Genomic DNA, 47066 nt, shown 5'->3' on the forward strand with positions numbered 1-47066 from the left:
CTCGTACCGCCGAAAGGGGGCAACCATGATCTATCACCCGTTCGTCCTCTTCATCATCCTCGTCCTCGCCGGCGGAGCCGCCCTCTTCCTCGCGCTCGCCGTTCATCTGATCAAACTGGTTCGAGAGAGATGAAGATCACTTATTCCGGGGGATAGCCTGGCCGGGTGCGGATAGGCGTGAACGTTCCGAATTTCGGGCCCGGCACCGACCCCGGCGTGCTGCGCGACTGGGCGCGTACGGTGGAGGGCCTCGGCTTCGACCTGCTGCTGCTCTCCGACCACATCGCGGTGACGCCCGACGTCGCCGAGCAGTACCCGGCGCCGTTCTACGAGCCGTTCACCATGCTCTCCTGGCTGGCCGGTGTCACCGAGCGGATCACGCTGGGCACCAGCGTGCTGATCGTGCCGTACCGGCACCCGCTGCTCGTCGCGCGCATGGCCGCCAACCTGAACCAGCTCAGCGGCGGGCGGCTGGTCCTCGGGGTGGGGGTCGGCTGGGCGCGGCAGGAGTTCGCGGCGCTCGGCGTCCCGTTCGAGCGGCGCGGGAAGCTCACCGACGACCACCTCGCGGCCATCCGGAGAGCCTGGGAGAACGACGCGGACTACCGCGCCGGCGAGATCCCGATCTGGGTGGGCGGCAACAGCGACGCCGGACTGCGCCGGGCCGTACGGCTCGGCGACGCGTGGCACCCGCTGCGGTTCACCCTCCCCTGGCTGCGCGGGGCGCTGGACCGGATGAAGGCCATCACCAACGAGCAGCGCAGGCCCGCGCCCGGCCTGGCCCCCCGCATCGCGCTGCGGCTCACCGCCGAACCGGTCACCGCCCCCGGACGGCTGGCCGGGCACGGCACGATCGACCAGGTCATGGACGACCTCGACCAGCTCCGCCTGCTGGGCTCCGGCACCGTCATCCTCGACCCGTTCAACGGCGACCCGACGGAGACGGCCCACCCACAGGCTGCCTGGCAGGCACTGGCCACCGTGGCCGCGAGAAGGGAACGGCAGGCAGGTCCATAGCATGTATGGATGATCGACCTTCGCCAGTTCCAGGTTCTGCGTGCCATCGCCGTCAACGGGTCGTTGGCGGGGGCTGCCCGTCAGCTTCACTACGGGCAGCCGACGATCAGTTACCACCTGAGCGCGCTGGAAGCTCACCTGGGCGCCCGGCTGGTGGAGCGCAGTCCCACCGGCGCCGTCCTGACGAACATCGGAGCGCTGGTCCTGGAGCATGCGAGCGTCGTGCTGGACCGCATCGAGGCCGTGGAGTCGGATGTCGAGGCCCGGCGGAAGCACGGGGTGTCCACCCTCCGGATCGGCGCGTTCACCACCGCGGCGTCGCGGCTGCTCCCAGGCGCCCTGCGGCGCTCCACCGAGGGTGCGGGCGTGCGGGTCGAGCTGACCGAGGCCGAACCTCTGGACCTGCTCACGCAGGTGCGGGCCAGAGCCCTGCACTGCGCCCTGATCTACGGCATCGGCGATGAGAAGACCCAGTACGGCGCCGACCTGCACGTGCAGACCCTCTTCGTCGATCCGTACCGGCTGCTCCTGCCCACCGGTCACGGCCAGGCCGGGGGGACGGAGCCCGTCGACCTCGCACTGCTGGCCCACGAAGGCTGGATCATCTCGAACGGTTCCTACGATCCCAGCGACCAGACCCTCTTCGCCACCTGCCAGTCCCTGGGATTCCGTCCCCGCATCGTGCTCAGAGCCGACAACTACAGCGTGATCCACGGCTTCGTGGGCGCGGGCGGCGCCGTCGCGCTCGTGCCCGAACTCGCCCTGGAGAAGGGCCACGGGGTCGTGGCCCGGCCCACGGTCCAGGACATCGGGGCCCGCCGCATCCAGTTCGTCACTCTCGCCGGCCCCCGGCCGCCCACTGTCGAGCACCTGTATCGGGAGCTCCATAGACAGTATGGAGGTGGTGTCGAAAGTCAGGGGATTCCGGGCGGCGCCGATGGCTGTGAGGATGCGACCGCCAGCTCAACATGAAGGATCTGCCATGACCCGTTACGGCGCGATGTACGGCCCGGACATCACCTTCCTCGGTGTGCCCCCCTGCGACCTGGAGGAGCACTCTTCCTGGAGCGACGCCCAGGTGGTCGTCCTGGGCGCCCCGTTCGACGGAGGAGCCTCCTACCGGGCGGGCGCCCGCTTCGGGCCCGGCGCCATCCGGCAGGCGTGCTACCTCGGACATGACGGCACCCGTCCCTCCCTGGCCCTGGGCGTCGACGGCCTGCTCGACCTGCGGGTCAAGGACGCCGGCGACGTCATGATGTTCAGCGGCGACGCGGAGAAGTCCCACGCGGCGCTGGAGCAGGCCGTCCACACCGTCTCGGCGGCCGGGAAGATCCCGGTCGTGCTGGGCGGAGACCACTCGATCGCGCTGCCCGACATCACCGGCGTCGCCCGGGGCGTCGGCTGGGGGCGGGTCTCCGTGCTGCACTTCGACGCTCATGCCGACACCGGGGACAGCTCCTACGGCTCGCTCATCGGGCACGGCCAGCCCATGCGGCGGCTCATCGAGTCCGGCGCGGCCCGCGGCGACCGGTTCCTGCAAATCGGCCTGCGCGGCTACTGGCCCGGCCCCGAGACCCTCCAGTGGATGGCCGACCAGGGGATGCGCTCGTACGAGATGACCGAAATCGTGGAGCGCGGCCTGGACACCTGCCTGACCGAGGCGTCCCGGATCGCCCTCGACGAGTGCGATGGCGTGTACCTGTCGGTGGACATCGACGTCGTCGATCCCGGTATGGCTCCCGGCACGGGGACCCCTGAACCGGGCGGGCTCACCTCACGCGAGTTGCTGGACGCGGTGCGCAGGCTGTCCTACGAACTGCCGATCGTCGGCGTGGAGGTGGTCGAGGTCGCTCCGAGTCACGACCACGCCGATGTGACCGCGATGCTCGGTAGCAGGGTGGTCCTGGAAGCCCTGTCGGGCATCGCCCGGCAGCAGGCCGAGAAGCGCGGGCAACTGGGGCCTTGGGATCCGAGCAAGCCCATGCTCAGCCGCTACGGCGCGGGGCAGCTCTGATGGATGCCCGCCACGGGCGGCCTCGTCCGTGGCGGGCGGTAGCGGCCGGATCCGGCTAGTCGGCCACGATCCGCTGGCGCCTGCTCCGGTGGTCGAACTCGCGCTGGCGGCGGATCAGGTACGTGCCGGGCGTGAGGCCGGTGGCACCGTGCTCGGGGTGCAGCAGGTAGACGGGCGCGGTGGCGCGCAGGGCGCCGATGGCGAGCATGGCACTGTCCCAGAAGTCATCGGTCCACTGGCAGGTGCCGGGGTCGGCGACCAGGGTGTGCGGGTTGCCGCCGGTCGCGCCGCGGAGCAGTTCGATGCCCTCGGCGGGCACCTCGGTCCAGGTGGTGTGCGCGAGGAGGGCCTCGTCGGCGACCAGGTGGTGCGGGATGACGATCAGGTCGCCCTGCGCCTGCGGCCCGTTGATGACCGGGACGGTCACCTCCCGCTCCAGGTGGTCGAGGACGGCGAGGCCGGTGCGGTCGCTGAGGTCGGCGAGGGTCACAGTCATGGGGACTCCTTTCATGTACGTCGGACGAGCTGGGCGTAGTGCTCACCGGACAGGCCGTAGGTCCAGCCCGCCGCGGCGATGGGGTCGTCGAGGTCGGCCGGGACGCTCAGGCCGTACCGGCGGCGCTGCCCGTCGCGCTCCAGTGAGCCGTTGACGGCGAGCAGCAGGCGCGCCCGCAGGCCCCAGAGCTCCTCGGGCAGGTCGTAGAGGCGCAGGTCGGAGCCTGGGTTGCCGGGGTCGGGCGAGGTCGCGACCAGCCGCAGTCGGGCCTGGTCGACGTAGGTGTCCCAGCCGATGCGTTCAATGGCGCAGCGGCGGACCTCGACGTTCCGCTCTCCGCTGATCCGCTGGACGGTCGGGCCGCTCGTCACCCACACCGGCACCCTGGTGCCATGCCAGGCGTGTACGGCCCAGCCGTCGGCGTACCGTACGGCGGGGCCGTGCGGATCGTGCAGGCGCAGTTCGCCGTGGGCGCCGCCGGGGACCGGCTCGGTGCGCACGGACACCGGCCGCTCGGCGATGACGCACAGCTCCTCGCCCGGCCACCACCAGCCGCACGACCTGGCGAGCGTCGCCCACAGGTCGAGCCGCGCGGCGTCGGCCGCCGCGAAGGACACCCCGCCCATCCGCCGCCAGGCGTCGTAGTGGGCGATCCAGTAGGCGTCGTGCTGGCCGTGCCAGGCCAGCCCCAGGGCGTGGCCCGCGATGGTCTCCAGCGCCAGGCGCAGAGGCGTGCAGATCGAGTCGCGCACGGTGTCCCGCAGCGAGTCGCGTACCGCCGTCTCCACCAGGTCGGCCAGGTCGGGCTCCAACCGCAGGTCACGCCACACTTCTCGCCGCCACGGGATGCGCGCCCACGGCCGGCCTGTCCGGTCGTCCAGGTTGCCGCGCAGCGCGGTCATCAGGTCGGCGAGCTTGGCGGCCACGGGCCGGTGGGCCTCCGCGGCGGGCGTCGTGCCCGCCCGGAACCTGGGGGGCGCCGGGATGACGGGCATCGCGGCAGCCGGGGAGTCCACCCAGAGGAACTGCGGTTCGTCGTGCCCGATCAGGCGGTAGAGCTGGGAGATGGCCGCCTCGGCGGCGGCTCTGTCGGCGGGGCGGGTCGAGAGTGCCCAGCCCAGCCATTCGTCTCGGATCTCGGTGGCCTGTCGCCACCGGTGTTCACCGGGTGCGGGCGGCATAGCCCTTTCTTGTGATCATGTCCTCGATGGTGCCAGCCGTACCCCGCGGCCCGCAACCCTCCTCCCGAAAGAGCAAAAATGATCCTTGCCGGTTGTCGGGTCGTTTCTCGACCTTTGGCCGGGAAGCACCAGTTCATGACAACGGAGCGAATCTCAGGCTGGGTGGGGTGGATCTGGTTCGCCGCGGTGATGATGGTCGTCGACGGAGTCTTCAACATCATCCACGGGCTGACCGCCATCTTCAACGACCAGATCTTCGTGGACGTGCGCGGCTGGACGCTGCTCTTCGACCTGACCGGCTGGGGCTGGATCCATGTGATCATCGGCATCCTGCTGATCGTGGTGGGTATCGCGCTGGGCACCGGCAGCGGCTGGGCGCGGATCGTCGGCGTCATCCTGGTCTCCATCAACGCGATCGCGCAGATGATGTCGATCCCGTTCTACCCGTGGTGGTCGCTGCTGGCCATCGTGTTGGACGGCTTCATCCTGTACGCGCTGATCGTCCACGGCGAAGAGACACAGAAGGTGCGCCTGTAGACCGGTGGCTAGGGTGCTGGGATGACCGGTTCACCGGAGCGCACCTGCGCCGCCTTCCTGGAGCTGGCCGACCGGCACGCTCCCGGCCTCGTCGAGGGCCTCTACCTGCAGGGATCGATCGCGCTCGGCGACTACCGGCCGGGCGTGAGCGACATCGACTTCGTCGCCGTGACCAACGGGCGGCCGGACGCCGGGGCGCTTCGCCGGGTGCACGCCGACCTGAGGGCCCGCCACCCGGCGCCGATGTTCGACGGGATCTATGTCACCTGGGACGACCTGCGGCGCGCCCCAGGGGAGCGTCCGCGCGGGCCCGCCGTGCACGGATGGCGGTTCGCCGAGGAGAGCGGGTTCGAGCGGCACCTGGTGACCTGGCATGTGCTGGCGCAGGGCGGGGTGGCCGTGCGCGGGCCGTCGGTCGCCGAACTCGGGGTGCACACCGACTGGGAGGCGTTCGCGCGGGCCACGGAGGAGAATCTGGCCACCTACTGGACGCGGTGGGTGGAGGGGAGTTCACGGCCGCTGTCCCTCGGCGGCGTCGCCGCGCTGGTCGGATCGCGGGTCTCCTGGGGGGCGCTCGGCGTCACCCGGCTGCGCCACAGCCTGGCCGCCGGGGAGGTCACCTCCAAGACCGCAGCGGCCGGGTACGCGTTCGAGACGTTCGACGAGCGCTGGCACCGGATCGTCCGCGAGGCCCTGCGGATCAGGGTGGGCGGCGAGCGGCAGTACTCCCATCCGGTCAGCCGGCGCGCCGACCTGGTGGCCTACATGAGGATGGTCCTGCGAAGCTGACACGCCCGGTGCCGGGAGCCCTGGTCCGCCTGAGGCCAGTGGGGCTCGGTAGCATGTCGCTCGCCCGGAATCCGAGCGAGGAGCATCGTGCGAGACATCACCGTCTTCAGCGGCAGTGCCCATCCTGAGCTGGCCAGGGAGATCTGCGCACATCTCGGCACACCCCTGCACCCGGTCAGGGTGAGCAGGTTCGCGAACGACTGCCTAGAGGTGCAGCTGCAGGCCAACTGCCGGGAGCGGGACGTGTTCCTGATCCAGCCGCTGGTGCCACCCGTACAGGAGAACCTGGTCGAGTTGCTGCTCATGCTCGACGCGGCGCGCGGCGCGTCGGCGGCCAGGACGACCGTGGTGCTGCCGCACTACGCCTACGCAAGGTCGGACAAGAAGGACGAGCCGCGCATCTCCATCGGCGGTCGGCTGGTCGCCGACCTGATGGTGTCCGCGGGGGCCGACCGGGTGCTGGCGATGACGCTGCACTCGCCGCAGGTCCACGGCTTCTTCAGCGTGCCGGTCGACCATCTGCACGCGCTGCGCGAACTGGCCGCCCATTTCCGGCAGTACGACCTGTCCAACGCCGTCGTCGTCTCCCCCGACCTGGGCAACGCCAAGGAGGCCGCGGCCTTCGCCCGGCTGCTGGGCGTCGGGGTCGCGATGGGCGCCAAGCAGCGTTTCAGCGACGACCGGGTGACGATCAGCTCGGTCATCGGCGACGTCGACGGCAAGGATGTGATCGTCCTCGACGACGAGATCGCCAAGGGCACCACGGTTCTGGAGCTGCTCGACCGCCTGCGCGAGCGCGGCGTCGCCTCGGTACGGGTCGCCTGCACGCACGGGCTGTTCTCCTCCGGCGCGGTCGAGCGGCTGGACGACCGGCCGGAGGTCGCCGAGATCGTCTGCACGAACACGGTGCCCGCCCCCGACACCAAGCCCGGCTCGAAGCTGCGCGTGCTGTCGATCGCGCCCGCGCTGGCGGAGGCGATGCGCCGCATCCACGACGGCGAGTCGGTCAGTGCGCTGTTCGATCCGAAGGCCGGATAACCTGCATAAATGATCCGATTCGCTACCCCGGACGATGTTCACGCCATCCTGCGGATGATCAGCGAGCTGGCCGACTACGAGAAGGCGCTGCACGAGGTCCGCATCACCGAGGAGCAGTTGCAGACGGCGCTCTTCGGCGACCGGCCCGCGCTCTACTCGCATGTCGCCGAGGACGAGGGCGGCGAGGTGGTCGGCTTCACGATCTGGTTCCTCAACTACTCCACCTGGCGCGGCGTGCACGGCGTCTACCTCGAAGACCTCTACGTACGCCCGGGCACCCGCGGCCAGGGGTACGGCAAGGCCCTGCTGGCCGAGCTGGCCAGCACCTGCGTCGAGCGCGGCTACCAGCGGCTCGAATGGTCGGTGCTCAACTGGAACGAGCCCACGATCGGCTTCTACCGCTCGCTCGGCGCCGTCCCGATGGACGACTGGACGGTCTTCCGCCTGACCGACGGCCCGCTGCACGCCCTAGCCGAGGACGCCCTCGGCCAGTCGCCGCAGGGCGGCCGTGATCCCCGCTGAGCTGAGGCCCTTGCCGGTGCGCTGGTAGGAGTACACCTCGGGGGCCAGCGGCGCGAGCAGGACGTCGACCAGCGCGTCCGGCGCCGGGACCGAGGCGGCGACGAGAAGCGAGCGGACGTGCGCGCGCCAGAAGCCGTACGCTCCGGTCTCGAAGCGTGAGCGCCCGGTTTCGGCGCCCAGCACCAGGTGGGCGTGTGCTTCCAGCAGGTCCACCATCGCCGCGTAGAACGCGGCCAGCCGCTCGGCCGGGGCCGCGCCGGGGCCGAGCGGCGGCTCGCCGCGCAGCAGTTTCTCCTGCAGCACCCGCTCATGCTCGTCGAGCAGCGCCACCGCGATCGACGCCCGGTCGGGGTAACGCCGGTAGAGGGTGCCCCGGCCCACTCCGGCCGCTTTCGCGATGTCGTCCATCGTGACGTTCGGCGCGCCCTTGGCGGCGAACAGGTCCGCGGCGGCGTCGAGGATGCGAGCGCGGTTGCGGGCGGCGTCTGCTCTCTCCATGCCCTCACTCTATATGGACATCGTGTCCGGTTATGCGCTACGGTCCTAGAAGTGGACATCGTGTCCACTTCTAGGAGGATGTCATGAGCAACCTGCTGCACCTGGACGCCAGCGCCCGCCGTACCTCGTTCTCCCGGGAGTTGTCGAAGGCCTACGCCGACGCCTGGGTCGAAGCCCATCCCGGCGGCGGCTACACCTACCGCGACCTGGCCGCCGAGCCCGTGCCGCACATCGGGGAGGCGTGGACCGAGCTCTGCGACTACGTGCTCGAACACGCCGTCACCGACCTGGGCCGCTACCACGAGGCGGTCCGGACCGAGGCCCAGGCGCGGGCCTGGGAGATCGTGGAGCCGCTGCTGGCCGAGGTCGTCGAAGCCGACGTCGTGCTGATCGGCACGCCGATGTACAACTACTCGATCCCGTCGTCGCTGAAGGCCTGGCTCGACCAGATCACCTTCCCGAGGATGTCGCTGGCCGGCCGCTCGTTCGTGGTGACCGGCGCGCGCGGCGGCGCCTACGGCCCCGGCACCCCCAAGGAGGCCTTCGATCACCAGGAGCGCTTCCTGCGCGACTTCTTCGCGGGCCACTTCGCGGTGGAGGACGTCACGTTCGTGCACACCGAGCTGGCCAACTCCGTCGTCGACCCCGCGCTCGCGCACCTGCGCGGCAAGCACGAGGAGTCCCGCCGGGCGGCCCTCGCCCTCGCCCGGAGGGCGGACCGGTGAGCTGGGCCGTGCTCGTCCTGGCCGGGCTCGTCGAGATCGCCTGGTCGCAGAGCATCAAACCGACCGAGAACTTCACCCGCCCGATCCCCACCCTGATCAGCCTCGCGCTGATGTCCGTGGCCGTCTGGCTCCTGTCCAGGGCCATGAACACCCTGCCGGTCGGTACGGCCTACGCCGTCTTCACCGGCATCGGCGCCGTGGGCGCGATCACCCTGGGCATCGTGCTGAACGACGACCCCGTCACCATCGGCCGCCTGACCGCCCTGGCCCTGATCGTCGCCGGGATCGTGCTGGCCAGGATGACCGCCTGAAAGGACCCGCCTCAGCCGTCCCGCGCCTCGTTCCGGACGGCCGCCAGACCCAGCAGCAGCGCGGTGAGCCCCAGCTCGAAGGCCGCCATGGCGCGTTCCGGCGGGTTGCGCCGCAGCGCGTCGGCCAGCAGCGGCGTCTCGCCCTCGGGCGGGTCGATCATCACGCTCGGCGCGGCCAGGTCGAGAGCGGACCCGATCGCGAACGACTCGATCGCCGTGAACACGGTCACCACCTGGTCGCTCGGCCACCCGGCCCGGCCGAGCAGCACCACCGCCCGCTCGTACATGCCCAAGGTCAGCGATGACCGGATCGTCGTGGTGGCCAGCAGCTTGGCCGCGTTGGGATGCCGGGCGAAGGCGGCCAGGTACGATCTGGCCCATCTGGCGAGCGCCTCCGGCCAGGGGCCGCTCTCCAGCGCGTCGAGGTCCATCTCGGCGACCACCAGATCCCGGATCCCGTCGACGATCTCCTCCCGCCCCGCCACATGGTTGTACAGCGAGGCGGCCCGCACACCGAGCCGCCGGGCCAGGCGCGTCACGGTCAGCGCGTCGGCCCCCTCCTCGTCGACGACCCGCAGCGCCTCGGCGAAGATGGCTTCCCTGGCGAGGATCGGCCGCCTACCCACATTGCCCCCTTTTAAAGGATTTACGATTCACAGTCTTCCGCTCTTCGGCTCCGGGCAGTAGCTTGCGGTCTCAATAAACTAAAGCACTTAGTTTTTGGGAGAGGCCATGTCTCTGGCCCGCAACGCGATCGGCACCGCCGATCTGGTCTTCTTCGTCGTCGCGGCGGCCGCGCCGCTCACCGTCATGGCCGGTGTGGCCCCGGTGGCCATCGGCATCGGCGGAGTCGTGGCCCCGCTCGGCTACCTGCTCTCCGGCGTGGTCGTCGGCCTGTTCGCCGCCGGGTTCACCGCGATGAGCGGGCACGTGCGCAACGCCGGAGCCTTCTACGCCTACATCGGCCGCGGCCTGGGCAAGCTGACCGGCCTGGGGTCGGCGTACATCGCGGTCATCTCCTACAACCTCATCGGCATCGGCCTGATGGCCGCCTTCGGCGTCTTCGCCGCCTCCACGATGGCCGACGTCTTCGGGCTCGCCGTACCGTGGCAGGTCTGGACGCTGCTCTGCGTCGCCACCGTGGGCGTCCTCGGCTACCTGAAGATCACCCTGAGCGCGAAGGTGCTCGGCGTGGCGCTCCTGCTCGAAGTGCTGATCCTGCTCGTCTTCGAGGTGGCCGTGCTGTCCGACGGGCCGCCGCTGTCGCTGGAGCCCTTCAACCCGGGCGGGCTGCTCTCCGGCGGCGCGAGCGGCATGTTCGTGCTGTCCATCGGGGCGTTCATCGGGTTCGAGGCCACCGCGATCTACGCCGAGGAGGCCCGCGACCCACGCCGGACCGTCCCGCGCGCCACCTACGCCGCCGTCGCCTTCCTCGCGCTGTTCTACACCTTCACCGTCTGGGTGATCGTCAACGCCTACGGCACGGACAAGGTCGTCGGCGTGGCCAACGGCGAGGGCGGCGTCGACATGGTGTTCACCGCGACCGCGCGGTTCGCGGGCGCGTGGGCCGCCGACGCCATGCGGGTGCTGATCGTGACGAGCTGCTTCGCCGCGGCGCTCGCCTTCCACAACGCCGCCACCCGCTACTTCTACGCGCTCGGCCGGGAGGGCGTGCTGCCGCGCCGGCTGGCCACCATCTCGCCGCGCAACGGCTCGCCCGTCGTGGCGGTGGTCACCCAGGTCGCGCTCTCCCTCATCGTGATCGTCGCGGGCATCCTGGCCGGGTCCGACCCGTACACCGTGCTCTTCCTGTGGACCAACGGCACCGGGATCATCGGGGTCATGCTGCTGCAGGCGCTGGCCGCGCTCTCCGTGGTCGCCTTCTTCAGGAAGGACCGCAGGGGCTTCGGGGCCTGGCGGGTGCAGGCGGCGCCGTTCGCCGCGTTCGTGCTGCTGTCGGTGATGATCGTGCTGGTCGTGCTGAACTTCGACCTGCTCACCGGCGCCTCGGCCACCGTCAACGCGCTGCTGATCCTGCCCGTGCCGCTGGCCTTCGCGGCCGGCGCGCTGCTCGCGCACCGCATCCGCCGCCGCGACCCCGCCCGAACCTGCTCACCACCGTCGACGTGGAGGAAACCGCTCGTGTCTGACCTGCTGTTCACCGGCGGCACCGTCTGGACGGGCACAACCGTCACCGACGCCCTGGCCGTCTCCGACGGCCGCATCACAGCCCTGGGCCAGGAGGCGGTACGGCACGGCGGAGCCGAGATCGACCTGGCGGGCGGCTTCCTGATGCCCTCCTTCGGCGACGGCCACGCCCACCCGCTGTTCGGCGGCCTCGAAGCGCAAGGCCCGCAGATCAAGGACTGCACCTCGGTCGCCGCCATCCTCGCCGCGGTGGGCCGCTACGCGGCCGAGAACCCGTCCCTGGAGTGGATCGTCGGCGGCAGCTACGACCCGGCGCTCGTGCCCGGCGGCGAGTTCGACGCCCGCTGGCTGGACGAGGCGGTCCCGGACGTGCCCGTGGTGCTGCGCGCCCACGACTACCACACCGTCTGGTGCAACACCGAGGCGCTGCACCGCGCCGGGATCGTGGACGAGACACCCGATCCCCGGCTCGGCTGGATCGTCCGCCGCGCCGACGGCAGCCCGCTCGGCACGCTGCGCGAGTGGCACGCCTGCGACCTCGTGCTCGACCTGGTCCCGGCCAAGACGACGGACGAGCTGGTCGAGGGCCTGGCCGAGGCGGGCCGGACGATGGCGGCGGCCGGGATCACCTGGGTGCAGGACGCCTGGGTCGAGCCGGACATGATCGAGGCCTACCTGGAGGCCGACCGCCGCGGCGAGCTGGCCTTCCGCGCGAACCTCGCCTTCCGCGCCGACCCGGACACCTGGCGCGCCCAGCGCCCGGCCTTCGCCGAACAGCGCGACCGGGTGACCTGGCCCGTGTCCCCGGGCCACGCGGTCTCCAGTGGGCTGGTCACCGCGAACACGGTGAAGTTCTTCGCCGACGGCGTGATCGAGGGTGGGACGGCGGCGATGCTCGCGCCCTATGACGACGCGCCGCACTCGTGTGGGATGCCCGTCTGGTCTCCCGAGGATCTCGCCGAAGCGGTCGTCGCGTTCGACGCGGACCGGTTCCAGGTGCACATCCACGCGATCGGGGACGGCGGGGTGCGGGCGGCGCTGGACGCGGTGGCGCGGGCCGTACAGCGGAATCCCGGGTGGGATCGGCGGCCCGTGATCGCGCACACGCAGCTCGTCGATCCCGCCGACCTGGCGCGGTTCGCCGAGCTCGGGGTGATCGCGAACTTCGAGCCGCTCTGGGCGCAGCCGGACCCGCTGCAGACCGAGCTGACCGTGCCGCGGATCGGGCCCGAGCGGGCGGCCCTGCAGTACCCGATGGGCTCGCTGCTGCGGCTCGGCACGCCGATCTCGTTCGGCAGCGACTGGCCGGTCAGCTCGCACGAACCGCTGCTGGGTGTCCAGATCGCGACGACCAGGCAGACCCTCGACGGCTCCCCCGCGTGGATCCCCGCCGAACGCCTCGGGATCGAGGACGCCCTGCGCGCGTACACGGCCGGGGTCGCCTACCAGGCGTTCGCCGACCACCGCCGCGGCACCCTGGCCGTCGGCCTGGACGCCGACCTGGTCTGGCTGGCCGCCGACCCCCGCCAGGCGGACCCACGGGAGCTACACCACATCCCGGTCCGCGGCACCTGGCTCGGCGGCAGGCGCACCTTTTCAGGCTGACCGGTGGGCGATGTCATTCACTCGCGCGCAGCGTAGTGGCAGGCCGCCTGGGCGTCGTCCGAGGAGGGCAGCACGGGCAGGAGCTGCGACCGGCAGCGGTCGTCCACGCCCGCCTTCGCCGCTTTGCCCGAGGCCAGCACCTGGCAGCGGGCGTGGAAGCGGCAGCCGCCGGGGATGCGGGTCGGGTCCGGTGGCTCGCCGGTGAGCACGACCTGTTCCGGCGACTCGGGCAGCACCGACAGCAGCGCCTGCGTGTAGGGGTGCGAGGGCGCGGTCAGCACCTGCTCGACCGGACCGGACTCGACGATCCTGCCGAGGTACATCACCGCCACCCGGTCGGCGATGTTCCAGGCCAGGCCCAGGTCGTGGGTGACGACCAGGGCGGACAGGCCCAGCTCGTCGCGGAGTTTCAGCATCAGCGCGAGGATCTCGCCGCGTACCGAGGCGTCGAGCGAGGCCACCGGCTCGTCGGCGACCAGCACCCGCGGGTCGAGCGCGAGCGCGCCGGCGATCACCACGCGCTGCCGCTGGCCGCCGGACAGCTCGTGCGGGTAGCGCAGGAAGAACCGCTCGGGTGGCCGCAGTCCCGCCCTGGCCAGCGCGGAGGCCACGGCCTCCTGCTCGTTGGGCAGGCCGTGGATGCGCGGGCCCTCGGCGACCGCCTCGTAGACGGTGTGCCGGGGGTTGAGCGAGCCGGTCGGGTCCTGCAGGACGAGCTGCACCTCGCGGCGGTACGCGCGGAGCGCCCTGGAAGAGTAGTTCAGCGGTTTGCCGCCGTACAGGACCTGGCCTGAGGTGGGTCGCTCCAGGCCGAGCAGGGTGCGGGCCAGGGTGGTCTTGCCGCAGCCGGACTCGCCGACCAGCGCGACGATCTCGCCCTCGCCGACGGCGAGGTTCACGCCGTCGACGGCCCGCGCGCGTCGCCCGCGGGAGGAGAACTCCACGTGCAGGTCGCGCGCTTCGAGCAGGGCCGGGCGGGCGGTCACGGCGCTTCCCTCCCCGGACGGTGACGTGCTGGTCTCGGTCATGAGGTCTCCTTCACAGGCTCCGCGCCCGGACGGACGTGCACGCACGCGGCCGTGTGCGAGTCCGCCGGGCCGGTGCCGCCCGCGGGCCAGAGCACGACCTCGGTGGAGGCGCACTCCTCCAGGGCCACCGGGCAGCGCGGGTGGAACGAGCAGCCCGTGGGCAGTTGCATCGGGTCGGGCGGGTCGCCGCCGAGCCCCTTGGGCGCGAGCCGGGACGCCGGGTCGCCCACCGTGGGGAAGGCCGCCGCCAGCGCCCGGCTGTAGGGGTGCCTGGCGTCGTGGAACACCTCGTGGGAGGGGCCGTTCTCGACGAGCCGCCCCGCGTACATGACGGCCAGCCGGTCACACATATCCGCCAGCACCGACAAATCATGAGAAATCATGATTAGGGAGATCTCGTGTTCGGCGATGAGCTGTTTGATCAACTTCAGCACCTGGGCCTGGACCATCACGTCCAGTGCTGTGGTGGGCTCGTCGGCGATGATCAGGTGTGGTGCGCAGGCCAGCGCCATCGCGATCATGATGCGCTGCCGCTGCCCGCCGGACAGCTCGTGCGGGTAGCTGCGCGCCCGCCAGGCGGGCAGCCCGACCTGCTCCAGCAGCCCGGCCACCCGCTTGCGCGCCTCCTCGGGACCGGCCAGCCCGTGCACCAGCAGCGGCTCGGCGATCTGCTCCTCAATCCGCCGCACCGGGTTCAGCCCGTGCTGGGCGCCCTGGAACACGATCGAGGCCCCGGCCCAGCGCACCGCGCGCAGCCGCCCCCACTTCATCGCCAGCACGTCCTCGCCGTCGAGCAGGATCCGGCCGCCGACGCGAGCGTCCCGCGGCAGCAGCCGCAGCAACGCCATGGCCAGCGTCGACTTGCCGGACCCCGACTCGCCGGCGACCCCGAGCGCCTCGCCCGCCGCCAGCGACAGCGACACCCCTCGTACGGCGGGCACCTCGCCCGACGCGATCGAGTAGGTCACCGAGACGTCGTCCAGTTCGAGCACATTCATCGGGCGACTCCCCGCAGACGTGGGTTGAGCACGGTCTCCAGCGCCCGGCCGCACAGCGTGAACGCCAGCACCACCGCGACGATGCAGAGACCGGGAGCGAGGATGTACCACCAGGCGCCGGCCGTGGTCGCCCCCCAGTCGTAGGAGCCGCGCAGCATGCTGCCCCACGACGCCTGCCCGGAGTCGGCGCCGAGGAAGGCCAGCGTCGACTCGGCCACGATGGCGCTGGCCACCTGCAGGGTCGTGTTGGCCAGCACCAGCGGCGCCACGTTCGGCAGCACGTGCCTGCTCATGACGTGCCAGTGCCCCGCCCCGAGCGCCAGCGAACGCTCGATGTACGGCCTGGCCTCCACCGCCAGCGTCTGCGCCCTGATCAGCCTGGCCGTGGACGCCCACGAGGTCACCCCGATCGCCAGGATGATCGTGGAGGTGCTGCCGCCGAGGATGGCCGACAGCACCAGGGCCAGCACCAGCGAGGGCAGCACCAGGAACCAGTCGGTGATCCGCATCAGCACGGCCGAGGCCCAGCCCCGGAAGTGCCCGGCCGCGATGCCGACGACCGTACCGATGACCATGCTGAGCAGCGCGGACATGAAGCCGATGAGCAGCGAGACCCGCGAGCCCCACAGGATCATCGACAGGATCGACCGGCCGGACTCGTCGGTGCCCAGCGGGTACTCCAGGCTCGGCGGTGCCATCTTGGCGCCGGTGGCCTTGGTGACGTCCATGACGGTCGGGTCGATGACGAACGGCGTGATCAGCGCGGCGAGGACCGCGACCACCAGGATCGCCGCGCCGACCAGCCCGGCCCGCTGTGTCCGGTACTGCAGCCAGAAGCGCGCCAGAGCGGTGCGCCGTCGCTGCCAGGTGACCGAGGTCATGCCACCCTCACCCTCGGGTCGAGGACGTGGTAGGCCAGGTCGGCCAGCACGTTCATGATGATCACCGCGACGCACACCACCATGAAGGTGCCCTGCATGACCGCGAAGTCGGGCCCCTTGATCGCCTCGTAGAACAGCAGCCCGAGTCCCGGCCAGGAGTACACCGTCTCGACCGAGACGGCGCCGCCGACCACGAACCCGATGTTGATGAAGACGAGGGTGACCGTCGGCAGCAGCGCGTTCGGCACCGCGTGGCGGCGGCGCACCTGGTCGTCGCGCAGGCCCTTGGCCCTGGCCGTGGTCACGTAGTCCTGGCCGAGCTCGTCGAGCAGCGAGGAGCGCATGACCAGCAGGTACTGCGCGTAGACCACGGCGACCAGGGTCAGGCACGGCAGCACCATGTGGTGGGCGACGTCGAAGAGGTAGGCGATGCCGTCGGGCGCGTCCACGCTCTCCATGCCGCGGGTCGGGAACATCCCGGGGATCGGGCCGACCCCGGCCGCGAACACCAGGAGCAGCAGCAGCCCGAGCCAGAACGTCGGCACCGACCACAGCACCAGCGAGACGCCGGTGGAGACGCGGTCGTGGCGTCCGCCGTGGTGCCAGGCGGCCCTGGTGCCCTGCCACAGGCCGAGGCTGACCGCGATGACCAGGCCGACGCCGGTGAGCAGCAGGGTCGGGCCGACCCGCTCGCCGATCAGGTCGAGGACCGGGCGCTTGTACTCGTAGGAGGTGCCGAGGTCGAACCGGAGCGTCCGGACCACGAAGTCGAGGAACTGCTCCAGCAGCGGCTTGTCCAGGCCCATCTGCCGGCGCAGCAGCGCGATCTGGTCGGGGCTGAGCGGCACGTCACGGGTGTAGGCGATGACCGGATCGCCGGGGATGAGGCGGAAGAGGAAGAAGGTCGCCACGATCACCATGGCGATGCTGAGCAACGCCCCACCGCACTTGGACAGGGCGTAGCGCAGCGTCCCGCGGTAGACGGGGCGGTCCTCCCCCGCGCCCGCCGCCTGGAGGGCGGCGGGCTCGGTTTCGAGAGGAGTCGTCATTCGCGTTCGTCTGCGGCGCTCTTACGCCGCCTGGAGAGAAGGAAGCCGCCGCCGCCGACCACGATCACCGCGGCCGCGACGATGCCGATGATGAGGCCGGTGTTGGAGCCGCCCTCACCGGAGGCCGCGGAGCCGCCGGTCGCCTTGGCGTCGACGGTGTACATCGGCAGGCCGCTGACTCCGCCGTACAGGATGCCCTCGCCCGTCTTGCCCTCGGGGACCGGGGTGATGCTGGTGATGCGGTCCTTGCGGTAGGCCTCGAGGTTGTTCGGGTAGTAGATGGCGATGACCGGGGCGTCGGTGTAGAGGCGCTGCTGCATCTGCTTGATCAGTTCGGTGCGCTTGGGCCGGTCGAGCTCCTTGAGCTGCTCCTGGTAGAGCTTCTCGTACTGGTCGTCGCAGTAGAAGGACTCGGTGCCGCCGCCCTCGCCGCTCGCCGTGGGCCTGCGGCTGCACAGGTGGGTGGCGAGGATCTCCTCGGGGTCGGGGTTGACCGACCAGCCGCTGATCGCGATGTCGAACAGCGCGGTGGAGCCGGTCTCCTCGGTGAACTTGTTGGAGTCCAGCTTCCGGGTGGTCAGCGTGATGCCGATCTCCTTGAACCAGCCGGTCAGGAACTGGCCGATCTTGTCCTCGACGGGCTCGTCGGAGTGGATGCTGAAGCGCATCTCCAACTTGCGCTTGCCGTCGGGCATGGTACGGACGCCGTCGGCGCCCTTCTTGTACCCGGCGTCGTCCAGGATCTGGTTGGCCTTGGCGGTGTCGAAGGTGACCTTCGCGTCGCCCTCGGCCTGCCAGAAGAAGTCCTTGTACATCGGCGGCACGATCGAGCCGTCGGCGGGCACGGCCAGGCCGTTCTGCACCTGGTCGACCAGCGCCTTCTTGTCGATGGCGTAGTGGATGGCCGTGCGGACCTTCGGGTCCTTCAGCGCCGGGTGACCGTCGCCGACCGGCTTGTCGTCGCTGGTCGTGGCGCCGTGGTTGATCTGCAGGTAGGAGGCGCGGCGGCCGGCGGTGTTCCACTGCGTGATGTTCGCGTCGCCCGCGGTGGCCTCGAACTGCGGCGCCTGCATGCGGCCCATCAGGTCGATGTCACCCTTCTTCAGACCGGCGATGGCGGCCTCAGGGTTCTCGTAGAAGATGACCTGCAGCTCGTCGATCTTCGCCTTGCCCCGCCAGTAGTCGGGGTTGGCCTTCAGCTTGACGAACTGATCCTTCTTGTGCTCGATCGGAATGTACGCCCCGTTGACGACGGCCGGGTACACCTCGTTCTCGTACGTGGCCATGTCCGTGACCTTCTCCCACACGTGCTTGGGCACGATCGGGATCGGGTTCTCCAGCATGGACGCCTGCGGTGCCTTGGTCTTGATGACCAGGGTCCGGTCGTCCGTCGCGGTGACCGACTCGAAGTTCTCCACGGCCGGGCCGTTGCCGGTCTTGGCCGCGTCGTCCGTCATGACCTTGTTGAACGTCCAGGCGGCGTCGTGCGCGGTGACCGGCTGGCCGTCCGACCACTTGGTGTCGCGGATCTTGAAGGTCCAGGTGAGTCCGTCGGGCGCGGTCGTCCACGACTCGGCCAGGTCGGCGCTGGGAGCAAGCGTCTTGGGGTCGGGCACGGTCAGGTAGGAGGACGTCCACCGCTGGAGCTGCCCGGAGATCAGGCGCACGGCCAGGAACGGGTTCATCGAGTCCACGGCCTGCGTGGTACCGATCCGGACTACCTTCTTCCCCGCCGTGGCAGGGTCCTGAGCATGGACGACACTCGCCTGCGATGTCATTAATAGGGCAATACCGAGCGCCGCCAGGCGCGCGAGCCATCTGGTCATCTGTGCCTCACCTTCAGGCGGGGGTCCTGTTGTAGAGAAAGGCACACCATAGACACAGGGCGTGTCAACGAGTGGCGGAAAATTGTTTCATTCCCGTTTCCTGGAGCGATGTTAATTTTCACCTCGCCCCGGAACGCTCTAGCCGACGCGCCCCTCGCTCACCCGCAGGTGGCGGTCCACCTGGACGGCTTCGAGCATCCGGCGATCATGGGTGACCAGCAGCAACGTGCCCGGGTAGGCGGCGAGCGCGGACTCCAGTTGCTCGATCGCGGCCAGGTCGAGGTGGTTCGTCGGCTCGTCGAGCACCAGCAGGTTGACGCCCCGGGCCTGCAGCAGGGCGAGCGCCGCGCGGGTGCGCTCGCCCGGCGAGAGCGTGCCGGCCGGCCGCAGCACGTGCGCGGCCTTCAGCCCGAACTTGGCCAGCAGCGTGCGCGCCTCGGCCGGCGGCATCGGCGCGACCAGCGCCTCGAACGCCTCCAGCAGCGACTCCTCGCCCAGGAAGAGCCCGCGCGCCTGGTCCACCTCGCCGACCACGACGCCGGGGCCGAGCGCGGCGTGCCCCTCGTCGAGCGGCAGCCGGCCGAGCATCGCGGCCAGCAGGGTGGACTTGCCCGAGCCGTTCGCGCCGGTGATCGCCACCCGCTCGGCCCAGCCGACCTGCAGGTCGACGGGCCCGAGGGCGAACGAGCCGCGCCGGACGACCGCGCCGCGCAGGGTGGCGACGACCGCTCCCGCGCGGGGCGCGGCGGCGATCTCCATGCGCAGCTCCCACTCCTTGCGGGGCTCCTCGACGACGTCCAGCCGCTCGATCATCTTCTCCGTCTGGCGGGCCTTGGCGGCCTGCTTCTCGGTCGTCTCGATGCGCGCGTTGCGGCCGATCTTGTCGTTGTCGGACATCTTGCGCCGGGCGTTCCTGACGCCCTTCTCCATCCAGGCGCGCTGGGTACGGCCCCGGGCCTCAAGCTGGGCCCTGGTGTCGGCGTACTCCTCGTACTGCTCGCGGGCGTGCCTGCGGGCCACCTCACGCTCGTCCAGGTAGGCCTGGTAGCCTCCGCCGTACGTGCGGACCTGCTGCTGGGCCAGGTCGAGCTCGACGACCCTGGTGACGGTCCGGTCGAGGAACTCGCGGTCGTGGCTGACCACGACGGTGCCCGCGCGCAGGCCCTTGACGAACCGCTCCAGCCGGTCGAGCCCGTCCAGGTCGAGGTCGTTGGTCGGCTCGTCGAGCAGGAAGACGTCGTAGCGGCTGAGCAGCAGCGAGGCGAGACCGGCGCGGGCCGCCTGGCCGCCGGAGAGGGTGGTCATCGGCTGGTCGAGGCCGACGGTGAGCCCCAGGTCGGCGGCCACTTCCTCGGCCCGCTCGTCGAGGTCGGCGCCGCCTAGGGAGAGCCAGCGCTCCAGCCCCACACTGTAGGCGTCGTCGGCGCCGGGAGCGCCGTCGACCAGCGCCTGCGTGGCCGCGTCGAGATCGCGCTGAGCCTGCTCGACACCAGTACGGCGAGCCAGGAAGCGCCTGACCGTCTCGCCCGCGCGCCGCTCGGGCTCCTGGGGCAGGTGGCCGACGACGGCGGTGGGCGGGCTGAGCTGGACGCCGCCCTCCTCGGGCGTGTCAAGTCCGGCGAGCAGGCGCAGCAGCGTCGACTTCCCCGCGCCGTTGACCCCGACGAGGCCGATGACGTCGCCCGGGGCGACCACGAGATCGAGCCCGGAGAACAGCACTCTGTCCCCGTGGCCCGCGGCCAGGTCCTTCACTACGATCGTTGCGCTCATGGCACTGCGATGCTACCGGCGCTACCGTGGGCGGATGCCCCGCCTCCCCTTCGCCCTGGCCGCCGTCGTCACGATCGCGGCGGGGCTCGGCGTCCGGGCGTTCACGGACGGGCCGTTCGCCAAGTACACGGGAGACGCGCTCTACACGGTGCTGCTCTACCTCTTGGTGCTGGTCGTCGCGCCGCGCACCCGCTCCGCGGTGGCCGCGCTGATCGCGCTGGCGGCGAGCTGGGTGATCGAGTTCGCCCAGCTCCTGAACCTGCCCGTGTTCCTGCGGCCGATCCTCGGCAGCACCTTCAACCCGCCGGACCTGTTCTGGTACGCCGCCGGGGCGCTGGCCGCGCATCTGGCCGCGCTCCTGGTCCAGGGGCGCGGCCAGCGGCAGGTCAGTGGCAACCGCCGGAGCCGCAGCAGGACCCCTCCGCCTGAACGAGGGTGATCGTGTCCGTACGGCCGGCCGGCTCATACCCCGCCTCGACGACCGCGGCGGCGACGAGCGTGTCGTCCAGCGGCGCCTCGTGGCTCACGGTCACGGCCTTGCTCGCCAGGTCGACCTGGACCCCGCTGACGCCTGGCACCTTGCTCACCTCGGCGGTCACGGAGCTCACGCAGTGCCCGCAGGTCATGCCCTCGACCTGGTAGGTGGTGACGGTCATCCCTCTCTCCTCTCACTCGCAGGAGACCCACTATATACCCCCCTGGGGTGTGTGCGCATAGATCGGGACCATCCGGGCATGGGAAGAGTTCACGCAGCTCAGAAGGGGGATTCATGATTCAGGGCAAGATTGTGGCGTTCCTGGTGGCCCCGGAGGGGGTCGAGCAGATCGAGCTCACCGAGCCGTGGCGGGCCGTCGAGAGCGCGGGCGGCACACCCCGGCTGGTCTGCACCGAGCCCGGCCGCGTACAGGCGTTCTACCACCTGAACAAGGCGGACACCTTCCCCGTCGACGCCACCGTGGACGAGGTGTCGGCCGCCGACTTCGACGCCCTCGTCCTGCCGGGCGGGGTCGCGAACCCCGACCTGCTGCGTACCGTGTCGGAGGCCGTCGCGTTCGTCAGCGACTTCCACGACCTGGGCAAGCCGGTGGCCGCCATCTGTCACGCGCCATGGACGCTGATCGAGGCCGACACGGTACGCGGGCGCACCCTCACCTCGTGGCCGAGCCTGCGCACCGATCTGCGCAACGCGGGGGCGACCTGGGTGGACAAGGAGGTCATGGTCTGCACGAACGGCCCGAACACGCTGGTCACCAGCCGCAAGCCGGACGACCTCAAGGCGTTCTGCGAGACCTTCGTCGAAGTTCTCGGCGACTGACCTCAGGCCTTACGACGAAGGGCACGGTTGACCTCAGGCCTTGCGGCGCAGGACCCGGGAGACGGTCACCGCCCCGAGGGCCCCGGCCGTCGTGAGCAGCAGGGCCGCCTCGGTCAGCTGGAAGCGCCAGAACTGCGTGGGTTCGTGCAGGTAGACGATCTGCCGATAGCCCTTGCCGGACAGGCAGCGCAGGAACGCGTCCTGTTCGGCGGAGGACCGGCCGACATCCGTCCCGCGCGGGCAGACCCCCTGCGGCGTCTCCTCGGTCTCGTTGCCCGCCGGGTCCAGCCAGGCATTGCGGAGCAGCCGCTGGTCCCCGGTGTACCTCCATTCCCTGGCGTCCACCCGGGTCGGCTCGGCGTAGTAGGCGCTCAGCTTGAACAGGCCCATGGTCGCGATCGCCACCACGGCCACCACGACGGCCATCGCCGGAAGCGTCCTGCGCAGCAGCGCCCCGGCCGCCGCGCCCACCACGAACGCGAACAGCCACCACGCCGCCGGCGCGACGCCGACCATGTTGAACGTCCCGACGTTGCCGAAGACGTCATGCCGGCCGAAGACCGGCCGCCACAGGCTCACCATCGCCGACATCAGCAGGCCCGCCGCGGCCACCACGGCCGCGATCAGCCCCAGTTTGACCGCCAGCCACCGCCCGACCGGCACCGACTGCGTCCAGACCAGCCGGTTGGTGCCGCGCTCGTACTCCCTGCCCAGCAGCGGCGCCCCCCAGAACGCCCCCACCAGCGCGGGCGCGACGATCGGCAGCCACCCGTACACGTTGTAGACCATCTGGTAGCGGTCGCTGAGCGCCGCGTTGAGATCACCGCAGACCAGCGCCAGGCTCGGGCACCCGGCGGGCGCGTGCTCGGCGATGTACCCCGCCGCCTCCAGCCCCGACACCAGGAACATCACCCCCAGCACCAGCAACATCCCGAACGTGACGACCAACTGCGCCCGATGCTGCCGAAACGTCAGCCAGATCACGCCCCCACCCCCGCGGGCCTGGGCAGCGCGGCCTCATCGGGACTGCGCAGATACGCCATCACCAGATCGTCAAGACTCGCCTGCCGCACAACCCACCGCGGATCGACCACCCGCACTCCCTTGACCAGCAACGTCGCCTGCCTCTCGGCACGGCTCGCGCCGACCACCCGCGCCCCCTGCGGCAGCGACCCGGCCAGCTCGACCGGCCCCGAGAGGATCAGGTGCTCGGCCAGCAGATCCTCGATGTCGCCGCTGACCTGCACCCGCCCGCCGTTGAGCACGACCAGCCAGTCACAGGTCTCCGCCAGGTCGGAGACCACGTGCGAGGACAGCACGACCGTCATGCCCGTCTCGGCCACCCCTGTCATGAGCGAGCGCATCACGTCATGCCTGGCCAGCGGATCGAGGTTGGCCAGCGGCTCGTCCAGGACGAGCACCCGGGGCCGCCTGGCCAGCGCCAGTGTGAGCGCCACCTGCGCCTGCTGGCCGCCGGACAGCTTGCCGACCTTGCGACCGGTCGGGATGCCGAGCCCGGCGAGCCTGGCGAGCGCGCTCTCCTGGTCCCAGCCGGGGTTGAGCCTGGCGCCCAGCTTGAGCATCTCGGCGACCTTGAAGCCGTCGTAGAGCGGCTTGTCCTGGGCCATGAAGGCCACTTCGCCCGCCGTGCGCACCGATCCCGTGGTGGGCCGCAGCAGGCCGACGACCGCGTGCAGGAAGGTGGTCTTGCCGGCGCCGTTGGGCCCGACGAGCCCGACCACGCGCCCTTCGGGGATGCTCACCGAGCAGTCGCGCAGCGCCCACGACCGCTTGTACCGAATGCCGAGGCTCATCGCCTCCAGCGCGGCGTTCACGCTATTTCCTCCCGAAAGGTGTCGCCGAGGACCAAGGTGAACAGGGCCTCCAGGTCCTCCTGGTCGAGGCCCGCCTCGCGGCCCTGCTGTACCCACGCGGTCAGGCCCCGGCGCAGCCGGGTCTGGTCGGCCAGAGTCGCGCCGCCGATCGAACGCTGGACGAAGGTGCCCATGCCCGGACGGCCCATGACCAGGCCCTCGCGCTCCAGCTCGCGGTAGGCCTTCAGCACCGTGTTCGGGTTGATCGCGAGCCGGTCGACGACCTCCCTGGCGGTGGGCAGCTTGTCCCCGGGCTTGAGCAGGCCGAGCCGCAGCGCCTGCTTGACCTGGTGCACGAGCTGCAGATACGTCGACACCCCCGACCCTCGGTCGAGGTGAAAATCAATCACCGATAACACCCTTTCACTATTTCAATAGTGAAAGGGTGTTGCATCTAGGGCGGCGCTGTCAATCCACCGACTCGGCGCCGATCAGGTTCCGGGCAGGCGGCGGATGCGGAGGTTGGCGGGGTCGTAGAGGGGGGCGTCGACGAGGTCGGCGTCCACCCAGGTTCCGTTCACGCCCACCTGCGCGCGAGTGGCCTCCCTCGGCAGGTACGCGTAGGCGATCGAGGCGTCGACCCGGTGGCCGTACCCGCCGCTGGTCACCCGGCTCGCCGGAGCCCCGTCCAGCCGCACCGGCTCACCCCCGACGCACACCTGCCGCGAATCCGCCACCACCAGACACCTGAGCCCCCACTCCGGCTCCCGCCGCAACGCCGCCCTCCCCAGAAACTCCTTCCCCTCATGTACGGCGAAGCCCAGCCCCGCCTCGTACGGCGAGGTCTCCGGCGTGATGTCCAGCCCCCAGACGCGGTAGCCCTTCTCCAGCCGCATCGAGTCGATCGCCCGATACCCGCCCGGCCGCAGGCCGTACGGCTCACCCGCCTCCATGAGCGCGTCCCACAGCGTGAGGCCGTACTCCGCGGGGCAGTAGAGCTCCCAGCCGAACTCGCCCACGAAGGTCACCCGCTGCGCCAGCACCGGCACGTACCCGACCGTGATCTCCCGGGCCTGGAGGTAACCGAACCCGAGGTCGTCGCCGGACAGCGTGGCGAGAACGCCGAGCGCCTGCGGCCCCCAGAGGCAGTAACACGCGTACGCCGAGGTCACATCCCGCACCTCGATCCCACCCGGCGACAACCCCTGACCGGCTCCCTGGGCACCGTCGTCCCCCTCGCTTTGAGCTCCGTTCCGGTTGCGCGTGGCGGCGGCGCGCAGCCAGGCCGCGTCGTGGACGCCGAAGGCGGTGCCGGTGACGAGTCTGAACCGGTCTTCGGCGAGCCGCGTCACGGTCAGGTCGGCCTCGATCCCGCCCCGCTCGTTGAGCAACTGCGTGTAGACGACCGACCCGACCGCCTTGTCCACCTGCCCGGCACAGAGATACTGCAGCCACCCGAGCGCCCCCGCCCCGGACACCTCCAGCTTGGCGAAGGACGTCTGGTCGAACAGCCCGGCGGCATCCCTGGTCGCCAGGCACTCCTCCCGCACCGCGGGCGACCACACCCGCCCGGCCCACCCCAGCGGCCTTACAACCCCAGCCCCACTCGGCCGCGAACCCACGCCACTGCCGACCTCCGCAGGCAGGACGGTCTCGGGTGCCCCTGCGGGTGTGACGGCCTCGGCCGAACTCGTGGGCGCGACAGTCCCGCTCGTCCCCGGCGGCGCCATGCCCTCGGACGCCTCCGGTCCCTCCCCGTTGGCCGGGGCGAACCAGTTGACGCGTTCCCAGCCGGCCTTCTCGCCGAACACCGCGCCCAGCGTCACCTGGCGGGGCCAGGCGGGCGAGCGGCGCAGGGGGCGGGCGGCGGGGCGTTCCTCGCCCGGGTAGACGATGTCGTAGTACTTCGAGTAGGAGTCCAGGGCCTTGGCGGTGGCCCAGGCGCTACTGCGGGCGTGGGCGCCGAAGCGGCGGATGTCCATGCCGAACATGTCGTACTCGGGGGTGCCGTCGGTGATCCATTCGGCCATCACCTTGCCCACGCCGCCCGCCGCCGCGAGACCGTGGACGCAGAACCCGGCCGCGACCCAGAAGCCGCGCACCGCGGTCTCGCCGAGCAGGAACTCGCCGTCCGGCGTGAACGCCTCCGGACCGTGCACGATCTTGGCCACCTGGTCCTCGGCGAAGACGTCCGCGCTCTGCCGCGCCAGGTCAGGAAGCCGATGCCGCGCCGACTCCCACGATTCCTGAAATTTCGGGAAATTGGGCGGGAAGAGCGTCTTGGGGCTGCTCAGCGGGTCAGGGTCCTCCCAGATCTCGGGTGTACGGATATATCCGCCAACCAGGTAGGCGCCGGACTCTTCCCGGAAGTAGACGATGTTGTCGGGATCCCGCACCGTCGGAGCCGTGGACGGGACCCCGAGGGGCGCCGTGACGACGTACTGATGCTTGATCGGCACGATCGGCACATCCACCCCGCCCATCGCCCCGACCCGCCCCGCCGCCGCCCCAGCCGCGTTGACCACGACCTCAGCCCTGACGACCCACTCCTCCCCGGAAACTCCCTTCTCGGTCCCGGAAATGCGACCACCAGAACCCGGAACGCCGCCCTCCGCCGCACCCGAACGCCGCAGCCGTACCCCGGTGACAGCACCGTCCGCCACCTCCACGCCCGTCACGCGCACCCCGGTCAGCACCCGCACGCCGAGCTTCTCCGCCCCGGCGGCCAGCGCGCGGGCGAGCAGGGCGGGGTCGAGCCACCCGTCCCCCGGCAACCACAGCGACGCCAGCACGTCCGCCGAGTTGAGCTGCGGCATCCGCTCCGACGTCTGCCGCCCGGTGAGCAACTCCATGTCCAGCCCGTACGTCTCGGCCGCGCCGGCCTGCCGGACCAGTTCCTCCAGTCGTTCCGGAGTGGTGGCCAGCCGTAGCCCACCGACCCCGTGCCAGCCAGGATCCAGCCCGGTCGAGGAGGCCAGTTCCGCGTAGAGGCCCGCCGAATACATGATCATCCGGGTCTGGGTGACCGTCGAGCGGAGTTGCCCGACGAACCCCGCCGAGTGCCAGGTGGTGCCCTCGGTGAGCGCGTGTCGCTCCACAAGCACCACGTCTCGCCAGCCAAGACGGGCAAGGTGGTAGGCGATGCTGCAGCCCGCCACACCCCCGCCGATCACTATCGCCTGTGCCGAATCGGGAATTTCAACCACGATGTAACACCTTGCCCGCGGGATCGGAATGGTCTAAACGTAGGCCAAAAGGAGTTCTGCATGCCAGATGCTCTCGACGACATGACCGGACTCGTGACGGCCTGGGCCGGGCGGCCGGTCAAGCAGACACCGATCAAGGGCGGTCTCAGCCACCGCATCTCCAAGGTGGAGACGGACGACGGCGCCCGCTGGCTGCTGCGCGTGCTCGACCCGCGGGTCTGGGAGGCGGGCCTGGGCATCCCGCTCGACCAGGAGGTCGCCAACACGCTGTGCGCGGCGGCGGCCGGTGTCGGCCCGGAGGTGGTGCACCACTTCCCGGAGGCGGGCGCGCTGCTGCTGGAGTACCTCGACGGCGTCACCCTCGACGCCACGCGGGTCCCGCACCACCTGGACGGGATCGCCACGGCCTGCCGCAAGCTGCACGCGGGCCCCAGGTTCGTGAACGACTTCTCCATCTTCGCCAAGCTCGCGGAGTTCCGCGCGCTGTGCGCGCGGCACGACCTGCCCACCCCGCCAGGCTACGACGACGTGCTGCCGGTGGTCGCCGACATCGAGCGGGCGATTCCGGTCCATCCGACCGTCCCCTGCCACAACGACCTGCTCGCGGAGAACTTCATCGCGATGGGGGCGGAGATCCGCATCGTCGACTACCAGCTCTCCGGCAACAACGACCCGGCCTTCGAGCTCGGCGACATCGCCGCCGAGGCCGACCTCGACCCCGACCAGACGGCCCGCCTGACCAGGGCCTACTTCCGCGACGGCGACCACGACGCCAGGGTCAGGCTCTTCCTGATCATGTCGAACGTCACCTGGACGCTGTGGTTCGCGGTGCACCACGGGCTGATGTCCAAGCACGCCGACTTCGACTACGAGGCCGAGGCGGCGAGCAAGTTCGCCAGGGCCGTACGAGATCTGGGCGACCCGGGCCTCGGCTCGCTGATCGACGACGTCCGGAGGCGCTGACCTCCGGTAGCACCACACACGAGGAGACCTCATGACCCCCGACGAGGATTCCAGGCGGCTCGCCGAGCTCGGCTACAAGCAGGAGCTCTCCAGAACCTGGAGCGGCTTCTCCAACTTCGCCATCTCCTTCTCCATCATCTCGATCCTGGCCGGCTGTTTCACCACCTTCGGACAGGCCTGGAACAACGGCGGCCCCATCGCCATCTCCTGGGGCTGGCCGCTCATCTCGATCTTCATTCTGATCATCGGTCTGTGCATGTCGGAGCTGGTGTCGGCCTATCCCACCGCGGGTGGCATCTACTGGTGGGCGGCGAAGCTCGGCAAACCCATCCACGGCTGGTTCACCGGCTGGCTGAACCTCATCGGGCTCATCGCGGTCACCGCGTCGGTCGACTACGGCTGCGCGACCTTCCTCAACATCACGCTCAGCCGCCTCACCAGCGGCGCCTGGGAGGGCACGCTCACCCAGGCGTTCGTCCTGTTCGTGATCGTGCTGGCGCTGCACGCCCTGATCAACATCTTCAGCCACCGGCTGATCTCGCTGCTGCAGAACGTCTCGGTCTGGTGGCACGTCGCGGGCGCGGCCGTGATCGTGGCCATCCTGATCTTCGCGCCCAGTGACCACCAGTCGCTCGGCTTCGTGTTCACCGAGACGATCAACAACTCCGGCTTCGGCGACGACACCGGCGGCATGCCGTTCTGGCTGTACGTCCTGCCGCTGGGCTTCCTGCTCACCCAGTACACGATCACCGGCTTCGACGCCTGCGCGCACGTGTCGGAGGAGACGCAGGGCGCGTCCACGGCGGCGGCCAAGGGCCTCTGGCGGTCGATCTTCTACTCCGCGATCGGCGGCTGGATCCTGCTGCTGTCGTTCCTGTTCGCCGCCACGAACGTGGACGAGATCAACAAGCAGGCCGGATTCGTCGGCGCGATCTTCACCACCGCGCTCTCCTCACCGCTGGCCACCGCGATCTTCGCCATCTCCACGATCGGCCAGTTCTTCTGCGGGATGAGCTGCGTGACCTCGATGTCCCGGATGACCTACGCGTTCTCCCGGGACGGCGCCGTGCCCGGCTGGCGGCTCTGGTCGCGGGTGGACCGCAACCGCACACCGGTCAACGCCATCCTCGCCGGATGCGTCGTCGCCGCGCTGATCACCCTGCCCGCCCTCTACGCCCCCGCCGGGCTCACCACGCCGGTCGCGTTCTACGCCGTGGTCTCGATCGCGGTGATCGGGCTCTACCTGGCCTTCCTCATCCCCATCTGGCTGCGGCTGCGGATGGGCGACCGGTTCGTGCCGGGGCCGTGGACGCTCGGCAGGAAGTACAAGGTGCTGGGCTGGATCGCGGTGGTGGAGATCGTGATCGTGTCGATCTACTTCATCATGCCGTTCGCGCCCGCAGGCGTGCCCGGCAACCCCGACTTCGCCTGGACATCGGTGAACTACGCCCCGATCGCGGTGGGCGTGGTGCTGATCGGCATCGCGCTGTGGTGGACGCTGTCGGCCAAGCACTGGTTCACGGGCCCACGCCGCACGATCGACGAGACGCCCGCCGAGGAGACCGTCGGCTGAGGTGACAGAAGGGCCTCCGCCGCGCTGCGCTTCGCGACGGAGGCCCCCACCCCTGCTCCGACACGCAGGGGCCACGTGACCGGCGTACGGCCGGGCCGGCGCCGGTCACGAGTCAGGAGGCTTTGACAGCCCGGAAGTGCTGGCGCTGATACTCCGCGTGGACGCGGCGCTTGAGATCCGGCAGCCGTTCGTCACAGAGAACCTGACTGTGCCCCTGAGCGAGCATCGCGGGGGACAGACTCTCCGTGCGTACGGCCAGCCAACCGCCCGTACAACTCTCGAAGTACTGCCAGCCCGGCGTCTCGACCGAGCTATCCATTGGAGGTGCTGCACAGGATGCACGTGTATTTCACCGGACTCATGGAAGCCATCTGCGCCACACCGACCTTGTCGTGGAAATGAGGTGGTGAAAGAGACTCTCGCAAATATCGGCTACGGTCGGTAGTTGAATCGTCGCACTTTCCTTGCACGAATACCGGATCGCGCTACACAATGAGCCCGTGTCCCCATAGAGCGACGGGAGGGCGATGGCCGTGCAAGGTGACGAGCAGGAATCCGCGTTGGTGGAGCCGCGACTGGATTTCGGCGCCGCGCTACGTGAATTCCGCATATCCGCTGGAATTCGGCAAAAAGATCTGGGCAGGAGCCTCGGCTGGTCGCTCTCCAAAATCAGCATGATCGAGCGCGGCGAGCGTACGGCGGACGAGGAATTCGCGCGCGGCGCCGACAGGGTTCTGGGCGCGGACGGCGCACTGACCGCCGCCTGGCGGGACGCGACGATGTACGCCGCGCGCCTGCCCGCCTGGTTCCATCGGTGGGTGGAAGTGGAGCAGGAAGCGCACACACTCCGCACATGGGAGCCGCTCATTGTGCCCGGACTGCTTCAAACGGAGGAGTACGCGAGGGCGATCTTCAGCGGAAGACCCCGGAACACCTCAGCCCAGATCGAGGCATCCGTCAGCGCCCGAATGGAGAGACAACTCATCCTGGACCGCGAAAACGCGCCTACGCTGAGGGTAATACTGGACGAAGGCGTGTTGAAACGCTCACTCGGCAGCAGGGAGGTGATGGCAGGACAAATGACGCATCTGATTGCGATGGCGGAGCGTCCACATGTCACCGTGCATGTACTCCCCCAAGACTCGTGGCTTTCCACAGGACTTCTAGGAGCATTCACTCTCGCCAGTAGCCCCCGAATGCCGGACATGGCATATGCGGAAGCGGCGACACAAGGCCAAATCTCCGCTGACCCCGACCGTGTCGCTGAGGTCACCGCAAGGTTCGAGACGCTTCACGGTGATGCTCTTTCCCAACGGGCATCGCTCGACTTGATCAGGGAGACGGAGCAGCAATGGAAGAAGTAGGCAACGAAGCTCTCGCCAACGCGGTCTGGCGCAAGGCGACGAAGAGCGGCGACAACGGTGGAAACTGCATCGAGGTCGCTCCCCTGCCCGGCGGTCGTGTGGGGATCCGGGACACCGAGCGGCCGGATCTGGCTCCGTACATCGTGAGAGGCGCGGTCTGGGACGCGTTCATCGACGGAGCCAAGAAGGGTGAGTTCGACTTCTGAGCGGAGTGGTGTCCAAGTCGGTGCTCGCGACCCGGTGTTGGACACCCTCCCTCCGAAGTCGGAGCAGCATAGCCTACCCGAAGACGCAGGAACGCGGACCGTGCGGGCTAGTCGCGGACGGCCTGGAAGGCCCGTGCCACGGCGGCCTTCACCCCGGCCATGTCGGCGCCCCCCACCTCGCGGCTGACCGAGGTCATGTCCACCTCGGGCATGCCGCACGGGATCGCCCAGTGCCATGGTTCGAGGTCGCCGTCAACGTTGAGGGCGAAGCCGTGGCTGGTCACTCCGCGGCTCTGCCGCATGCCGATGGAGATGATCTTGCGGCCGGTCTCCTTCGTCCACACACCGGTCAGCAGCTCCGAGCCGGGCGGGGTGTCGCGGCGCTCGGCGGGCAGGCCGAGCGCGGCCAGTGCCTCGACCAGGCGCAGCTCCACCTCGCGCACATAGTCGACGATGCCCTCGCCCTCGGCGAGCTTGACGATGAGGTACCCGACCAGCTGGCCGGGTCCGTGGTAGGTGAGCTGGCCGCCCCTGCCCGTCTCGACGACCGGGATGCCGCGGGCCGGGTCGGGCAGGTGGTCGAGCGGCGTGCGCCGCCCGACCGTGTAGACCGAGGGGTGGCTCAGCAGCCAGAGCGTGTCTGCACGCTCGTCGCGCTGGCGCGCCTCGACCAGCTCGGTCATGCGCTCCATGGCCTTGTCGTAGTCGACCAGGTCATCCTGGGTCAGTGACAGGGGACGGTCCTTCATCCCCCCAGCATATTCAGTGTGTGTACGACTTCGGCGCCTGCGGCATGATGATCCACAGGACGACGTAGAGCACCCACATGGGCCCGGGGAAGAGGGAGAGGATCAGCCAGACGACCCTGACGAGGGTGGGCGGCAGGCCCAGCTTGTCGGCGATCCCGCCGCAGACTCCGGCCAGCATCTTGTGTTCGTTCGAGCGGTACATCGCTCTCCTCCGTAAGTGTCGGTACACCTGGTTCAACGCCCTGGACGATGAACCGGTTTCCGCTACCTACCCTGGGAAAACCCTGACAGGGTCAGCCAGTCGTGCGCCATCGCCAGGTGCTCGCCGGTCAGGCCGCGTTCCGGATCGACGTGGACCAGCAGGAAGTCGCCGACACCCTGATGCTTCCTGAGGTAGTCCTCGTCCGCGTCGCGGGTCTGGTCGTCGAACCAGACGAAGGGGCGGCCACGCACGTAGTCGGCGACGTACGGCGTCTTGAACATCTCTTCGGTCTCGCTGAGCCGCGGCGGCCCCATCGGGATCACCGGCAGTTGGGGCAGGCCGAGCCGTGGCGCGATCCACTCGTTGGCCGCGTCCTCCCAGGTGGTGGCCCAGACCAGCTCCGCCCGCGTACGAAGGGCCAGGTCAAGAAGTCGCGCACCGTGCCGCGCGTTGAGGTGCACGGTATAGGTCTCGCCGATAACCTCGCATCGGTAGCGCCGGAAATCCGGTGTCGGGCGGCCGAACGGGTTGAGCACCCCGTCGACATCGACCAGCAGCAGACTCCTCGACCAACCTTCGCGCGGATTCACCCGCCCAGACTAGTTAATCCTCATTTGGCGGGTTAAGTTCCGATGAAATGCATCGGGGGACCCATTCCGACTGGAGGGCTATATGCGCCTGAACCTCCGACGACGCTTGGTTCGCGCACTGGCGGTCACCACGGCGGTCGCACTGCCGCTGACGTTCGTGGCACCGGCGAACGCCAGTCCCGTTTCCGACGTCCTGGCTCACCTCCTCACCAAGGCGGTCAAGCCACAGAACGTCAAGAAACACCTAACCAAGTTCCAGGAGATCGCCGAGGCCAACGGAGGCAGCCGGCACGCCGGATCCCCCGGCTACGAGGCTTCGGTCGCCTACGTGTCCGACAAGCTGCGCAAGGCCGGATACAAGGTCACCTACACCAACGTCGAGTTCCCCATCAACTGGGAGGAACTCGCCCCGCCCGTGTTGGAGCGGACCGCTCCCAGCCCCAAGACCTACGCCACGCCCGCCGACTTCGTCACCGTCGCCTCCTCGGGCAGCGGCGACGTGACCAAGCCGATCACCGTGGTGGACCCGGTCCTGCCGCCCACGCCCGCGCCAAGCTCGACGGCGGGGTGCGAGGCCAGTGACTTCGCCGGTTTCCCGGCGGGGAACATCGCGCTCATCCAGCGCGGCACCTGCCCGTTCGTGCAGAAGGCGAACAACGCCAAGGCGGCCGGCGCCGGTGGCGTGATCTTCTTCAACGAGGGCCAGCCGGGCCGGACCGACCCGTACGTCTTCGACATCGGCGAGTGGCGCTACGGCTTCCCCGTGGTGTTCACCAGCTTCGCGGTCGGCAACGAGCTGGCCTCCGCCCCCGGCACGGTCGTGCACCTCAAGACCACGACCAAGGTCGAGGTGGGCACCTCGACGAACGTGATCGCCGACAGCCGCTGGGGCAACCCGAACGAGGTCGTCATGGTCGGCGCGCACCTCGACGGCGTCCCCGAAGGCCCCGGAATCAACGACAACGGCTCGGGTTCCGCGGCGATCCTGGAGACCGCGCTGCAGCTCAAGCTGGTGCCCACCAAGCACCGCGTGCGCTTCGCCTTCTGGGCGGCCGAGGAGCTCGGCCTGCTCGGCTCCGACCAGTACGTCGAAGGGCTCTCCCAGGCCGAACGCGACAAGATCAGGCTCTACCTGAACTTCGACATGGTCGCCTCGCCCAACTACGGCAACTTCCTGTACGACGGCGACGACTCCGACGGCGCCGGCTCCCCCGCAGGCCCGCCGGGATCGGACGCGATCGAGAAGACGCTGGAGAAGTTCTACGGCAAGAAGAACATCAAGTTCCAGGGCACCGACTTCGACGGCCGCTCCGACTACGGCGCGTTCATCGACGTCGGCATCCCCGCCGGCGGCATCTTCACCGGCGCCGAGGTCATCAAGACCCCTGAGCAGGCCGCGCTCTTCGGCGGCACCGCGGGCGTCGCCTTCGACGCGTGCTACCACGCGGCCTGCGACAACATCACCAACATCAACATGACCGCGCTCGACTTCAACTCCGACGCGATCGCCTACTCCACCGCCACCTACGCCTTCGACCTGTCCGGCATCCCTGACCGGAACGCCGCCGCCAGGTCGATGACGGCTCAGGCTCCCTCCCCCGTCCCCGCGGGCGCGGCGAGCTGATCCACCCGGGGGTACGGCAGGCCGCGCGCGGCGCCTGCCGTACCCCTGAGCACCATAAGGTGGGCATTCCCGCACAAATCGGAGAAGCCCCGTGGATCCGCGTTCCCTCCATTCCCAGCAGCGGCTGCTCGTCCGCCAGAAGGTCACCATGATGGTGAACCGCTACGTCGTCCACCTGGAGCAGCCCGACGGGTCCGAGGGCCCGATGGTGGCCTTCGCCGAGCAGAAGCGGATGACGTTCAAGGAGCAGGTGACGCTCTACACCGACGACTCGCGCCGTGAGGTGCTGGCCGGGTTCAAGGCGCGCAACGTCATCGACCTGGGCGGCGGCTATGACGTCTCCGACGGCGCGGGCCGGCCGTTGGGCGTCTTCCGCAAGGACTTCGCCCAGTCCCTGGTGCGCTCCACCTGGCACCTCGACCAGCCCGGCCTGCCCACCCTCACCGGCCGGGAGCGCAGCCTGCCAGTCAGCCTGCTGCGCCGCTTCATCGACTCGCTGTCCTGGCTCCCGTACCACTTCGACTTCGGCCAGTCCTTCTCGGTGGAGAAGAAGTGGGGCCTGCGCGACCGCTACGTCGTCTCCGTCCCCGACCCCCGCCTCGACCGCCGCCTGGTCATCGCCATGGCCGTCGCCCTGGACGCCCTGCAGTCCCGCTAGCGCCTGCCGTAGACACCCACGCCACTCAGTCCTTGATGTTCCGCGAATGTCTACGCTTCGGACACCTGGAAGTGGATGACACCTACCTGATGTGAATTCGCCTCCGCTAGCCTCACCTGGTGCTCCCCGAACCCTGTGAGAGGTGTGACTCGTGATCGGCTGGCTCGAAGCGGTAGTGCTCGGTCTGATCCAGGGACTCACCGAATTCCTGCCGATCTCCTCCAGCGCGCACATCCGCGTGGTGTCGGCCTTCTTCGGCTGGCAGGACCCGGGGGCCGCGTTCACCGCGGTCATCCAGCTCGGCACCGAGGCGGCGGTGCTGATCTACTTCCGCAAGGACATCTGGACCATCATCTCCACCTGGACCCGCGCCCTGTGGACGCCGGAACTGCGCGGTCACCCCGCCGCCAAGATGGGCTGGTTCGTCATCGCCGGCACCATTCCCATCGCGGTGCTCGGGATCACGTTCAAGGACGAGATCGAGACAGTCTTCCGCGACCTGCGCCTGATCGGCACCACGCTGATCGTCTTCGGCCTGGTCCTGTGGTTCGCCGACCACACCGCCCGCAACAAGCTCACCCTGCAGAAGCACCTGAGCCTGACGCACGCCCTGATCTACGGCGTGGCCCAGTCGCTGGCGCTGATCCCGGGCGTCTCCCGCTCAGGCGGCACGATCACCGCGGGCCTGCTGCTGGACTACCGGCGCGAGGAGGCGGCGAGGTACTCCTTCCTGCTGGCCATCCCGGCCGTGCTCGCCTCGGGCGTCCTGGAGCTGTTCGAGATCGGCGAGGGCCAGGCGCCCGCCTGGGGGCCGACGATCCTGGCCACGATCATCTCGTTCATCGTCGGCTACGCGGCGGTCGCGTGGTTCCTGAAGTACATCAGCACCCACCGCTTCACCGGCTTCGTGATCTACCGGATCCTGCTGGGCGTGTTCGTCATCGCGGCGGTAAGCCTGGGCTGGATCCCCGCGTAGTGAAGTCGGTCCGGGGCAGTCGGCTGGCCAGCGCGAAGAGGGCGGCGAACAAGGTCCAGGCGGCCACGTAGGCGACCGGTTCCGCCCATGTCTCGGGCAGCACGTCGCTGATCATGTCGCGGCCCTCGAAGTAGGCGACCAGCGCCGCGAGCGCCGCCGGGACGGCCCCCCACCAGCGCTTCCACCACACCTCGTGGACCACCACCTCGAACGCCACCAGCGCGACCGGGCCGAGCAGCATCAGCTTCATGCCGGGCGGGTCCGGCAGCACGTGCGCGATCACGGTGATCGCCACGGCGGAGACGGCGGTCAGCAGGACGACGGTGCCGAACGGAGCCGGTTCGTCGCGCGGGTCCGTGATCGGTAACGGCTCATCGGTCACGACCCTCATTGTGTCCGATCCCGTGCGGCGCCGCCCTGGAAGCGGAATTCAACATGGTTGAATAGTGCGGTGACAGAGCTCTCCGCGGACCGGGGCAGGCGTCCTGGAGGCCCGCCGACCAGGGAGGCCATCCTGGCGGCGGCGATCGACGCCTTCACCACGCGCGGCTACGCCCAGACCACGATCAGAGGCGTCGCCCGTACGGCGGGCGTCGACCCCGCGCTGGTCATGCACTTCTTCGGCAACAAGGACGGCCTGTTCCAGGCGGCGATCAGGGAGGGCGGCCTGCCGGTCAGGCGCCTGACCGAGGTGATCGGCGGCGACCTCGACGGGCTCGGCGAGCGGCTGGTCACCCGCTACCTGGAGCTGTGGGAGGACCCTCAGGTCGGCCCCAGGCTCTACGCGATCCTGCACGCGGCCTCCTCGACACCGGCGGCGGCCGCCATGCTCAAGGGGTTCATCCAGGACGAGGTGCTCCGGCCGCTGGCCGCGCACGTGGGCGGCGAGCAGGCCGAGTTCCGGGCGCTGCTCGTCGGCTCGCAGCTCATCGGCCTGGCCATGATCCGCTACGTGCTCCGCGTCGAGCCGCTGTGCACGGCCTCCGTGGACCAGGTGATCGCGAACGTGGCCCCCACGCTCCAGCGCCATCTCACCGGCGAACCACCGACAGCGCACTGACCTGCGAAAACACCGATGCAGAAAAAATCTTGAAAAAGATGTGGCCGACCTGTCGAATCGGCATGGCGCCGTTCGAAGCGTAGTCAGAGGGCCGGGAGAGACCCGGTCCGCGACTCGACAGGAGAAGGCCATGACCCTTCAGGCGACCAAGACCTGCGACCCGCGCACGAGCCTCACCCGGTCGCTCCTGGGTTATGGCGTCATCGCCGGGCCGGTGTACATCGTGGTGTCGCTGTCCCAGGCGCTGACCCGGGAGGGCTTCGACCTCGCCCGCCACCAGTGGAGCATGCTGGCCAACGGCGGCCCCGGCTGGATCCAGGTCGCCAACCTGACGCTGGCCGCTCTGACCACCCTGGCCTTCGCCTTCGGCCTGCACCGGGCCCTCCCGTCCGGGCACGGCTCGACCTGGGCTCCCCGGCTGGTGGGCGTGTACGCCCTGAGCATGGCGGGGGCGGCGATCTTCCCGGCGGACCCGGCGATGGGCTTCCCGGTGGGCACCCCGGAGGGCCCCGGGGCGATCAGCCTGAACGGGATGCTCCACTTCGCCTGCGGGGTGGTCGGCTTCGCGGCCGTGGCCGTGGCCTGCTTCATCCTCGGTCGCCGCTTCGCCGTCGAGGGCCGTACCCAGTGGGCCGTCTACTCCCGGGTCAGCGGCGCCCTGTTCCTCGTGTCCTTCGCCGCCGTCGCGATCGGCGCCGGCGCCGTCTGGGCCAACCTGACCTTCGTCGCGGGCATCCTGCTCATCTGGGCATGGCTCTCGGTCCTGTCGCTCCACCTCTACCGTCGCGCTTCCTGAAATATCAACTGATCACTGTCTGAAGGAGACAACACCATGCGATACATGATCACTGTCACGGTCACCCAGCAGCCTGCCACCCCGCCGCCCGCCGACCTGATGGAGGCCATCGCCAAGCTCGGCGCGGAGGCCACCGGCGCCGGCGTCCTGCTCGACCAGGGCGGGCTGGCCCCGAGCGCCCAGGGCGCGCGGCTCGCGCTCACCGGCGGCAGGCTGAGCGTCACCGACGGCCCGTTCGCCGAGACCAAGGAACTGATCAGCTACGCCCTCTACCAGGTCAGCTCCAAGGAGGAGGCCGTCGAGTGGACCTCCCGCTTCCTGAAGCTGCACCGCGACCACTGGGCGGGCTGGGAGGGCGAGGCCGACGTGCTGCGGGTCTTCGGCCCCGAGGACTTCGCCTGAGCTAGAACCGCGACACCCGACCCGGCCAGGGAGCCCCTTGGCCGGGTCGTCGCGTATCCAGGGCCGGGGCGAGGTGCTTGGATCGGGTGCCATGACGGATCCGCATCAGGTGGTCGAAGCGGTGTGGCGGATCGAGTCCGCCCGGGTGATCGCGGGCCTGGCCCGCATGGTCCACGACATCGGCCTGGCCGAGGAGCTCGCGCAGGACGCGCTGGTGATCGCGCTGGAGCAGTGGCCGGTCTCCGGCGTACCCGACAATCCAGGCGCGTGGCTCATGCTCACCGCCAAGCACCGCGCGATCGACCAGCTACGCCGCAGGAACCGGTACGAGCACAAGCTCGCCGAGGTCGGCAGGGACATGGAAGTCCGCCAGGAGTCGGCCGAGGCCGAGCTGGACGACTCCCTCGACGACCACATCGGCGACGACGTGCTGCGCCTGCTGTTCACCGCCTGCCATCCGGTGCTGCCCACCGAGGGACGGCTGGCGCTCACCCTCCGTCTGCTCGGCGGCCTGACCACCGAGGAGATCGCCCGAGCCTTCCTGGTGCCCGAGCCGACCGTCGGGCAGCGGATCTTCCGGGCCAAGCGCACCCTCGCCGACAAACAGGTGAAGATCGAGCTGCCCGCGCAGTCCGAGATGCCCGAGCGGCTCTCGTCGGTGCTGGAGGTGATCTATCTCATCTTCAACGAGGGCTACTCGGCGACCGCTGGCGACGACTGGACGCGCCCGTCGCTCTGCGAGGAGGCGCTGCGCCTGGGCCGAACGCTGGCCGCCCTCATGCCGCAGGAGGCCGAGGTGCACGGCCTGGTCGCGCTGATGGAGATCCAGGCCTCCCGGCTGCGCGCGCGGACCGGCCCGGACGGCACGGCCGTCCTGCTCCTCGACCAGGACCGGCGGCTGTGGGACCGGCTGCTCGTCCGGCGCGGGCTGGAGGCGCTCGGCCGCGCCGAGGCGCTCGGCACCATGGGCCCCTACGGGCTGCAGGCCGCGATCGCCGCCTGCCACGCCCGCGCGCTGTCGGCCGGGGACACCGACTGGGAGCGGGTGGCCGCCCTGTACCGGGTGCTGGCCCACATCGCGCCGTCCCCGGTCGTGGAGCTGAACCGGGCGGTCGCGGTGGGCATGGCGTACGGCCCGGCGCGGGGGCTGGAGATCGTGGACGGGCTGGTGGCGGAGCGGGCGCTGAAGGACTATCCGCAGTTGCCCGCCGTACGCGGGGATCTGCTGGAGAGGCTGGGGCGGTTGGCGGAGGCCCGTGCGGAGTTCGAGCGGGCGGCCTCGCTCACCCGCAACGAGCGCGAGCGCTCCCTCTTCCTCGCCCGGGTTCGCGCCACGACTCCTCGTTAGCTATCGTGGTGATATCACTTCAATAGCAAGGAGTCAGCATGGAGCGCCGTGCTTTCCGGATCAACGGCTTCGCCGTCCTGCTCGCCCTGGTGATCCTCGCCGCGGTGGCCGCGGGGGTCGGCGCGGGCGCGAGCGAGCCCGTCCTCATCGTGGCGATCGTCGTGGCCGCCGTCATCGTGGTGCTCGTGTCGACCGGGTTCACCGTGATCAACCCGAACGAGGCCAAGGTCGTGCAGTTCCTCGGCCGCTACGTCGGGTCGGTGGCCGACGCCGGCTTCCAGTGGGTGCTTCCGTTCACCAGCAAGCGGAAGATCTCGCTGCGGGTGCGCAACTTCGAGACCGCCAAGCTCAAGGTCAACGACGCCGACGGCAACCCGGTCGAGATCGCCGCGGTCGTGGTCTACAAGGTCGTCGAGACCGCCCGGGCGACGTTCGCGGTCGACGACTACGAGATGTACGTGGCGATCCAGTCCGAGGCGGCCGTGCGGCACCTGGCCACCTCGCACCCCTACGACTCGCACATCGCCGAGCGGGTCAGCCTGCGCGACGGCGCCACCGTGGCCGAGGAGCTCACCGCCGAGCTGCGCGAGCGCACCGAGCTGGCCGGCATCGAGGTCCTGGAGGCCCGCATCACGCACCTGGCCTACGCGCCCGAGATCGCCCAGGCGATGCTGGTGCGCCAGCAGGCCTCCCAGGTCGTCGCGGCCCGCACGCAGATCGTCTCGGGCGCCGTCGGCATGGTCCAGCTCGCGCTCACCAGGCTGGCCGAGGAGGGCGTCGTCGACCTCGACGAGGAGCGCAAGGCGCAGATGGTGTCCAACCTGCTGGTGGTCCTGTGCGGCGACAGGGCGACGCAGCCGGTGGTCAACGCCGGCAGCCTCTATGCCTGAGGAATCGGGTGAGCCTGGCAGGCAGCGCGCCAACGAGCGCAAGAAGCTCCTGCTCAGGCTCGACCCGGCCGTCTACGACGCGATCGCCAGGTGGGCAGCCGACGACCTGCGCAGCGTCAACGCCCAGATCGAGTACGCCCTGCGCCTGGCGCTCAAGCAGGCTAGCCGCGCCCCCCGCAAGGACTCGCCCTGAGCGCTTCTGGCGCGACCACGCGGACAGGTCCAAAATCAGGACATGTCATGGACAGAAAAGTCCGCCACGGACATCGCCCAGGCCGTCCGCCAAGGTACGGCCACGGCGGCCGAGGTCGTCGAGGAGCACCTCGGGGTGATCGCCGAGCGTGACGGCCCGGTGGGCGCGTTCCGGATCGTCAGGGAGCGGGCGCTGGAGGAGGCGCGGGCCGTACAGGAACGGCCGGACCTCGCGGAACTGCCGCTCGCGGGTGTGCCCGTCGCGATCAAGGACAACCTGGAGGTGGCCGGCGAGGCCACCCGCAACGGCTCCGCCGCCACCCCGGCCACGCCCGCCACCACCGACCACCCGGCCGTCGCGCGCCTGCGCGCGGCCGGCGCGGTCCTGATCGGCCTCACGAACGTGCCCGAACTCTGCCTGGTCGGCTTCAGCGACAGCGTGTACGGCACCACCCGCACCCCCTGGGACCTCTCCCGTACGGCAGGCGGCTCCTCCGGCGGCAGCGCCGCGGCGGTCGCCTCCGGCATGGTCCCCATCGCCCTCGGCAACGACGGCCTCGGCTCGCTGCGCATCCCCGGCGCCTGCTGCGGCGTCATGGCGCTGAAGCCCGGAACCGGCCTGGTGCCGCCGCCCGCCCACGACTGGCACGGCCTGTCCGAGAACGGCCCCGTGGCCAGGACCGCCGCCGACCTGTCGCTCATGCTGTCGGTACTGGCCGACGACCCCGCCCTGGCCGCGGCCTGGCAGACCGGCGAGCGCCTGGCCTGGGACGACGAGCCCGACGAGCTGTCGGACCTGTCGCTGCCCGACCGGCCGCCGGTCCTGCGCGTCGCCTACACGCCCCAGCCGCTGCCCGCGGGGCTGGGCGTGGATCCGGAGTTCCAGCGGGCGGTCACGGCGGCGGCGGAGGCGCTGCGCGAGGCCGGGCACACCGTCGTCGAGCACGGCGCCCGGCTGCCGTCCTGGCTCGGCCCCGCGACGATCGCCACCTGGCTGGCCTGCGCGCACGAGGACGCCGCCGGGCTCGACCGCAGGCGCCTGGAGCGCCGCACCAGGGCGCTGGCCCGGATGGGCGGACTGCTCTCCCGGGTGGGCGCGGACGGCTCCAAGGGCCGGGCGCGCTGGCGGGACTACGGCGCCGACCAGTGGTTCGGGGACGCCGACGTGCTCGTCACCCCGACGCTGGCCGCGATCCCGCCGAAGGCCGAACGCTGGGGGCGCCGCGGGCTCGTCCGAAACGTGCTGGTGAACGTGACCTACGCCCCCGCCACCGGCCCGTGGAACATGTCCGGCTGGCCCGCGATGACGGTGCCGTTCGGCGTGCACGGCAGCGGCCTGCCGATCGGGGTCCAGCTCGTCGCGCCACCCGGCGGGGAACCGCACCTGCTGAGGCTGGCCGCGCAACTGGAGGCGGCCGAGCCTAGTCCTCGGCCTCGGCCTCGCTGAGGAAGGCGCGGATCTCGGCGGTCATCCGGGCGGCCCGCTGTTTGGGCAGGCCGTGTCCCACGCCCTCGTAGACGCTCAGCCGTACGCCGGGGATCGGCGCGGCCGTCTCGCGCAGCGCCGACGCCGGGAAGAAGGCGTCCTGCTCGCCGCCGACGATCAGCACCGGCATCGCCAGGCCCGCCAGCCGCGCCCGGGTGTCCTGCCGGAGCACCGCGTCCACGGTGGTGACGAAGTCGACCGCCTCGACCGGGGTGGGCGGCTCGCCGAACAGCGACAGCAGCACCTTGGCCATCGACTGGGCGAAGGCGCCGTCCACCGCGGCGGCGGCCAGCTCGCCGTGCAACCGCCGCCACCGGCCCGAGGCGGCCAGCTCGCGCCAGCGCAGGCAGATCGCCCGGCCGCGCGGGGACAGCCGTGCCCCGGCGACGACCAGGACCAGCCGCTCGACCAGGGCGGGGTGGTCCAGGGCGAGATGCTGCGCGATCATCCCGCCGGTGGACAGGCCGACCAACCGGACGCCGCCGAACTCCTGACGGATCAGCTGGGCGTACTCCGCGGCGATGTCCCGCGTCGAGGCCGCCGTGCGCAGCACGCATGGGCGCTGCAGGACGTAGAGCGTGTGCCCCTTGGCCAGGGTGCGGAAGCCCTGGGCGTACCCCAGGACGGCGAGGCGGCCCGGCTGCCGGTTGGTCAGCGACAGGCCGGGCAGCACCACGAGCGTGCGCGCGCCGTAACCGATCCGTACATAGCGGAATCGGTCACGGAAGACGCCGGCGGAGGCGGCGGGCGAGCGTGTTTCCACGGTTACTCCAGGAGACGACATGCGAACACTACGCCGCCCCCTGGAGCGGCTCCAGGGGCTCGCCCTACGCGGAGGCCGGGTGCCAGACCGTCTTGGTCTCCAGGAAACGGGTCATCCGGGAGATGCCGGGGTCGGCCGTCCAGTCCTGCGCGGAAGGCCGCAGCACCCGCTTGAGGTTCTCCGCCGCCGCCTGCTCGCAGGCCAGCGCCAGCGCGGCGTCCTCGACGCCGGTCAGGTCGAGCCCGTTGACGTCCATGTGCGCGGCCAGCCACGGCGCCAGCTCGGCCTGCAGCCCGGTGAGGATGTTGACCACCCCGCCCGGCAGGTCGGAGGTCGCCAGCACCTCGGCCAGCGTGATCGACGCCAGCGGAGCCCGCTCGGACGCCACCACCACGCAGGTGTTGCCGGTCACAATCGCCGGAGCGATCACCGACACCAGCCCGAGCAGCGGATCGGCGGGCGCCACCACCGCGACGACACCGGTCGGCTCAGGCGAGGACAGGTTGAAGTACGGCCCCGCGACCGGATTCGACGTCCCCCGCACCGACGCGATCTTGTCCGACCAGCCCGCGTACCAGACCAGCCGGTCCACGGCCGCGTCCACGGACTCCAGCGCGGCCTTCTTCCCGGTGCCCAGCTCCTCGGCGAACTGCGCCCGCCGCCCTTCGAGCATCTCGGCCACCCGGTAGAGGATCTGGCCCCTGTTGTAGGCCGTCGCCCCCGACCAGCCGGGGAACGCCTTGCGCGCGGCGCTCACCGCGTCGCGCGCGTCCTTGCGCGAAGCCCTGGACGCGTTGGCCAGGAAGTCACCCTTCGCGGAGGTCACGATGTAGGACCTTCCACTCTCGGAGCGCGGGAACGCTCCGCCGATGAACAGCTTGTAGGTCTTGCGAACGGACAACCTACTCATCGCCGCGGCCCCTCCACGTGGTCTCCTGCGATGGACGTACGGGCACGAAGATCTGGCCGCAGCGGCTGACCCCGCAGCGGTGCGCGAACCAGCCGGTCCTGACCGGACGGCCCGCGCGGGCGAAGTCGTGCCCCCTGGTGGCCTGCGCGCGGCGCTTGGCGCGCCTGCGGCGCCGGTGCTCACACGTCAAGGTAGGCCTCCAGACCCAGCAGGCCGCCTTCGCGCCCGTACCCCGACTCCTTGTAGCCGCCGAACGGCGAGGCGGGATCGAAGCGGTTGAAGGTGTTGGCCCAGACGACCCCGGCCCTGAGCCGGTCGGCCATCCACAGGATGCGCGACCCCTTCTCGGTCCACACCCCGGCCGACAGGCCGTACGGGGAGTTGTTGGCCTTCTCCACGGCCTCGGCGGGCGTGCGGAAGGTGAGCACGGACAGCACCGGGCCGAAGATCTCCTCGCGGGCGATGCGGTGCGACTGGGCGACGCCGGTGAAGATGGTCGGCGGGAACCAGAAGCCCTTGTCGGGGATCGGGCACGCGGGCGACCAGCGCTCAGCCCCCTCGGCCTCACCGATCTCGCTCAGCGAGCGGATCTTGGCGAGCTGTTCGGCCGAGTTGATCGCGCCGATGTCGGTGTTCTTGTCGAGCGGGTCGCCGAGCCGGAGCGTGCCGAGCCGTCGCTTGAGCGCGTCCAGCACCTCCTCCTGTACGGACTCCTGCACCAGCAGCCGGGAGCCCGCGCAGCAGACGTGGCCCTGGTTGAAGAAGATGCCGTTGACGATGCCCTCGACGGCCTGGTCCAGCGCGGCGTCCTCGAACACGATGTTCGCGGCCTTGCCGCCCAGCTCCAGCGTGAGCTTCTTGGTGGTGCCCGCGACGGTCCGCGCGATGATGCGGCCGACCTCGGTGGAGCCGGTGAAGGCCACCTTGTCCACGCCGGGGTGCGCGACGACGGCCGCGCCGGTCTCCCCCGCGCCGGTGACGATGTTGACCACGCCGGGCGGCAGGTCGGCCTGCTGGCAGATCTCCGCGAAGGCCAGCGCGGTCAGCGGGGTGGTCTCGGCCGGCTTGAGCACGACCGTGTTGCCGCAGGCCAGCGCCGGCGCGATCTTCCAGGCCAGCATGAGCAGCGGGAAGTTCCACGGGATGACCTGGCCGGCCACGCCGAGCGGCTTGGTGCCGAACCCGGCGTACTCCAGCTTGTCGGCCCAGCCCGCGTAGTAGAAGAAGTGCGCGGCGACCAGCGGCAGGTCCACGTCGCGCGACTCGCGGATGGGCTTGCCGTTGTCGAGTGACTCCAGGACGGCCAGTTCGCGGGCGCGCTCCTGGATGATCCGGGCGATGCGGAAGAGGTACTTGGCCCGCTCGGCGCCCGGCAGCGCGCTCCACACGCCGAAGGCCTTGCGCGCCGCCTGGACCGCGCGGTCGACGTCCTCGGACGTCGCCGTGGCGATCTCGGCCAGCGTCTCCTCCGAGGCCGGGCTGATGGTCTTGAAGGCGGTGCCGCCGCCGTCGACGAACTCGCCGTTGACGAACAACCCGTAGGACGGCTTGATGTCGACGACGTCACGCGACTCGGGCGCAGGTGCGTATTCGAACATCGTGATCAGTCCAGGGTGAAGTAGTCGGGACCGGCGTACCGGCCGGTGGCGAGCTTCTGGCGCTGCATCAGCAGGTCGTTCAGCAGCGAGGAGGCGCCCAGGCGGAACCAGTCGGGGCTCAGCCAGTCCGCGCCCGCCGTCTCGTTGACCAGCACGAGGTTCTTGATCGCGTCCTTGGTGGTACGGATGCCGCCCGCGGGCTTCACGCCGACCTGGCGGCCCGTCCGGTCGCGGAAGTCGCGCACCGCCTCCAGCATGATCAGCGTGACCGGCAGTGTGGCCGCGGGGGCGACCTTGCCGGTGGAGGTCTTGATGAAGTCAGCACCGGCGATCATGGCCAGCCAGGAGGCGCGCCGTACGTTGTCGTACGTCGCCAGTTCGCCGGTCTCCAGGATCACCTTCAGGTGCGCCGTACCGCAGGCGGCCTTGATCGCGACGATCTCCTCGAACACCTTGAGGTAGTCGCCCGACAGGAACGCGCCGCGGTCGATCACCATGTCGATCTCGTCGGCGCCCGCGGCCACCGCCAGCGCGGTGTCGCTCACCTTGACCTCCAGCGAGGAACGGCCGCTGGGGAAGGCGGTCGCCACCGAGGCGACCTTCACCCCCGAGCCGCCCAGCGCGTCGACGGCGACGGCGACCAGGTCGGGGTAGACGCACACGGCCGCCACCTTGGGCACCGTGGGGTCGCCCGGGTCGGGGTGGTTGGCCTTCGCGCACATGGCCCGGACCTTGCCGGGCGTGTCAGCTCCTTCGAGGGTGGTCAGGTCGACCATGGAGATGGCCAGGTCGATGGCCTGGGCCTTGGCGGTCGTCTTGATGGAGCGGGTGCCGAGCATCGCCGCCCGCTGGTCCGCGCCCACCCGGTCGACACCTGGGAGGCCGTGCAGGAAGGCTCGCAGCGTGATGTCCGAGGACGCCACGTCCGCGAGCGAGGTAGTCACAGTTGACACCCCCACAGCATCGCCGACCGGAACGGGTAGCTCCAAACCGGACGTGCCCGAATGTCCACCCCTTTTTCGTCAGCATCATCCGTTTCGACCAGCCACCCACCACCTCCGCCCGGCGACAGCCACCCACCACCCCAAACACGAGACGGCCCCGCCTCCTAGCAGGAGACCGGGCCGTTGCGAGCGGTCAGACCAGCTCTAGCTCATCCTCGGCCGCTTCGAGACCGGCGAACTTCGCCCGGATACGCCGATCGGTATCAGGAACCTCGTTCACGCTTTTGATGATGCCGTTCAGGAAGTCCTCCAGGGCGTTCCTGAGACTGTTGGCGACCGTCTGGCGAGTCCATTGACCTAGAAGATCGTCCTTGGCCAGCGCCAGCACCGCTTCTCTGCCCAGAAACTTGGCCTCAACGAAGTCACGCATCTCATCAATTGAGACGAACTCGACGCCCGACAGATCCTCAGCGCCTAGACAGACATACGCCCAGGCTGACAGGCCACGATCGCTCTCCATCACCTGGGTAAACAGAACCAGCTGCTCGTTCAGACGGAAGGTACCTATCAACGGGATCTCATACTCGTGCCAAACTTCGAGATCCGTCGCTTCAAGCTTCGGTCGCCATGGAGGCTGTCCTCTTTTGATCAGTGAGTCCAGATTCACCGCTCTACCTCCCCTCTTCTCCGTACCCATTGAAGCACTTGACGAAGCGCTCCGTCACGTCGAGAGACCACGGAATCTGCTGCTCGTTGACGGGATCGCCATCTGGCCAAACCACCGAGACATGGCTCTCTGCAGCCTCACATCCCGCCGAAACGATACGAGAAGATGGTGTGTGGAGGACCGCGAAGCCCTCACTGCGCAGGCCACCCGCCGTGGTGTACCTTACTGCGGCACGCTGGAGATCTCTAGTACGGCAGCCGCCATTTGCTGGATGACCAGGCCAGATTCGCAGCAGGTCGATGTGATCCTGTGATCGGAATCCGATCCAACGAGAACA

51 protein-coding genes and 1 pseudogene (1 of these 52 only partly in view) are annotated in these 47066 nt (G+C 70.0%); 27 read left to right on the forward strand and 25 right to left on the reverse strand.

Features of this window, described 5'->3' with window-relative positions; translation table 11 throughout:
- From ABZ911_RS32285 to speB, 4 genes are all read left to right on the forward strand, one after another.
- On the forward strand, positions 1-29 hold the end of the coding sequence (locus tag ABZ911_RS32285) for a VOC family protein (protein WP_358064502.1). 622 nt of this gene lie to the left of the window's left edge; the window shows 29 of its 651 coding nt (coding positions 623-651); its start codon lies beyond the left edge, outside the window; it ends in the stop codon at positions 27-29.
- A gap of 148 nt (positions 30-177) precedes the next feature.
- Positions 178-1017 carry an LLM class flavin-dependent oxidoreductase gene (locus ABZ911_RS32290; RefSeq protein ID WP_358064505.1) on the forward strand — a complete coding sequence of 280 codons (840 nt, stop codon included), beginning with the start codon at positions 178-180 and terminating at the stop codon, positions 1015-1017.
- Positions 1018-1026: 9 nt separating this feature from the next.
- Positions 1027-1989, forward strand: coding sequence for a LysR family transcriptional regulator (locus ABZ911_RS32295; protein ID WP_358064508.1), 963 nt, complete (start codon positions 1027-1029; stop codon positions 1987-1989).
- A gap of 10 nt (positions 1990-1999) precedes the next feature.
- On the forward strand, positions 2000-3031 hold the full coding sequence (gene speB / locus ABZ911_RS32300; RefSeq protein ID WP_358064511.1) for an agmatinase: 1032 nt from the start codon (positions 2000-2002) through the stop codon (positions 3029-3031).
- A gap of 55 nt (positions 3032-3086) precedes the next feature.
- Here speB and ABZ911_RS32305 read toward each other — a convergent pair whose 3' ends face one another.
- On the reverse strand, positions 3087-3527 hold the full coding sequence (locus ABZ911_RS32305) for a hypothetical protein (protein ID WP_358064514.1): 441 nt from the start codon (positions 3525-3527) through the stop codon (positions 3087-3089).
- A gap of 11 nt (positions 3528-3538) precedes the next feature.
- Complete coding sequence (locus ABZ911_RS32310) at positions 3539-4708, reverse strand: DUF6745 domain-containing protein (RefSeq protein ID WP_358064516.1); 1170 nt, start codon at positions 4706-4708, stop codon at positions 3539-3541.
- Positions 4709-4843: 135 nt separating this feature from the next.
- Here ABZ911_RS32310 and ABZ911_RS32315 point away from each other — a divergent pair, with 135 nt between their 5' ends.
- The 4 genes from ABZ911_RS32315 (at position 4844) to ABZ911_RS32330 (ending at position 7594) form a co-directional block, all read left to right on the forward strand.
- Positions 4844-5245 (forward strand): hypothetical protein, encoded by a 402-nt coding sequence (locus tag ABZ911_RS32315; RefSeq protein ID WP_358064518.1) that lies wholly within the window; start codon positions 4844-4846, stop codon positions 5243-5245.
- Positions 5246-5266: 21 nt separating this feature from the next.
- Positions 5267-6034, forward strand: coding sequence for a nucleotidyltransferase domain-containing protein (locus ABZ911_RS32320; RefSeq protein WP_358064521.1), 768 nt, complete (start codon positions 5267-5269; stop codon positions 6032-6034).
- Between the two features lie 87 nt (positions 6035-6121).
- On the forward strand, positions 6122-7072 hold the full coding sequence (locus tag ABZ911_RS32325; protein WP_358064524.1) for a ribose-phosphate pyrophosphokinase: 951 nt from the start codon (positions 6122-6124) through the stop codon (positions 7070-7072).
- Positions 7073-7081: 9 nt separating this feature from the next.
- Positions 7082-7594, forward strand: coding sequence for a GNAT family N-acetyltransferase (locus ABZ911_RS32330; RefSeq protein ID WP_358064527.1), 513 nt, complete (start codon positions 7082-7084; stop codon positions 7592-7594).
- Here the strand turns inward: ABZ911_RS32330 and ABZ911_RS32335 are convergent.
- Complete coding sequence (locus tag ABZ911_RS32335) at positions 7541-8092, reverse strand: TetR/AcrR family transcriptional regulator (protein WP_358064529.1); 552 nt, start codon at positions 8090-8092, stop codon at positions 7541-7543. The two genes, ABZ911_RS32330 and ABZ911_RS32335, sit on opposite strands and share 54 nt — an antisense overlap.
- Positions 8093-8175: 83 nt before the next feature.
- Here ABZ911_RS32335 and ABZ911_RS32340 point away from each other — a divergent pair, with 83 nt between their 5' ends.
- Complete coding sequence (locus ABZ911_RS32340) at positions 8176-8817, forward strand: NAD(P)H-dependent oxidoreductase (RefSeq protein WP_358064532.1); 642 nt, start codon at positions 8176-8178, stop codon at positions 8815-8817.
- A complete protein-coding gene (locus ABZ911_RS32345; protein ID WP_358064535.1) occupies positions 8814-9128 on the forward strand; it encodes an SMR family transporter in 315 nt (104 codons plus the stop codon). The genes ABZ911_RS32340 and ABZ911_RS32345 overlap by 4 nt, the downstream gene beginning before the upstream one ends.
- Positions 9129-9139: 11 nt before the next feature.
- Here the strand turns inward: ABZ911_RS32345 and ABZ911_RS32350 are convergent, their stop codons facing one another.
- Entirely contained in the window at positions 9140-9754 is a 615-nt protein-coding gene (locus ABZ911_RS32350; protein WP_358064538.1) for a TetR/AcrR family transcriptional regulator C-terminal domain-containing protein, read from the reverse strand.
- A gap of 106 nt (positions 9755-9860) precedes the next feature.
- On the opposite strand from ABZ911_RS32350, the gene ABZ911_RS32355 reads away from it, so the two are divergent.
- Positions 9861-12881 carry an amino acid permease gene (locus ABZ911_RS32355; protein ID WP_358064541.1) on the forward strand — a complete coding sequence of 1007 codons (3021 nt, stop codon included), beginning with the start codon at positions 9861-9863 and terminating at the stop codon, positions 12879-12881.
- A gap of 17 nt (positions 12882-12898) precedes the next feature.
- Here the strand turns inward: ABZ911_RS32355 and ABZ911_RS32360 are convergent, their stop codons facing one another.
- From ABZ911_RS32360 to ABZ911_RS32385, 6 genes are all read right to left on the reverse strand, one after another.
- The gene (locus tag ABZ911_RS32360; RefSeq protein ID WP_358064544.1) at positions 12899-13909 is read right to left on the reverse strand and encodes an ABC transporter ATP-binding protein; all 1011 of its coding nucleotides are present in this window, start codon (positions 13907-13909) and stop codon (positions 12899-12901) included.
- On the reverse strand, positions 13906-14907 hold the full coding sequence (locus ABZ911_RS32365; RefSeq protein WP_358064547.1) for an ABC transporter ATP-binding protein: 1002 nt from the start codon (positions 14905-14907) through the stop codon (positions 13906-13908). Before ABZ911_RS32365 ends, ABZ911_RS32360 begins: the two co-directional genes overlap by 4 nt.
- On the reverse strand, positions 14904-15788 hold the full coding sequence (locus ABZ911_RS32370; protein WP_358064550.1) for an ABC transporter permease: 885 nt from the start codon (positions 15786-15788) through the stop codon (positions 14904-14906). The genes ABZ911_RS32365 and ABZ911_RS32370 overlap by 4 nt, the downstream gene beginning before the upstream one ends.
- On the reverse strand, positions 15785-16837 hold the full coding sequence (locus tag ABZ911_RS32375) for an ABC transporter permease (protein ID WP_358064553.1): 1053 nt from the start codon (positions 16835-16837) through the stop codon (positions 15785-15787). Before ABZ911_RS32375 ends, ABZ911_RS32370 begins: the two co-directional genes overlap by 4 nt.
- Complete coding sequence (locus ABZ911_RS32380) at positions 16834-18522, reverse strand: ABC transporter substrate-binding protein (protein ID WP_358064649.1); 1689 nt, start codon at positions 18520-18522, stop codon at positions 16834-16836. Before ABZ911_RS32380 ends, ABZ911_RS32375 begins: the two co-directional genes overlap by 4 nt.
- A gap of 279 nt (positions 18523-18801) precedes the next feature.
- Positions 18802-20433, reverse strand: coding sequence for an ABC-F family ATP-binding cassette domain-containing protein (locus ABZ911_RS32385; RefSeq protein ID WP_358064556.1), 1632 nt, complete (start codon positions 20431-20433; stop codon positions 18802-18804).
- 34 nt (positions 20434-20467) lie between these two features.
- Here ABZ911_RS32385 and ABZ911_RS32390 point away from each other — a divergent pair, with 34 nt between their 5' ends.
- Entirely contained in the window at positions 20468-20872 is a 405-nt protein-coding gene (locus ABZ911_RS32390; protein WP_358064559.1) for a DUF2809 domain-containing protein, read from the forward strand.
- A gap of 13 nt (positions 20873-20885) precedes the next feature.
- Here ABZ911_RS32390 and ABZ911_RS32395 read toward each other — a convergent pair.
- Positions 20886-21089: pseudogene (locus tag ABZ911_RS32395) on the reverse strand (heavy-metal-associated domain-containing protein); the annotation flags it as partial.
- 113 nt (positions 21090-21202) lie between these two features.
- Between ABZ911_RS32395 and ABZ911_RS32400 the strand changes: the two are divergent.
- Positions 21203-21748, forward strand: coding sequence for a type 1 glutamine amidotransferase domain-containing protein (locus ABZ911_RS32400; protein ID WP_358064562.1), 546 nt, complete (start codon positions 21203-21205; stop codon positions 21746-21748).
- A gap of 33 nt (positions 21749-21781) precedes the next feature.
- Here ABZ911_RS32400 and ABZ911_RS32405 read toward each other — a convergent pair whose 3' ends face one another.
- The 4 genes from ABZ911_RS32405 to ABZ911_RS32420 all read right to left on the reverse strand — a co-directional run bounded on the left by ABZ911_RS32405 (position 21782) and on the right by ABZ911_RS32420 (position 26768).
- Complete coding sequence (locus ABZ911_RS32405) at positions 21782-22732, reverse strand: hypothetical protein (protein WP_358064565.1); 951 nt, start codon at positions 22730-22732, stop codon at positions 21782-21784.
- Entirely contained in the window at positions 22729-23583 is an 855-nt protein-coding gene (locus ABZ911_RS32410) for an ABC transporter ATP-binding protein (RefSeq protein ID WP_358064567.1), read from the reverse strand. The genes ABZ911_RS32405 and ABZ911_RS32410 overlap by 4 nt, the downstream gene beginning before the upstream one ends.
- Positions 23580-23972, reverse strand: a complete 393-nt coding sequence (locus tag ABZ911_RS32415) for a GntR family transcriptional regulator (protein WP_358064569.1) — start codon at positions 23970-23972, stop codon at positions 23580-23582. The genes ABZ911_RS32410 and ABZ911_RS32415 overlap by 4 nt, the downstream gene beginning before the upstream one ends.
- Positions 23973-24053: 81 nt before the next feature.
- A complete protein-coding gene (locus ABZ911_RS32420) occupies positions 24054-26768 on the reverse strand; it encodes an FAD-dependent oxidoreductase (protein WP_358064572.1) in 2715 nt (904 codons plus the stop codon).
- Between the two features lie 60 nt (positions 26769-26828).
- Between ABZ911_RS32420 and ABZ911_RS32425 the strand changes: the two genes are divergently transcribed.
- The 4 genes from ABZ911_RS32425 to ABZ911_RS32440 all read left to right on the forward strand — a co-directional run bounded on the left by ABZ911_RS32425 (position 26829) and on the right by ABZ911_RS32440 (position 30874).
- The gene (locus ABZ911_RS32425) at positions 26829-27731 is read left to right on the forward strand and encodes a choline/ethanolamine kinase family protein (protein WP_358064575.1); all 903 of its coding nucleotides are present in this window, start codon (positions 26829-26831) and stop codon (positions 27729-27731) included.
- Positions 27732-27762: 31 nt separating this feature from the next.
- Positions 27763-29304: an amino acid permease gene (locus tag ABZ911_RS32430; RefSeq protein ID WP_358064578.1), complete on the forward strand. Its 1542-nt coding sequence runs from the start codon at positions 27763-27765 to the stop codon at positions 29302-29304.
- A gap of 527 nt (positions 29305-29831) precedes the next feature.
- Positions 29832-30668 (forward strand): helix-turn-helix transcriptional regulator, encoded by an 837-nt coding sequence (locus ABZ911_RS32435; RefSeq protein ID WP_358064581.1) that lies wholly within the window; start codon positions 29832-29834, stop codon positions 30666-30668.
- On the forward strand, positions 30656-30874 hold the full coding sequence (locus tag ABZ911_RS32440) for a DUF397 domain-containing protein (protein WP_358064584.1): 219 nt from the start codon (positions 30656-30658) through the stop codon (positions 30872-30874). The genes ABZ911_RS32435 and ABZ911_RS32440 overlap by 13 nt, the downstream gene beginning before the upstream one ends.
- Positions 30875-30981: 107 nt before the next feature.
- Here ABZ911_RS32440 and lipB read toward each other — a convergent pair whose 3' ends face one another.
- The 3 genes from lipB to ABZ911_RS32455 form a co-directional block, all read right to left on the reverse strand.
- On the reverse strand, positions 30982-31623 hold the full coding sequence (gene lipB / locus ABZ911_RS32445; protein ID WP_358064587.1) for a lipoyl(octanoyl) transferase LipB: 642 nt from the start codon (positions 31621-31623) through the stop codon (positions 30982-30984).
- A gap of 13 nt (positions 31624-31636) precedes the next feature.
- The gene (locus tag ABZ911_RS32450) at positions 31637-31825 is read right to left on the reverse strand and encodes a PspC domain-containing protein (RefSeq protein ID WP_358064589.1); all 189 of its coding nucleotides are present in this window, start codon (positions 31823-31825) and stop codon (positions 31637-31639) included.
- Positions 31826-31887: 62 nt separating this feature from the next.
- Positions 31888-32415: an HAD domain-containing protein gene (locus tag ABZ911_RS32455; protein ID WP_358064592.1), complete on the reverse strand. Its 528-nt coding sequence runs from the start codon at positions 32413-32415 to the stop codon at positions 31888-31890.
- A 106-nt stretch (positions 32416-32521) separates the two neighbouring features.
- On the opposite strand from ABZ911_RS32455, the gene ABZ911_RS32460 reads away from it, so the two are divergent.
- The 3 genes from ABZ911_RS32460 (at position 32522) to ABZ911_RS32470 (ending at position 35673) form a co-directional block, all read left to right on the forward strand.
- Positions 32522-34039 (forward strand): M28 family metallopeptidase, encoded by a 1518-nt coding sequence (locus tag ABZ911_RS32460; protein WP_358064595.1) that lies wholly within the window; start codon positions 32522-32524, stop codon positions 34037-34039.
- 91 nt (positions 34040-34130) lie between these two features.
- Entirely contained in the window at positions 34131-34697 is a 567-nt protein-coding gene (locus ABZ911_RS32465; protein WP_358064598.1) for a hypothetical protein, read from the forward strand.
- A 151-nt stretch (positions 34698-34848) separates the two neighbouring features.
- Positions 34849-35673, forward strand: a complete 825-nt coding sequence (locus tag ABZ911_RS32470) for an undecaprenyl-diphosphate phosphatase (protein ID WP_358064601.1) — start codon at positions 34849-34851, stop codon at positions 35671-35673.
- On the opposite strand, the gene ABZ911_RS32475 is transcribed toward ABZ911_RS32470, so the two are convergent.
- Positions 35636-36055, reverse strand: a complete 420-nt coding sequence (locus ABZ911_RS32475) for a hypothetical protein (RefSeq protein WP_358064604.1) — start codon at positions 36053-36055, stop codon at positions 35636-35638. The two genes, ABZ911_RS32470 and ABZ911_RS32475, sit on opposite strands and share 38 nt — an antisense overlap.
- A 69-nt stretch (positions 36056-36124) precedes the next feature.
- On the opposite strand from ABZ911_RS32475, the gene ABZ911_RS32480 reads away from it, so the two are divergent.
- The 7 genes from ABZ911_RS32480 (at position 36125) to ABZ911_RS32510 (ending at position 41808) form a co-directional block, all read left to right on the forward strand.
- On the forward strand, positions 36125-36733 hold the full coding sequence (locus ABZ911_RS32480; RefSeq protein ID WP_358064607.1) for a TetR family transcriptional regulator: 609 nt from the start codon (positions 36125-36127) through the stop codon (positions 36731-36733).
- A 130-nt stretch (positions 36734-36863) separates the two neighbouring features.
- Entirely contained in the window at positions 36864-37529 is a 666-nt protein-coding gene (locus tag ABZ911_RS32485; RefSeq protein ID WP_358064609.1) for a DUF998 domain-containing protein, read from the forward strand.
- Positions 37530-37574: 45 nt separating this feature from the next.
- The gene (locus ABZ911_RS32490; RefSeq protein ID WP_358064612.1) at positions 37575-37931 is read left to right on the forward strand and encodes a YciI family protein; all 357 of its coding nucleotides are present in this window, start codon (positions 37575-37577) and stop codon (positions 37929-37931) included.
- 91 nt (positions 37932-38022) lie between these two features.
- On the forward strand, positions 38023-39279 hold the full coding sequence (locus ABZ911_RS32495) for an RNA polymerase sigma factor (protein WP_358064614.1): 1257 nt from the start codon (positions 38023-38025) through the stop codon (positions 39277-39279).
- Between the two features lie 38 nt (positions 39280-39317).
- Positions 39318-40169, forward strand: a complete 852-nt coding sequence (locus ABZ911_RS32500; protein ID WP_358064617.1) for an SPFH domain-containing protein — start codon at positions 39318-39320, stop codon at positions 40167-40169.
- A complete protein-coding gene (locus ABZ911_RS32505) occupies positions 40162-40362 on the forward strand; it encodes a hypothetical protein (RefSeq protein ID WP_358064620.1) in 201 nt (66 codons plus the stop codon). The genes ABZ911_RS32500 and ABZ911_RS32505 overlap by 8 nt, the downstream gene beginning before the upstream one ends.
- A 42-nt stretch (positions 40363-40404) precedes the next feature.
- On the forward strand, positions 40405-41808 hold the full coding sequence (locus ABZ911_RS32510; protein ID WP_358064623.1) for an amidase family protein: 1404 nt from the start codon (positions 40405-40407) through the stop codon (positions 41806-41808).
- On the opposite strand, the gene ABZ911_RS32515 is transcribed toward ABZ911_RS32510, so the two are convergent.
- The 6 genes from ABZ911_RS32515 to ABZ911_RS32540 all read right to left on the reverse strand — a co-directional run bounded on the left by ABZ911_RS32515 (position 41783) and on the right by ABZ911_RS32540 (position 46729).
- Positions 41783-42610 carry an alpha/beta hydrolase gene (locus tag ABZ911_RS32515; RefSeq protein ID WP_358064625.1) on the reverse strand — a complete coding sequence of 276 codons (828 nt, stop codon included), beginning with the start codon at positions 42608-42610 and terminating at the stop codon, positions 41783-41785. The two genes, ABZ911_RS32510 and ABZ911_RS32515, sit on opposite strands and share 26 nt — an antisense overlap.
- Before the next feature lie 64 nt (positions 42611-42674).
- Positions 42675-43520 (reverse strand): aldehyde dehydrogenase family protein, encoded by an 846-nt coding sequence (locus ABZ911_RS32520; RefSeq protein WP_358064628.1) that lies wholly within the window; start codon positions 43518-43520, stop codon positions 42675-42677.
- Positions 43513-43710: a hypothetical protein gene (locus tag ABZ911_RS32525; protein WP_358064631.1), complete on the reverse strand. Its 198-nt coding sequence runs from the start codon at positions 43708-43710 to the stop codon at positions 43513-43515. Before ABZ911_RS32525 ends, ABZ911_RS32520 begins: the two co-directional genes overlap by 8 nt.
- On the reverse strand, positions 43700-45118 hold the full coding sequence (locus ABZ911_RS32530; RefSeq protein WP_358064634.1) for an aldehyde dehydrogenase family protein: 1419 nt from the start codon (positions 45116-45118) through the stop codon (positions 43700-43702). Before ABZ911_RS32530 ends, ABZ911_RS32525 begins: the two co-directional genes overlap by 11 nt.
- Before the next feature lie 5 nt (positions 45119-45123).
- A complete protein-coding gene (gene deoC, locus ABZ911_RS32535; RefSeq protein WP_358064637.1) occupies positions 45124-46062 on the reverse strand; it encodes a deoxyribose-phosphate aldolase in 939 nt (312 codons plus the stop codon).
- Between the two features lie 193 nt (positions 46063-46255).
- The gene (locus ABZ911_RS32540) at positions 46256-46729 is read right to left on the reverse strand and encodes a hypothetical protein (protein WP_358064640.1); all 474 of its coding nucleotides are present in this window, start codon (positions 46727-46729) and stop codon (positions 46256-46258) included.
- Positions 46730-47066: the final 337 nt, after the last annotated feature.

The sequence above is a fragment of the Nonomuraea sp. NPDC046570 genome, assembly GCF_040645915.1.
GTDB lineage: Bacteria > Actinomycetota > Actinomycetes > Streptosporangiales > Streptosporangiaceae > Nonomuraea.

Excerpts from the sequence above, each read along its gene's own strand:
- ABZ911_RS32335 (WP_358064529.1), bottom strand. The coding sequence starts at position 8,092 with ATGGAGAGAGCAGACGCCGCCCGCAACCGCGCTCGCATCCTCGACGCC.
- ABZ911_RS32490 (WP_358064612.1), top strand. The coding sequence starts at position 37,575 with ATGATCACTGTCACGGTCACCCAGCAGCCTGCCACCCCGCCGCCCGCC.
- ABZ911_RS32295 (WP_358064508.1), top strand. The coding sequence starts at position 1,027 with ATGATCGACCTTCGCCAGTTCCAGGTTCTGCGTGCCATCGCCGTCAAC.
- ABZ911_RS32385 (WP_358064556.1), bottom strand. The coding sequence starts at position 20,433 with ATGAGCGCAACGATCGTAGTGAAGGACCTGGCCGCGGGCCACGGGGAC.
- ABZ911_RS32310 (WP_358064516.1), bottom strand. The coding sequence starts at position 4,708 with ATGCCGCCCGCACCCGGTGAACACCGGTGGCGACAGGCCACCGAGATC.
- ABZ911_RS32440 (WP_358064584.1), top strand. The coding sequence starts at position 30,656 with ATGGAAGAAGTAGGCAACGAAGCTCTCGCCAACGCGGTCTGGCGCAAG.
- ABZ911_RS32355 (WP_358064541.1), top strand. The coding sequence starts at position 9,861 with ATGTCTCTGGCCCGCAACGCGATCGGCACCGCCGATCTGGTCTTCTTC.
- ABZ911_RS32320 (WP_358064521.1), top strand. The coding sequence starts at position 5,267 with ATGACCGGTTCACCGGAGCGCACCTGCGCCGCCTTCCTGGAGCTGGCC.
- ABZ911_RS32450 (WP_358064589.1), bottom strand. The coding sequence starts at position 31,825 with ATGTACCGCTCGAACGAACACAAGATGCTGGCCGGAGTCTGCGGCGGG.
- ABZ911_RS32505 (WP_358064620.1), top strand. The coding sequence starts at position 40,162 with ATGCCTGAGGAATCGGGTGAGCCTGGCAGGCAGCGCGCCAACGAGCGC.
- ABZ911_RS32370 (WP_358064550.1), bottom strand. The coding sequence starts at position 15,788 with ATGACCTCGGTCACCTGGCAGCGACGGCGCACCGCTCTGGCGCGCTTC.
- ABZ911_RS32400 (WP_358064562.1), top strand. The coding sequence starts at position 21,203 with ATGATTCAGGGCAAGATTGTGGCGTTCCTGGTGGCCCCGGAGGGGGTC.
- ABZ911_RS32340 (WP_358064532.1), top strand. The coding sequence starts at position 8,176 with ATGAGCAACCTGCTGCACCTGGACGCCAGCGCCCGCCGTACCTCGTTC.
- ABZ911_RS32380 (WP_358064649.1), bottom strand. The coding sequence starts at position 18,522 with ATGAACCCGTTCCTGGCCGTGCGCCTGATCTCCGGGCAGCTCCAGCGG.
- ABZ911_RS32390 (WP_358064559.1), top strand. The coding sequence starts at position 20,468 with ATGCCCCGCCTCCCCTTCGCCCTGGCCGCCGTCGTCACGATCGCGGCG.
- ABZ911_RS32485 (WP_358064609.1), top strand. The coding sequence starts at position 36,864 with ATGACCCTTCAGGCGACCAAGACCTGCGACCCGCGCACGAGCCTCACC.
- lipB (WP_358064587.1), bottom strand. The coding sequence starts at position 31,623 with ATGAAGGACCGTCCCCTGTCACTGACCCAGGATGACCTGGTCGACTAC.
- ABZ911_RS32495 (WP_358064614.1), top strand. The coding sequence starts at position 38,023 with ATGACGGATCCGCATCAGGTGGTCGAAGCGGTGTGGCGGATCGAGTCC.
- ABZ911_RS32365 (WP_358064547.1), bottom strand. The coding sequence starts at position 14,907 with ATGAATGTGCTCGAACTGGACGACGTCTCGGTGACCTACTCGATCGCG.
- ABZ911_RS32530 (WP_358064634.1), bottom strand. The coding sequence starts at position 45,118 with ATGTTCGAATACGCACCTGCGCCCGAGTCGCGTGACGTCGTCGACATC.
- ABZ911_RS32430 (WP_358064578.1), top strand. The coding sequence starts at position 27,763 with ATGACCCCCGACGAGGATTCCAGGCGGCTCGCCGAGCTCGGCTACAAG.
- ABZ911_RS32330 (WP_358064527.1), top strand. The coding sequence starts at position 7,082 with ATGATCCGATTCGCTACCCCGGACGATGTTCACGCCATCCTGCGGATG.
- speB (WP_358064511.1), top strand. The coding sequence starts at position 2,000 with ATGACCCGTTACGGCGCGATGTACGGCCCGGACATCACCTTCCTCGGT.
- ABZ911_RS32315 (WP_358064518.1), top strand. The coding sequence starts at position 4,844 with ATGACAACGGAGCGAATCTCAGGCTGGGTGGGGTGGATCTGGTTCGCC.
- ABZ911_RS32520 (WP_358064628.1), bottom strand. The coding sequence starts at position 43,520 with ATGAGTAGGTTGTCCGTTCGCAAGACCTACAAGCTGTTCATCGGCGGA.
- ABZ911_RS32305 (WP_358064514.1), bottom strand. The coding sequence starts at position 3,527 with ATGACTGTGACCCTCGCCGACCTCAGCGACCGCACCGGCCTCGCCGTC.
- ABZ911_RS32435 (WP_358064581.1), top strand. The coding sequence starts at position 29,832 with ATGGCCGTGCAAGGTGACGAGCAGGAATCCGCGTTGGTGGAGCCGCGA.
- ABZ911_RS32360 (WP_358064544.1), bottom strand. The coding sequence starts at position 13,909 with ATGACCGAGACCAGCACGTCACCGTCCGGGGAGGGAAGCGCCGTGACC.
- ABZ911_RS32510 (WP_358064623.1), top strand. The coding sequence starts at position 40,405 with ATGTCATGGACAGAAAAGTCCGCCACGGACATCGCCCAGGCCGTCCGC.
- ABZ911_RS32375 (WP_358064553.1), bottom strand. The coding sequence starts at position 16,837 with ATGACGACTCCTCTCGAAACCGAGCCCGCCGCCCTCCAGGCGGCGGGC.
- ABZ911_RS32500 (WP_358064617.1), top strand. The coding sequence starts at position 39,318 with ATGGAGCGCCGTGCTTTCCGGATCAACGGCTTCGCCGTCCTGCTCGCC.
- ABZ911_RS32425 (WP_358064575.1), top strand. The coding sequence starts at position 26,829 with ATGCCAGATGCTCTCGACGACATGACCGGACTCGTGACGGCCTGGGCC.